Source organism: Maribacter polysiphoniae (assembly GCF_003148665.1).
Taxonomy (GTDB): Bacteria; Bacteroidota; Bacteroidia; order Flavobacteriales; family Flavobacteriaceae; genus Maribacter_A; species Maribacter_A polysiphoniae.
In genome coordinates this window covers 403,700-461,370 of sequence record NZ_QGGQ01000002.1, presented here as the reverse complement: position 1 = coordinate 461,370, position 57,671 = coordinate 403,700, and the positions used below count along the sequence as shown (strand labels likewise).

The following is a 57,671-nucleotide window of genomic DNA, read 5'->3' as shown; positions in this document are numbered from 1 at the left end:
GTTTCGAAAACGAACGGACTTTTGGACGTTTAAGACAAAGTAATACAAAATGTTATCCAAGGCATCCTGATAAAAAAAATCGGGGTGCCTTTGTTTTTTACAATAACTCATAAATATATTGCCAATTCTTAGGGTAAATCATATATTTGCAGGCTGTTGAGAAAAGCTCACTTAAAATATTCATTACCAATGCAAAATAAAGGACTTATAAAGCTTTTTGCCTTCTTATTCGGGCTCGTTAGTATCTATCAATTATCATACACGTTTATTACGGCTAAAATTGAAAACGATGCTGAAGAATATGCAATCAATAAAATATCGAATTCCGAGGAGGATTATCTTTCGAAAAGGGAAGAGGTTGAACTCAGTTATCTCGATTCCATTGGAGGCAATTCAATATTAGGATATACCACGTATAATGAAGCTAAAAAGAAAGAGCTGAATAAAGGTCTTGACCTTAAAGGTGGAATAAACGTGACACTGCAGATATCTGTAAAGGATATCTTGAAAGGTCTCGCTGATAATACAAACAGTCCTATCTTCAATAAAGCCTTGGCCGATGCCGATGCCGCATCCAAGAGTAGTGATGATACGTATGTCGATCTATTTTTTGAGGCATTCGATAATATTAAGGGAGATACCAAATTGGCCTCACCTGATATTTTCGCGAATAAAGGTTTAAGTGATGAGGTGAACTTTCAAATGACCGATGATGAGGTTAAGCCCATCATACGAAGAAAGATCGATGAGTCCATTGTTTCCGCTTTTGAGGTATTACGGGAACGTATCGATGGATTTGGGGTTACACAACCTAATATCCAAAGGGAAGGAAATTCCGGTCGTATTTTGGTCGAATTGCCAGGGGCAAGGGATATTGCAAGGGCCCAAGAGCTTTTATCAAGTACCGCCCAATTGGAATTTTGGGAAACCTATGAGCAGAACAATCCTAGTTTTGGAAACTTTATTGTTGCTGCCAATGAAAAACTAAAGTCACTTGTTAAAACGGAAAAAGTCGAAGAGCCGGTAAAAGAAGAGTCTGAATTGGATTCCTTATTATCCGATGTTACCGATTCCTTGGATCTTGCAAGTCAAGTAAATCCTTTATATGATATCCTATTGCCTGCAAATCCAGGTACCCACGCCATGTTTAGGGCAGCGGTTAAGGATACCGCCAAAGTAGGGGAATACCTTAGGATGCCAGAAATTAGAAGGTTATTGCCTGCGGATATACAGTATACAAAGTTCTTGTGGGAACGACCTTCCACCAGTGATGTGGAAATACTTGATCTATATGCCTTAAAATCAAATAGATCGAATACCCCAAGAATAAGTGGGGACGTCGTTAGTGATGCACGTGATACTTATGACGAATACAACAAGCCTGCGGTATCAATGAGTATGAACTCAAGGGGTGCCAAGGAATGGCAGAAATTAACCAGCGATGCGAATGTCAATAATACAGGTATTGCGGTTGTTCTGGACAATAAAGTATATACGGCTCCCGGTTGTTCCGTTGTAGGTGGTATTTCCGGTGGTGGTACTGAGATCACAGGTTCATTCACCGTTGAGGAAACCAAGGATATTGCCAACGTATTACGCGCCGGTAAACTTCCAGCGAAAGCGGAAATTATACAATCGAATGTTGTAGGGCCTTCTTTGGGCCAAGAGGCTATTGATAGCGGTTTTTCTTCGTTCTTGATTGCCATGGCCATTGTGTTGATCTGGATGGTGTTCTATTACGGTAAGGCCGGACTCTTTGCTGATGTTGCCTTGTTGTTGAACATTCTTTTGATTTTTGGGGTGCTAACCAGCTTAAGTGCGGTACTAACATTACCTGGTATAGCCGGTATTGTTTTGACCATAGGTATGGCGGTTGATGCCAACGTACTTATCTTTGAACGGATCAAGGAAGAGGTCGCTAGGGGAAAAGGAAAGTCCCAAGCGGTTGCCGATGGTTTTGGCAATGCCCTTTCATCGATTCTGGATGCCAACATCACTACTGGTTTAACGGCATTGATCTTGTTCCTTTTTGGTTCAGGACCTATTAAAGGATTTGCGACTACCTTATTGATAGGTATCATTACTTCCTTGTTCACTGCAATATTCATTACAAGGTTATTGGTAGATTGGTATTTGAGCGGTAAGGAAAGAAAGTTGGATTTCTCAACTTCCTTAACGAAGAATCTATTCACAAACTTGAATATCGATTTCTTGGCCAAGCGAAAAATCGCTTATGTGATTTCAACGGTTATGGTTGGGATAGGATTGTTCTCTTTGTTCTTTGGACCTGGTTTGCAACAAGGGGTCGATTTTATAGGAGGACGCTCATACCAAGTTCGTTTTGAACATGAGGTGAGTGCTTCAGAGATTGCTTCTGAGTTGAATACGGTTTTTGGTAGTGGTACCAATGTGAAAACCTATGGTGAGGCTAATCAGATTAAAATAACCACTCCATATAAAGTGGAAGCGGAAGGGGTAGAGGTTGATAATGAGATTCAGGATAAACTATATACATCCCTACAAAAATACCTTCCCGACGGAACTACAAAATCCGATTTCATTGTTGGTAGTGCGGATAAAACTGTAGGTATCATGCAGTCCATTAAAGTAGGGCCTACCATTGCGGATGATATTAAGAAGAATGCCTTTTTGGCCATCTTAGGTTCTTTGGCGGTAGTGTTCCTATACATCCTTTTACGTTTTAGAAAATGGCAATTTTCATTGGGTGCGGTTGTGGCTGTATTCCATGATGTGCTGATCGTATTGGGTATTTTCTCCTTAACGGGTAAGATAATGCCATTTAATATGGAGATTGACCAAGCCTTTATTGCGGCTATATTGACCGTAATCGGATATTCGCTGAATGATACCGTGGTGGTATTTGACCGTATACGTGAAATCATCGGTGAGCGCGGATGGCGCGGTGGGGACAATGTTAACTCTGCTGTGAACAGTACCCTAGGTCGTACGTTGAACACCTCATTAACTACAATGGTCGTATTATTGGCGATATTTGTTTTTGGTGGTGAATCGCTGCGAGGGTTTATGTTCGCTATGATCGTTGGTGTTGTTGTAGGTACTTATTCATCTGTATTCATTGCGACTCCTGTCATGTTCGATACATTGAAAAGGAAGATTGCCTCAGGAGAGGAAATAGAAGAATAATCAAAAATCGTTACAATAAAAAAAAGACCGCTTTTAAGCGGTCTTTTTTTGTTTGATTAAGAATCCAACAACCATTTTTTGGCTTCTTTCTCCGTGGTGAATATTTCACACTGGAAACCGAAATTGCGAATGAAGGTGGCCATGACCTCATATTCCAAGTGAAGCTTTTCATCGTGGATGACCCCTGAGAGTTTGTAATGGGGTTTAAAGCCGATGTCATTCATTTTATCGGTAAGTACAAAAGTATTGTCCAGTTTGAGCCTTCTGTCCAATTTGGATATGGCCAGTATTTTGGTCAGACCATGTTTTTCGCAGACAAGGGGTATTTCAGACCATATTTCGAGGGTTTCACCCAATTCATCAACAGTATCACGACTCCCGTCAAATTCGGCTTCCAGATAATCATCATGTACGGTCAGTTTAAGAGAGATAGGCATAATCGTTTGGTTTTTATTTTAGTAGCCGTTGTAAGGCTTCTGCTTCCAGCGTAAATATTTTTATCGTGAAATTCAATAAGGTCCTGCAATTTTCTCTTAATATTAGATTTCTTCCCCCAAGAAAACTTATCTATGGCCTCAGCTATTTCAAATATGTCGGTTGTAATCGACCTTCTATTTTAGAATGAACCAGTATTCGGTTCAATTTTGATAATTCGCAAAGAACGGTCATTTTTTTTCAAATACCTACACCTTCCTGTGCTTCATTTCCTACGGATCTTTGGCCGGTCAATTCAATTTTTGAATATGATTTTCAATCTGATGGGTAAGCTTTACTGCCATTTTAATTCGGTAAGGTTGCTGTACTGGAAAATCAAATGAATATAGCCCTTTGGGCTGAAATGCCAAATGATATCCATCAGTAGTGAAAATACAACTTTAAGATTTGGTAATTAGCCCTTTGGAACCGTTTTGGGTTTTTTGTAGTACAAATTTGAATTGGGGTTGCAGGTTGGGTTCTGTCCTGTGGGAGACAAAAATGATTGTAGACTGACTCTCTTTTGCGATTTTGTTGACCAACGAAACCAATAATGCTGCGGATTCATCATCAAGTCCGGCCGTAGGCTCATCCAGGATCAGTAGTAAAGGGTGTTTTACCATGGCCCTTGTCGTCATCACCAAACGTTTTTGACCCATGGTCAAATCGTGGAAAAGGGTGTCTTTCAAATGCCACATGTCAATAAGTTGTAACCATTCTTTGGCCAATCGTAATTGGGCTTCCGTTGGTTGCACATATAGTCCGATCGAATCGAGGATGCCTGAAATCAACATGTGCTCCAAAGTGTGGTAGCCGGTAAACTTGTCCGTCATAGATGGGGTAAAATAACCAATGTTCTTTTTTATGTCCCAAATGCTTTCCCCACTTCCTTTTTTGTGGCCAAAAAGGTAGAGTTCCTGTCCATAACCTTTAGGGTTCTCTCCGGTAATCATGGAAAGAATGGTGGTCTTACCGCTTCCATTAGGCCCGCTAAGCTCCCAAAATTCACCCTTTCCTATGTGCCAGGTTATGTTCTTTAATATGGGTCTTTCGCTATAACTGACATTTACATTGTTGAGTTGGATCAACAGGTCGTCTACGAAGTGCATGGGTTTTAAAGGTTGGGGTATGCTACCCATGAATACCTGGTTATTCCCTGCGTTGGTCAAGGATTCCAAAGTTGTTGGTTCAATTAGGGTATTCCCCTCAAGTTTGGCATAGTTGGTAATAAAGGGTAAAAGATCCTGCCTCCGGCTTATGATTTGAATAATGGTTGTATGCTTCGCAATGTCATTAAGCTGTTTTTGTAGCGCTTCTTGAAACTGCTTGTCGAGATTGTCAAAAGGATTGTCAAGAACCAAATAATCAGGTTTTGATTCCAATAGATGGCTTAGGAGTACCCTCTTTTGTTCCCCGCTCGACATGGAGTGCAAACTTTGATGGCTTCCATGCGATATACCACTATCGCCATGTCTGCTTTCCTCATCGATAAATTTAAGTAAGGTCAATTTGGAGAATAAGGATCCTCTTAGATTTGAAAGTGGTTCAAAAGGGTTAGGGGGGGCGCTACTGAAAAGTGCCTCCGTGAAATTGTCAATGTTGGAGGTGTTGTCGATGAAAATAGCCCAATGTTTCTCTTTCTTCATGCCGTGAAACAATTTTTCGTCAAATATACGCGGTAATGGAAGTATATTAAAGTGTTTGATTCATTAGCTTTTACTATTGTTTTCAATAAATCGATTGCATAATGTTATTCCAACATTATTATGTGTTTTATGTGGTAAGGCACCTTTGTTTTTTGAAAATAATAAGGTATTTTCCATGTTCGGTTTAGCCGATAAAAATGACATAGAAATGGAAAAAGGTATGACACTTGATACTGTTGAGAAAGAAATGGGAAAAGCCTATAAAGGGCTTCGGTTTTTGCTTGAGGCCCTATATGAGGTTTTGATTGAAAATGGTGAGGCCGATATAGCAAAGTTTATCCCCTGGATCAATACGGGTCAACTGCATGAACTCCCGATCACTCCCAAAACCATCCAATTGTATTCGCTCGTGTTTCAATTGGTGAATATGGTAGAAATAAATAATGCAGTCCAGAACCGGAGGTCTTTGGAAGAAGCCGACCTTGCAGGGGTAAATGGTCTTTGGGCTTCTAACCTTAAATTTTTGAAGGAAAGGGGAATGGGTGAGAAGGAAATCATACCCTTGCTAAAGGAAATATCCATAGAGCCAGTCCTTACGGCACATCCCACAGAGGCAAAAAGGGCCACGGTTTTGGAACACCATCGTGAACTGTACTTGTTGTTGGTGAAATTGGAGAACACCATGTATTCAAAACATGAAAAGGCCCATATCAGGAATACCATAAAACTTAGCTTGTACCGTCTTTGGAAAACTGGTGAGATCTATTTGGAAAAACCCGATGTGGAATCCGAATTGCGAAACATTGTGCATTATTTGGTGAATGTTTTTCCAGAGGTCATCCCAATCGTAGATCAGCGGTTGGAACAGGCTGTGGATGTATTGGACTTGAATAAGAGTGCTATCCAAGGAAATCATGCCTATCCCAAAATCACGTTTGGAAACTGGGTTGGGGGAGACCGTGACGGTCACCCTTTGGTGACTGCCGATGTTACACAAAATACATTGTTGCATCTTAGGCTTAATGCCTTTGTGGTCATCGGTCGAAAATTGAATGAATTGGTTCGTCGCCTTAGTTTTAGCATTCCCTTGGAGAAATGTTCCAAAGCCTATCAAGAACGCACCAACGAAATGGTTGCCGAATTGGGTGAACGTGGGGATAAGGTATTGCACCGTAATGTAGGGGAGGCCTTTCGGCAAATGATCTCTTTGATGATTGCGAAATTACCGGTGGATACAGAACGCGGGCATGCTACAAAATTGTCGAAAACCCAAGGGGCGTATATACATTCCTCCCAGTTGCGATCGGATCTTCGATTGTTGCAAAAAGAATTATTGGGATATGGGGCAAAGTCCACAGCCTATGAGGAAGTGACTTCGGCCCTACGTATTGTGGAGGTTTTCGGTTTTCATCTTGCAGCGTTGGATATACGACAGAACAGTGATTTTCATGATAAGGCCATTGGGCAGCTTTTAAAGGCGGCACACTGGGATGAAAGTTCCTATATCGACTGGGATGAAGAAAAAAGAATTGCCTTTTTATTGAAGGAATTGGAACATGCCAGGCCATTTGTGCATGTGAAAACGCCATTGGACAAGGAAGCGAAGGCGGTAATGGATTGTTATCGAACAATTGAGGAACATACTGCCACCTATGGTTTTAATTGTATTGGATCGTTCATTGTGAGTATGACCCGTTCGTTCTCAGACCTTATGACCGTTTATCTTTTGGCCAAAGAGGCCGGACTTACATTTATGGTTGAGGAAGGTTTGGTTTCAAAAATCCATGTGGTGCCGCTGTTGGAGACCATTGAGGATTTGGAAAATGGTCCTGCTATCCTGGAAGCTTACTTCTCCAATCCAATTGTGCAACGATCATTAAAATACCATCAGGAGCAGCAAGGTCTAAAACGACCTATGCAACAGATCATGATTGGTTATAGTGATAGTAATAAGGACGGAGGTATCATGTCCAGTAACTGGCATTTGTACAAGGCCCAATACAAATTGGCGCAGTTGGGTGAGGAATATAATATCGACATACGTTTCTTCCACGGTAAGGGTGGCTCTATTAGTAGGGGGTCTGGTCCCACACATTATTTTATTAAGGCACTGCCGTATAATTCCCCCAATGGAAATGTCCGGTTGACCGAACAAGGGGAGACCATTGCCCAGAAATATGCGCACAAAGTGAATGCGGCTTTTAATCTGGAATTATTGGTGGCCAATACCCTAAGCAAAACATTAATGGATAAAAACAATGATCGCAGCTACCATGATAAGGCTGGGATTATTGAATGGTTGGCTGAAGAGAGCAAAAACCAGTATACCAGCCTAATAAAATCCGATGGTTTTATAGCCTACTTCAGGGCGGCAACACCTATAGATGCCATTGAAACCAGTAAGATTGGATCTAGGCCCTCTAAAAGGACCGGGGCGAATACCTTGGCGGATTTACGGGCGATACCTTGGGTCTTTTCTTGGAGTCAGGCCAGCTATCATATGACCAGTTGGTACGGATTGGGTTCTGCCTTGAAAAAATTGAAGACCGAACGACCAAATCAGTATCAAGAGCTTAAACAGGCGATAGAGACAGATGCCTTTTTGAAATATGTATTTACGAATGTGGATAGCAGTCTTGTTGCCACCGACGAGAAGACTATGCGACTGTATTCGGAACTGGTGCCGGATGCGGAATTAAAGCATAGGTTCCTTTCAAAATTTTTGGATGAATTGAAGTTGATGCACCATCATATGGATGACCTAACGGGTAAACCCATAGAGGAAAGACGGAAGGATCTTTACTATTCCAATCACTTAAGGGCGCCCTTGATGGATAGTTTGCATGCGAAGCAAGTGGCGTTGTTGGATAGGTGGAGAACGGAGAAAATCAATAATCCCGAGGCTGCCCAAACAACCCAAATAGAACTTATGTTGACGATCAATGCCATAGCAGGTGCCAATCGTAATACGGGTTGATAAGTGGGCGGAATTAAAAAAATCGAGTATGCCCTATTTGTTGATGACGCGATAAATATGGACCGGGTTGTTTTTATAGGTAGTGGTCTTATCCCATGCCATTCCGTTGTTTAGGGCTACCCGTTGTGAGGGTTTATTATCTACATGGATTAGGGAAATCAGGGAATTGGACAATTTGTGTTCAAAGGCAAAGGATTTACATTTTTTTGCCGCTTCCGAGGCATACCCTTTCTTTCTGTGTTCAGGGAGTAAAGAGTATCCTATTTCGAGCTCGTCAATACCGTCCACGGTTTGTTTCAGTAATCCGCATTGCCCTATAAAAACCCCAGTTTCTTTATGTATAAGGGCATTCATGCCGCCTAAATTGTACCGGTAACGAAAAAAAGCCTTATCAAACCATTTTTGACAGGCTTCTTCGGGGTGTAACGTTTCTTCCGACCAATATTCGGAACTTGTTGGATCGGAGAAAAAAGGGAGCCAATCCTGGAAATCGGATGGTTCTAGCTTTCTATAAATCAATCTTTCAGAGGTCTCTCCGAGTAAAAGACAATCCACTTCCCTAGTCTTTTTTGAATTCCATCCTGTCGCCAACTTCAAGGAGCCATTTTTCCGCAAGGCCTGCATTTACTTCCAAAGCGTATTTTGCCGGTACCTGTGAGGGTAACAACGTTTCATCGAAAGGGAGGGCATTTTCCTGAAAGCTGACGATGTTTTGGTTCTCATCCATAAAGATGATATCCAAACCAAATTCGGTGTTCTTCATATGAAAATAATGCTGCCTTACATCGGGGAAGATGAACAGCATTCCTTGGTTTTCACCCATTCCCTTGCGATACATAAGTCCGGTTTCGGTTTCGTAATCCGACTCCGCTATCTCAATATCCAAGGAGGTCAGGATAGAATCGGTCTGTGATTTATATATGGTCAGGGTGCCTTCTTTGGTAAAGGTCACAGCTTCCGTTTTGATGACTTTCTTGGTATCATCCTTACAGGAAACAAACCCTATAAGCATGATCAAAAAAAGAAGTGATAGCTGGCTTTGTTTTTTCATGATGTCTAGATGAAATGACCAAGTTATATTCAAATTAGGATTTTTGGGTGCTTGGTCTTAGCATAAAATAAAGACCTATGATAATGAAAGGAATACTCAACCATTGTCCTGTTGATAAAAGCCCTAGGGTTTCCTCAAAGCCCCCTTGGCTTTTCTTGACGAATTCAACAAAGAATCGAATGGTCCATAGCACTACTAGGAATAGGCCAAATAGATATCCCAGTTTGTCCTTTTTGTCGGTTTTCCAATACAGGTAATACAAGAGTATAAAAAGGAAGATATAGCACACCCCTTCATATAATTGGGCCGGATGGCGATACGGAATCTGATTGAGGTATTCCGAAAATTGGGCTTTGTGCTCTATGGCATTATAGGCGGCGTTCACTGTTTTTTCCTTGGTAATGGCCAAGGCCTTTGAAGGATGCATGTCATCTGAATCGCGAATGAACTTGGTGGCGAAAATAAAGGATCCATCGGTTATCTTACCGTTGATCTCCGAATTGAAAAAGTTGCCCAAACGAACACAGAAGGCACCGATGGAGACGGGAATAACGATTCGGTCCAAAATCCAAAGGAGTTTAAATTCCGGGAATTTCCTGGTGTATAGGTACATCCCAATGATTACCCCTATAGCCGCACCATGGCTGGCCAGTCCGGTAAATCCGGTAAATTCATATCCGTTGATAAAGCCGAAAAGGGTACTGCCCGCACTTTCGCGTATGGGTAAGAGAATCTCGGCAATATGGTTTTGGTAATAGGGCCAGTCATAAAAGAAAACATGGCCTAGGCGGGCACCAAGCATGGTGGCAAGTACGGTGTAAATGAAGAGGGAGTCCAGTTGCTCAATGGATTTTTTCTCACTCGTAAAAATACGTTTCATGATGAACCAACCAAGGGCGAAAGCAGTGATCCATAATAAGTTGTAATATTTTATCTGAAGGAAACCAATTTTGAACAGTGTTTCATTCGGATTCCAAATAAGGCCTAAAAAGTGCATATGTAAAATTTGAATCGCTAAGATAAGTATTTAGTACAAAGTACTTCCTATGCCGATGTTGGTATTTGTTCATTTGATTGGATTTCCAATTCGGCATTAATTACTTACCAAGGTGTTTTCAAGGAACGGGGTCATAACCTTTTCCTCCCCACGGATGACAACTGAAGATGCGCTTCAATGCCAACCATCCACCTTTAAAGAGTCCGTGCTTCTTCAAAGCTTCCACGGTGTATTGTGAACAGGTTGGACTGTATCTACAAGTTGCAGGTGTATAGGGTGAAATGGCATATTGATAAAACCGCACCAATAGCACAAAGGGTGCGATCAGTATTTTTTTTATCGTGATTTTCGTTGCCATACCCATTAAGGTTTTGTCCGATTCAGGAAACGCTGAACGTAGTGCCTTCCTTGCCGTCCTTCAATTGAATGCCCATGGCCGATAATTGGTCACGGATCTTATCGGAGGTAGCAAAATCCCTATTGCTACGCGCTTCATTGCGCAATTGGATCAGCAGTTCAACAACACCTTGAAGTTTATTGGAATCTTGGTTGCTTTCTGTCTTGTGTTCCAAACCTAAAACATCGAATACGAAATCGTTGATGGTTTGCTGTAGCAGGACTTTATCTGCATCGGTAATTTTTTCTTTCCCTTCCTTGATAAGATTAATATGCTTAACACCTTCAAACAGATGGGCAATAAGAATAGGCGTGTTGAAATCATCGTTCATGGCGTCATAACATTTTTGCCGCCACTCGGGAATATCGAAATTGGAAACTTCCGCGGTTGGCAGATCCTTGAGGTTGTCAATCGCATCCATTAATCGATGATATCCTTTTTCAGAAGCCAAAAGGGCATCATTGCTCAGGTCCAAAATACTGGTGTAATGGGCCTGCATCATAAAAAACCGTACTACGGAAGGCGTAAATGGTTTGCTGAGTATATCGTTCTCGCCAGAAAAAATTTCGCCAGGAAGTATGTTGTTTCCTGTTGATTTTGCCATTTTCTTACCATTCATGGTCAGCATGTTGGCATGCATCCAATAATTAACCGGGGAGTGGCCATTGCTGGCTTCGGCCTGGGCAATCTCACATTCATGGTGTGGGAACTTCAGATCCATTCCGCCACCATGTATATCAAAGGTCTCACCGAGATACTTAGTGCTCATGGCGGTACATTCCAAATGCCATCCAGGGAAACCATCTCCCCAAGGTGATGGCCAACGCATGATGTGTTGGGGTTCGGCTTTTTTCCAAAGGGCAAAATCCTGCGGATTCTTTTTTTCACTCTGTGCTGCCAATTCCCTAGTGTTGGCAATCATATCCTCCAATTTCCTGCCACTCAATTTACCGTATTCATATTTCTCGTTGAATTTCTTCACATCGAAATATACCGATCCATTGACTTCATAGGCATATCCCTTTTCAAGGATTTCCTTGATGATTCCCAATTGTTCAATAATATGTCCCGTAGCTGTTGGCTCTATACTAGGGGGTAAGAAGTTGAATTGATCCAGAATGTAATGAAAGTCCACGGTATACCGTTGTACGACTTCCATGGGTTCGATTTTTTCCAATCGAGCCTTTTTTGCAATCTTATCCTCGCCCTCATCTGCATCATCGACCAAATGTCCCGCATCGGTAATATTACGTACATAACGGACCTTGTAGCCCAAATGGCGCAAATACCTAAAAATCATATCGAAGGACATAAAAGTCCGACAGTTTCCCAAATGAACGTTGCTATAGACCGTAGGTCCGCAAACATACATGCCAACATGGCCTTCATTGATGGGTTTGAAAATTTCCTTTTTACCGGTAAGGGAATTAGAGATCCTGAGGGTTTGTTCCTGGTACAATTGCATTATAAAGGAAGAAGGTTAAAACTTGGTTTCTAGATTCAAATATTCCAAAAATTCACTTCGGAGGGCCTCGTTTTTAAATTTGCCCCCGTATTCTGCGGTAACGGTGCTACTTTCGATATCCCTTATTCCCCTTGAATTTACACAGAGGTGCTTGGCGTCGATGACGCAGGCTACATCCTCAGTGTTCAATACCCTTTGAAGTTCACGAACGACCTGTATGGTCAAACGTTCCTGAACTTGGGGTCTTTTGGCGTAATAATCGACAATGCGATTCATTTTTGAAAGTCCAACAACGGTACCGTTGGAAATGTATGCCACGTGGGCCCTACCAACTATGGGTAGCAAATGGTGCTCACAGGTTGAATAGACTGTGATATTCTTTTCAACCAACATTTCACCGTATTTGTATTTATTGTCGAACGTAGAGGAATTCGGCATTTTCTTAGGGTCCAGGCCGCTAAAAATTTCCTTTACAAACATTTTGGCGACTCTATTTGGAGTACCCATAAGACTATCGTCATCAAGATCAAGGCCCAAAGTGAGCATAATCTCCCGTACGTTCGTCTTAATTCGTTCTATCTTCTCATTATCGCTCAATACGAACGCATCATCACGTAATGGGGTGTCTTCGGCAGATGAGACATGGTCATTCCCGATTTCTTCATATTGCTCTTCCAATGTGCTATCCATTTTCATTTAAAAAAACTTTAGAGAACGGCAAAGATATACATTATATGGCACTTTATAGTGTAATGGCCCTATTACACAACATAAATTAGTGTTAAGGAATTTGGCCGTTTATTTTTATGGACTATAAGTTCAAACAACGAATGAAACATAAGGGTAGTTGGTTTTATTTAGCCTTCTTGTTTGGGGTTTCCTGCGTATTTTCGCAAGTTGCCCCTGACTGTGTCAATGCCGTGCCTATATGTAACAATACCCCAGTGAATGGTGGTACCCTGGATTTTGGGGTCGATGATTTTTATGGGGCGCAAATGACAGGCTGTTTGGAGGCAACGACCACAGGGGCCATAGAATCCAATTCGGCCTGGTATCGATTCAGGACCGGGGCCTCAGGACAATTGGGTTTTAATATCGGTTTTGATACATCGGAGGATTGGGATTTTGCGTTATATAAAACGAGCGATTGCAATGCCTTGGGTGATCCCGTACGTTGTAACTTTTTTGACAATAAGGATGAGGACGCCTTTATTGGGGTGGGAGAGGACCCTACAGGGGATTTGTCCAATGTGCAGTATGAAGAATGGCTCCAGGTTGAACCGGGAGAGGATTACTATTTGTTGATCAATAATTTCAGTAACAGTAATTCAGGATTTTCAATTCAATTTTCAGGGAATATTTTTGTGACCAATCCATATGACGCATTGGATTGTTCCATTATCAGTAATTTATTGGGACCTCCCATAGCAGCTTGTGAAAATGATATTGTTACACTCGATGCTACCTTGGGTACCGCCATTACGTATGACTGGTATCAAGATAACGGACTTGGTTTTCAACCTATTGTAGGGCAGCATAATGCAGTACTTCAAGTTTCTACTAGTGGTACCTACAGGGCGAATGTGGGGATGCCCGATGGCAGTACGGTCATAAGTGATGTACAAGTGTTTTATTCGACCCTACCTGTCGCATTTCCTTTAACTGATGATGCATCATGCTCGGGGGCTACGAGCTATAATCTTTCCCAAAAGGATATCGAGGTATTGGGAACCCAGAATCCTTCAGAATTTATCGTGAGTTACCATGATACCATGGCAGATGCAGCCAATGGTATTGATGTATTGCCTAAAACCCTTGCAATAGGTAGTGGTTCACGAACGATCTATGCACGGGTCACCTCTATAGACAATCCCAAATGTTATGATGATTCACAGTATTTTCAATTGACCAATCTCGAATCTCCCGTAATGGATTTTGAAACGGAGGTTTATCTTTGCGACCAACAATTAAGCGTGGTCATAGGGGAATCCTTGCCGCCAGATCCCAATTACACCTATCTATGGGATTCCGGGGAAACGACATTGAGTCTTGAAGTGTCCCAAGAAGGAACCTATACGGTTACGGCAACAAATTCGATAGGGGGATTAACCTGTAGTGATGTTAGGACCGTAGAGGTTGTCAAGTCGATTACTCCGGTTATTACCGATGTGTTGATCGATGATTTGCAAACGAATAATACGGTGACCGTATTGACCAATGTCACTTCGGATGTGGAATTTCAGTTGGATGACGGGGATTTTCAGGCCTCGAATGTGTTTTTGGATGTACTTCCCGGTTTACATAGGGTGACGGTTACGGATCGGAATGGCTGCGGAACCCTAACGGAACAGATCACGGTCGTAGGTTTTCCAAAATTCTTTACACCCAATGGTGATGGCCGAAACGACTATTGGCAAATTGTGGGTATTTCCGAACTAGAGAATCCCGTTGTAAATATCTATGACCGTTTTGGTAAGTTGGTAAAACAGCTTGATGAAACCCATACGGGGTGGGACGGACGTTATAATGGGCGTCCATTGCCCTCATCGGATTATTGGTTTGAATTGAGTTATATCGATTCCAGCGGACAACGGATGAACGCGAAGTATGTTAACAACCACTTCTCCATAAAAAGATAGCTTGCCGTAAATCGGGAATTAGCGGGTATTTTATCGATTAACTGCATAAAATTCCGTCAAGATATAATAAAATAGGGGTGTTAGAGTTATACTAAATGTTACAAGTATAATGTTAGCCCCATTTTCTATGCGAACACTTATTTTTGTTCTTGGTTGTTTATTGCTGTTTTCCACAGTGTTAAATGCCCAAAACTCTCCAGATTGTAGGAGTGCCATTCCCGTTTGTGCCGATGGTCAACCTATCATGCCCTTTGTGGATGGTAGTGGGGATGTCGATGATTTTGATCCCGATGTAATTCGTCAAAGTGGTTGCTTGGAAAAAGGTAGTGTTAGTTCTGCCAATATCGAGAACAATACTTCTTGGTTCGTTTTTAGGGCCGGTACAGGCGGACAGGTAGGTTTTGATATAGAGGCATTGCCGATAGGTGGTGTTGGAACCCCGACTGCTGAGTGGGATTTCGCTGTTTATGGCCCTTATGATCAGACCAGTGGGCAAAATTTCTGTTCTATTATAAGTAGTGGTGACGATCCCATACGATGTAACTACGAGGTTAACGATACCAATTTTACAGGGATAGGTGTCAATCCTGAGAATGGGGTTGAAGGCGGACCCTTTGTAAAGGGAAGCCAGAACACCTATGATGAATGGTTGGATGTACGCCCAGGTGAGATCTACTATATACTTATTAATAACTTCAATACCAATTTTGACGGTGACCCTGAACAATTTTCATTGACCTTTACCGGTAGTTCGGTTGATGCCGATCAGGATAACGCCTTGGATTGTACGCTACGTGATGAATTTTTAGGATTGGATATCGTAGCTTGTGAAGGGGATCCCGATATTGTGTTAACCGCGCTGAATTCCCCAGCAGGTCCAGATATTGCAAATGTGACCTGGACTGTTGATTATGAGGATGACGGTGTTGTGGATGCTACTTTGGCCGATGGTCCTTCAGAAACCGAGTTGACTGTTTCCAGTCCAAATTCAGGACGATATTTTGTTGAGATACAGACCTCTTTGGCGACCGTGATAACCGATGATATTCTAATAACATTCTATGGTGCGCCCGTATTGGACGAGGTTATTGTTCTTGACGACCTGGCCGATAGTAATAATATTGAGATTGTTGTGAATGGTAATGGGGACTATGAGTATGCTATCAATGGGGGTGATTTTCAAGAAGACCCTATATTCAATGATGTGCCTCCAGGTATCAATTCCGTTATCATCAATGACACCAATGGTTGTGGTACAACAGAGTCTATTGATTTCTTAGTGGTGGGTTATCCGAAATTCTTTACACCGAATACGGATGGTTATAATGATTACTGGAATATATTGGGTATAGAGACCCTTATTGATCCTGTGGTACATATCTTCGACCGGTACGGTAAATTGATAAAACAGTTGGACGCCATGACCATAGGATGGGATGGAACCTATAATGGTCGCCCCATGCCCTCGTCGGATTATTGGTTTAAGATGGAATATTCACGGGATGAGGAAGGCGTGATCGTGGCACGATCATTACGGACCCATTTTACATTGAAGCGATAAAAAGCGATTGCCTTAAATAAAAAAAGCCCCGGACACTAATGTCCGGGGCTTTTTTATAGGATGTCCTTAGGTTAAAAATTCATGGTGTAACTTAGGGTTACATTGGTATTTTTCTTGTTGATCAAAGCAGGTGTACTAAACCCGGCATCGAACAATTGCATATTGTAGTCCTGTTCTATTCTGTTTACGGCGAGATCTAATCGACTTCCTCCGAAATTATAACCAATACCTCCTGAATAGCCGTTTAAATCCCCTATGTTGTTACCATCGGCATACGGACTTTGTTCAAAACGATATCCAGCCCTAAGGCTCACTTGGTCAATGCGATATTCACCACCCAGTCTCATGGAAGAAACCCCATCAAGGCTATTGGCGATATTAGAGTTGACCTGTGAAAAACTGGAGTCACCCTCTGGTCTCAATTCGGCCTGCGACATATCCTGATAGCTATAGTCAAAACTTAGAAGTCCGTCCTTACCGAAAACCAAGGCTACACTTCCTGTCAGTTTGGCGGGTGTCTTAATCGTATAGGCCTCAAAAAGATTCACGATATCATGGTTGATGAAGTTAATGTCCTCAGCAGCCAACGTGGAATTGATCCGTTGCGAAAAATCATCGGTCAATCGATACCATGTTGGGGATTGGTAGCTACCACCGACCCTGATATTTTGGTTTAACTTTGCAATAGCCCCTAGATTAAATGAGAACCCGGAACCTTCTGTGTGTAAAAAGTTTGAAAATTCCGATCTTTGGATGGGTGAATCCGAATCGTAATTGGTTTCGCGCAGTTCATCGATTTGATCGTAAAAAACCGTATGGAAATTCAAGGAAGCCCCTAGGTAAAGGTTGTCTTTATATTGGGTACCAAAATTAACGTTGAATTTTCCGTTATACCCGGATGTAAATCGAGAGTAATCCTGGCTTACCGTATTGTAAAGGGCGTTGCTAATATAAGTGGTTGTGGCGTCATCCATATCTACAGGGTCTATGATACCTCCGTAATATCCTAAGAAGGCTTGCTGGTCCTGAAAGCCTTGGGTGGCACCGATATCCAAATAGCCATCCTCAATGTATTCATTGCTACGCAATAAGATGGATCCAAAGGGAACACCGCCTGCATAGGATAAAAAGTAATTATCAAGGCCTTGGTCACTATTGCCGGAAACCCTGAACTCATCATCGTAGCTCTCTACCAAGTCGTAATTGACGGCAATGGCCATTTTCTTCCAATCAGAGTCACTTCTGCTTCTAAAAACGAATACCCCACCAACTTGGTTTATATTCAGGTCATTGTCAGTGGCACCAAGGCTGCTGCCAAAATAGGTCGAAGTATTGTCCGTACTATAGTTAGAGCCAGATATTGTAAACTGGCTATTACTGAATACGGCAGAACCCGCGGGATTTATATTCAGGGCAGAGAGGTCGCCCCCCAAGGCCCCGAAAGCGCCGCCCATTCCTTGGAACCGGGCCGTTCCTTGTAGATTTTCATGACTGTAACGCAATACGTCATTCATATTTTGGGCACTTGCCATCGCGCAAGCCAATAGCACTATGAAAGTTAAATATCTTTTCATTGTAAATGATTTTTATCTCGGTATTGATTTTTATTTGACTTATTGACCCCTTCCTCCACTTCTTGATGAGCTTGAAGATGATCGTCCCGAAGAAGACGATGATGATCTGGATGATCCAGAACTTCTGTAGCTACTGCTACTTCGGCTACCGGAACTACCAGAGGATTTATAGCTGCTTGATCTTGGAGCAGTACTTCGGTACGATTGTGAACTTCTTGAGCTGCTTCCAGAACTCCGGTATGAACGGGAGGTACCGGTACGGCTTCCAGAACTTTTATATGTTGATGTTCTGGGTGTGGTAGCTCTTGATGAACTTCGGGTACCTGTAGATCCACTTCGGTAAGTGTTGCTTCTTGGTGCAGTACTTCTGTTGTAGTACGAGCTCGACCTGGATGATGAATTGTATCTAGGGGTGGCACGTGTACTTCTACTGGTGCGGTATGCCTTATTTTGGTCAACACCTACTGTTCTTCGTGATGTTGAACCACTTCTGTAAGTGTTCGAACTTCTTGCGGTGCTATTGCTTCGCACCCCACTGGTCCTTGCTGTGGTGCTGTTACTTCGATATCTAGGGGAAGTGCTTCGTGTTGTTGCGTTGGATCTTCCTCTAAGCGCCCTGGACGAACCATTGCTGGCTAGGTTATTGGTGTTGTAATATCCTCGTCTGCTTCTGTTATAGGCGTAACTTCGTGGGTATCCGTATCGGGAATAAGGTCTGTTGTAATATCTATTGCCATAGTAACCATAACGACCGTAAGGGGAATACCAGCTACCCCATCCATATCCGTAACCGTATCCATAATATCCTCCCCAGCCCCAGTTGTTCCAGGTCCATGGGTTGTAATATCCACCCCATCCATAAGAGCCATAGTATCCGCCGTAACCCCAGTTGTTCCATAACCAAGGATCGTTCCAACCCCAACCGTAATAACCTCCATAACCATAGTTGTTATAACCGCCACCATAGATGTTGATGCTTATATCAGTGGTATTGTCACCCCAGGCACCGTAACCTTCGTAGTCATTTTCGGGTTGGTAATAATCGGTCAAATCACCTTTTTGGGGAATACTGTCATATTCGGATTCACTGGAATATGAATCGATATCGGTGAATACTTCACTTTCGAGTATTTCATCGTATTCATTGGCTTTTTGTCCAAAATAATCCTGATAAGGATCATGTTCTTTTTTCTTCTCTACTTGTTGTGGGGCCCTTTCGACAACACGAACGTTGTCGTCAGCGTAAATCCCATCATTGTCGTAGTATGAGGCTTGCTCGTACGAACCGCAGGAAACTGCCAAAATGCCTACAAGAACAAGAAGGGACGCGGTGCGAAATCTTGAGAGGGGTAGAGAATGTATCATGGTTTCAATTTTTATTGTTGAACATATTAAAAATAGTTAGTTTTACCGAACTATTTACATAATAATAACACAAGTTTTGTGCCAAACTACGCATAATGGGTAAAAAATTGACAAAGAGAAGTGAGGATTATTCCAAATGGTATAATGAACTGGTTGTAAAGGCTGATCTAGCCGAAAACTCAGGGGTTAGAGGGTGTATGGTCATCAAACCGTACGGCTACGCCATTTGGGAAAAAATGCAGGCGGCTTTGGATAAGAAGTTCAAGGAAACCGGGCATGAAAATGCATATTTTCCATTGCTTATCCCGAAATCGTACTTAAGTAAGGAAGCAAGTCATGTTGAAGGTTTTGCCAAGGAATGTGCGGTAGTAACCCATTACCGTTTGAAGAATGCCGAGGACGGAAGTGGTATCATCGTGGATGAGGATGCGAAACTGGAAGAGGAATTGATTATTAGGCCAACTTCCGAAACCATTATATGGGATACCTATAGAAAATGGATACAATCCTATCGTGATTTGCCTTTGTTGATCAATCAGTGGGCCAATGTAGTGCGTTGGGAAATGCGTACCCGACTCTTTTTGCGCACGGCTGAATTTTTATGGCAAGAAGGGCATACCGCCCATGCCACGGAAAAAGAAGCTATCGAAGAGGCAGAGCAAATGATGAACGTTTATGCCGATTTTGCCGAAAACCATATGGCCGTACCGGTGATAAAAGGGGTGAAAACGGAAAGTGAGCGTTTTGCAGGGGCTGTAGAGACCTATTGTATAGAGGCCTTAATGCAGGATGGAAAAGCCTTACAGGCCGGAACCTCCCATTTCCTGGGACAAAATTTTGCCAAAGCCTTTGATGTGAAATTCGCATCGAAGGAAGGTAAGCAAGAATACGTCTGGGCGACTTCTTGGGGAGTGTCTACCCGATTGATGGGGGCCTTGGTCATGACCCATAGTGATGACAATGGGTTGGTGTTGCCTCCAAAATTGGCGCCTATACAAGTTGTTATCGTGCCTATTTATAAAGGACTTGATCAATTGGATGCCATTTCTGAAAAAGTCGATCCTTTGGTAAAGGAATTACGGGCCAAGGGTATTTCGGTTAAATATGACGATCGGGATACCTATAAACCAGGGTTTAAATTCAATGAATATGAATTGAAGGGGGTTCCCGTACGTTTGGCCATTGGTCAACGCGATATGGAGAATGGCACCTATGAAGTGGCCCGACGTGATACGCTCGAAAAGGAAACCGTACCCATGGATGGGGTAATTGCCAAAATCGAGTTCCTGATGGAGGATATGCAGAAAAATATATTCAACAAAGCCTTGGACTACCGGAAGGAGCATATTACCGAGGTGGATAGTTATGAGGAGTTTAAAAAGGTATTGGAGGAAAAAGGCGGATTTATTTCTGCCCATTGGGATGGTACCGTGGCCACGGAAGATAGAATTAAGGAAGAAACAAAGGCTACCATCCGTTGTATTCCCATTGAAGGGGATACCACACCTGGGCATTGTATGGTCACCGGTGAGGCTTCGGCCCGTAGGGTGTTGTTTGCCAAGGCTTATTGATAATCGATAAAATCTTTTTACAATGATCGCAGTATCGTTTTTTTTGATGGGAAAAGGCTTTATTTTCTATAATAAAAATGGTTATATTCGCGATTAAGTAAAAAAATAATAAGCAGGTGTTGCGATAGTTAAAAATAATTGTATTTTTGCATCCGCATTTTGTGCAGAGTAATGGTCCGTTCGTCTAGGGGTTAGGACGCCAGGTTTTCATCCTGGTAACAGGGGTTCGATTCCCCTACGGACTACAAGGTAATATTGAATGATTGGGATTGGAACAACAAGTAGGTTTTTGTCCCGAAAATAAGGTCCGTTCGTCTAGGGGTTAGGACGCCAGGTTTTCATCCTGGTAACAGGGGTTCGATTCCCCTACGGACTACCAAGTAAAAAGGCAAATGTCTTAAAAACATAATTTAAAGAAAAGATGGCAAATCACAAGTCAGCATTAAAGAGGATTAGAAGAAACGAAGCTGTACGTTTACGCAACAGGTACCAGCACAAAACAACCCGTAACGCTATTAAGAGGTTGCGCGGTGAAGAAAATAAGGACGATGCTGCGAAATTGTTGCCTGAGGTTGTTAGTATGATCGATAGGTTGGCAAAACGAAACATTATACATGCCAATAAAGCGGCCAACTTAAAGAGTAAATTGGCAAAGCACGTTGCAGCATTGTAAGATTTTCTACGGTTTATAAAAATGCCCAGATGGTTTCCGTCTGGGCATTTTTTTGTTTTAAGATTCTTCCGCCAAGGCCCGCATGGGTTTCATAACAACGAAGCCGATGATGAAAAAGACATACGTTGCGATGATCAGAAGGTAATGGAATTGCCTTAGGTGCAATTTGTCGTAGACGGGGAAATTGTAATAGGAAAGGAGTGAGATTACGGGGAAGAAAATATTGAATAATAAAAGTCCGTAACTTATCCAAGTAAGTAGATTGTGCCTGTTCCCTTTTTGAATCCCACCTTCTAGAAAATAGAGGATAATGGCGATGATCAATACGATGGATCCGATAGTGGAGGCGTAAAACTGGGGGAAGATCATTACGTTATGGATAAACGGATTGATCAACGACGCCAGAATATAAACCAAAGCGCCATACTTGATGATATCCTTGTGTTTTTTGAGCTTTACTACTTTCCAAAATATAAAATAGAAATAGAAAAAGAATACCAGGTCGTATATATTGAAAATAATATAGTTTGCGTACTGGTACTTTTCAATATACACAATCTGGAAATCATCAAAGTCCCTAATAAAGAATCCCAATATTTCCGACACCATGGTGTAAATGATGATGAGGGGAAAGTACTTCAGGATACTACTATAATAACGGTTATAGCGTAGTAGGGAAATTAATAGGGTGATCCCGTAAAGCGGGATGAAATAATTATCTTTTAGAAAGTCGTACATCAATACGGGCTTAATCCTCTTCAGGGAATGGTGGGGGTGCTCCGGTACCCTTATTCATGGTCAAGCTTGTTCCGGCATAAAACGATGTGTTTAAGGTGGTATTTGCCGTGGATGTTGAGAGGCTTGGCATGAAAGAGGCATGTGATTTCGATTCTGCATTACCAAGGTGACCCATTCCTATGATGTCTTTGATGGGTTTGAAGCTGTCGGAAAGCAATATGGCTTCCTGTTGGTCTTTGTCTTCCCCGATATAAAAAAGATAATCCCTTTTTCCTTTTGTTAAGGTTGGGGATAGCAACACGGAATTCTGTCTCGGATGCAAAATAGAATCCTTATTCTGGCCATCAAAAAATGCTTTGTCAGGATAGTTTGAGAAATAGATACGCAGACCTGAGATTTCGACATTGGCCTTTTTGGCCTCTTGTTCAATATAGGCCAAGTATTGTTTTAGGGTTTTGTAGTCATAGGAGACATAACGGGCCACATCAAACTTTTTTTCCGCGTTGGCCTCATCCGAATTAGACTTGGCTTTCTTTTTCTGCTGTATTTTGGTGCCGTACTTCCTGCGGTTTATGGAATCTTCGTAACGTTGGATCAAAGGTACGCGCCTTTTGGTATAGAAATCATACATTTCCTTGGCTTGTTCCACATGTACAATTTGTTCTGGGGCCAAGACTTCGGGGGCTACTTCCTTTTCCTTTTCTTCCTCACAACTCATGGAGCTGAACAGGATAATAAAAAGCATAAGGGAATGGGACAAAAACTTTTTTGCATTGATCATGACATAGGATTTAGGTTATAAAATGTTCAAGCAAAGTAAGTGGGGGAGAGCATTCTTTGCGACATAAAGATATTAAAATTACCGCAGTAACATAAAAACGGATTCGAATTTATAAGGGGTAGTCCTAAATGATAGGGGTAAATCAACGAAAAAATCACTCAATTTTGGGATAGGTTCCTTTTGGTATTGCCTAAAACCTATTGTAAACAACAACGAGGCACCCCTATTCCCTAAGGGGACGGGTATAAAAAAAATCCCTTTGGTTTGTGGCCAAAGGGATGTAAAAAAATATGTTTTGTAATGACTACTGATTCATGGTCATTAAGAACTCCTCATTATTCTTGGTTTGCTTGATACGTTGTTCAATGAATTCCATGGCTTCGATAGGATTCATATCAGCAAGGTATTTACGCAAGATCCACATACGTTGAATGGTGCTTTCATCAAGCAGTAAGTCATCCCTACGTGTACTGGAGGAAGTAAGATCGATTGCAGGGAATATTCTTCGGTTACTGATTTTACGGTCTAACTGAAGTTCCATGTTACCAGTTCCCTTGAATTCCTCAAAGATGACTTCATCCATCTTAGAGCCGGTATCTGTCAACGCCGTGGCGATGATCGATAGTGATCCACCGTCTTCAATATTACGGGCAGCTCCGAAGAATCGTTTTGGTTTATGTAGGGCGTTGGCATCAACACCACCACTCAATACTTTACCTGAGGCCGGTTGTACGGTATTGTAAGCCCGGGCCAATCGGGTAATTGAATCCAATAGGATAACCACATCATGTCCGCATTCAACCAAACGTTTGGCTTTTTCCAAAACAATATTGGCTACACGTACGTGTTCGGTGGCTTCCTTGTCAAAGGTCGAGGCAATGACCTCACCTTGTACATTACGTTGCATATCGGTGACCTCTTCTGGTCGCTCATCGATAAGCAAGACGATTAAATATACCTCTGGGTGGTTTGCCGCAATGGCATTTGCCACGTCTTTCAACAACATGGTCTTACCGGTTTTGGGCTGGGATACGATCATTCCCCTTTGTCCTTTTCCTATGGGAGAGAACAAATCTATAATACGGGTAGAGATACTGCTCTGACGATCGGCAAGATTGAATTTTTCCTCAGGGAACAAAGGTGTCAAGTGTTCAAAAGAAACACGGTCGCGTACCACCTGGGGATCGATGCCATTGATTTTGCTCACTTTGATCAGGGGAAAATACTTTTCACCTTCTTTGGGTGGACGTACATTCCCTAGTACGGTATCCCCGGTTTTAAGTCCGAACAATCGAATCTGTGATTGTGATACATAAATATCATCCGGTGAGGATAGGTAATTATAATCCGAAGAACGTAAGAAACCATAGCCATCCTGCATGATGTCAAGAACACCTTCGCTGGCGATGATACTATCGAATTCGAATTCCGGTTCCTTATAACGGTTCTTTAGGTCTTTGTCGAAATTACTATTGCGTTTATCCTGCCCACTTTTTTGATGGGTAGGTTTTTTTGCATTTTGGTTTTTATGGGGTTGTGGACCTTTCTTTGCATTCTGTCCGTTGTTGGCCCTAGGATTTGGTCTGCTGTTTTCGCCTTGCGGTTTCTTTGCAGGGGCTTCGGGTGTGTTTGGGGCACTGGGAGTGGGAGCGTTAGGAGCTTCCGTTTTTGTATCCTCGGTGGTCGTATTACCCTCGGTTTTCTTATCGTTGGCGACCCGTGTTCGTTTTGGACGCTCTATTGGTTTTTTTGCTGCTGGTTTCTTTTCAGCGACTCTCTTTTCAGTTGGTTTTTTTTCCACAGGTTTTTTTTCAATGGAAACCGAGGCTATTTCTTCGGTGGCTTTGGGATTTGCCGCTTGTACGTCCAAAATTTGGTATACAAGGTCCAACTTTTTCATGGACTTGAATTTAGGTACTTTCAAGCCTTTTGCTATTTCCTGAAGTTCAGGAAGCTTTTTTGATTTTAAATCTGAAATCTCAAACATTAAATGTGATATAAATTATACGTCTTTAGACAAAATTAAGAAGTGTATTATTACTTGGGTTTACTAAGGGAAGAATCCCGTATTGGTAAGTGATATAACTAATAACGCAACAATATTACAAATTATTTTCAATTATTCGGGGATATTTTTTAAAAGACATGTATTTTTGCCATTGAAAATCGTTATTAAAGCAATGATTCAAAGAATTCAGACCATTTATCTTGTTATTGTCGCCTTATTGGGTGGCGTAGCGCCATTTGTGGCCTACCTTTGGTTGGATGCCAAGGGAATGGAGTTTTTTGCCCAAAACGATATTTTGGTTTCCACCGTCTTTTATGGGTCGGGAGCCTTGGCATTGATTGCCGTATTCTTGTATAAAAAACGACAAAATCAATTTGTGTTGAACAGGTTGAACATGATATTGAATCTTTTTTTACTAGGATTTTTCGTTTACCGATCGCTAAACTTATCCGGAGAGACCTTGGTCTCTGAGAAGGGTATTGGGATGTTGATTCCTGTATTTTCTATCGTTTTTTTGGTCCTGGCCAACAGGGCTATTAAGAAGGATGAGGATCTTGTAAAATCTGTTGATCGTTTGCGTTAAGCCTAACATCTTAGTAGTATTAGTGCGTGAACCCTGATGGAAGCATCAGGGTTTTTTTTGTTTTTTAAAAAGTTTCTTATTGTAGATAGGTGCCTATTCGGTAGCTTTCGTAGCATCGTTCCAATCGTCGGTTCTAAATGAAGATGCGGGTAGGAGATTGGTGTCGTAGAGCGTACCCGTGATCCAGTTGCGCCAAGCATACCTTACGGCGGCAGGGTTCAGTACTTTATCGCTCTTTACCAATACATTTTTACGGTCTACGATGGTTGCGTTTGCAGGGTAAAAGACTTTGTCCTTTCCTGCGATCTCAAATCCTTGCAAACCTTCATAGGCAAAAAGGCCTGTATCGGCGTTGTCAAATTTTAAAAGGAGACCACCTTCCTGTGACTCAAAAGAAGCAAAGGTGGGGCCGGCATAGTCCAGGGTATTGAATCCGTACGTCTTATTCAAGGCAATGTAAAGCAAGCGGTCGGCAACTTCTTTCTTTTTTGGAGGATGAATGCAATAGTCGTCACCGATATCCATGGAGACGGCCATACCGGAATTAGGGATTACATCTAAACATTGTAATTGAGTCTCACGAATAAAAGCGGAATTGCCGGCAGTGGAGAAAACCTCATTGCCATCGTATATGAATGGGGCAATTTGCACATAATAAAAAGGGAAATCACCAAGGTCCCATCGTGTTCTCCAGTCTTTTACCATGGCAGGAAAGAGTTTTTTGTAATTTTCCGGTTCTTCGCGGTTCGATTCGCCTTGATACCACAACGCTCCTTTAATGGTGTATGGAATCAACGGATGGATCATCGAATTGTATAGGGCCGTAGGAATATGGTTGGTGCGTTTTGTGATGTCAACGCCATCAAGGTCCACCTTTTGATAGTTCTCCATGGCTTCCTTACTTAGCCATGCCTGTACACTACTTCCTCCCCAAGAGGTATGGATCATACCCACGGGAACGTCTAAAATCTCTTGCAACCGCTGGCCATAAAAATAGGCAATGGCGCTAAAATCCTTAACGGTTTCAGGACTTGCGGCTTGCCATCCGGTATATTTTTCGATATCTTTCAAGGGAGTTTTTGAACCGATTCGGTCTACGGTAAACAATCGTAAATTCGGATTTTTAGAAGAGGAAATTGCTTCCAATGACCCAAAAACGGGTTGCCCGGTATAGCCGTTCAGCGGTTGTTGCATGTTTGATTGCCCTGAACAAAGCCAGACTTCCCCAAAAAGAATATTTTCCAGTAAAATATTCGAACCATCCCCAGTTATGTTTATCGTTTGCGGTTTTTTGTCATTAGTGGTCTGTATCCCCGTTTTCCAATTTCCCGATTTATCGGTTGTTATCTGTAAGGGGGTATTCAGCCATGAGGCCTTGATGGTGATTTTTTTACCGGCATCAGCCCATCCCCACAGTATTACGGTCGTATTGCGCTGTAAAACCATATCGGAAGATACAATGGCGGGCAATTTTACTTCCGCCTGGCCCGGGGTGGTAAGTAAAAGGAATAAAAGCATTAGGGAGTACAAAGGTATTTTTTTCATTCTTTAAGGTTTTAATGGGAGCATTATGCTTCCTTTTTATTTAAGTGTTTTTGGTGTATCTCTTGATTTGTACCATAAAAATAAAGTAATCTTACCGTTTGCCCAATTCAATAATCTCCAGGTCCTTGATGTCCTTTCCGTCGATCACAAAACGCAACATGGTACGCACCTGATGAAAGCCGTGTTTTCCACATGCCCCGGGATTCATATGTAGTAGGTCCAATTTTTTGTCCCACATGACCTTTAAGATGTGGGAATGCCCACTGATGAACAATTTAGGAGGATTCGCCTTTATGTCTTTGTAAACGTTACTGTTGTATTTGGGGGGGTAGCCACCGATATGGGTTATCCAAACATCAACGTCCTCACACTTGAATCGCTGGTGCAAGGGGAATTCCTTCTGGATTACATGGTCGTCTATATTTCCGTGGACACCCCTCAAGGGCTTTAGGGCTTCTATGCGGTCGGTGACCTTTAAACTGCCGATATCCCCGGCATGCCAAACCTCATCGGCTTGCTTCACATATTTTAAAATGGCATCATCAATATGGTTATGGGTGTCCGACAGCAAAAGTATTTTGGTCATAAAACTTAAATTAAGCTTAAAAATATGGGTTTAGCCTCTGTTTTTAGAAGGAACGAAGTATCTTTGAACACCACAAAAATAGGCGTTTCACTTGAGATATTTCATCGTTTTTTCATACTTCGGGAAGTCGTACCACGGTTGGCAAATACAACCCAACGCCATTACGGTACAGGAGGTTTTGGAAGATGGATTGTCCAAATTGTTGCGCCAAGGCCTATCCGTGGTCGGTGCAGGTAGAACGGATGCGGGGGTGCATGCCAAACAAATGTATGCCCATTTCGATTTTGACGGGGAGTTTGATGTGGATGAATTGGTTTACCGGTTGAATGCCTTGCTGCCCGACGATATTGCCATTGCCGAAATACGTGCGGTCAAGGAAGATGCCCACGCCAGGTTTGATGCCATTGAACGTACTTATGAATATTGGATAACACAGGAAAAGAATCCGTTTTATTTGGACAGTGCCCACTATTTAAGGCATCGTCTTGATGTTCCGGCGATGAATGAAGCGGCAAGGTTGCTGATGGAACATCGTGATTTTGAGTGTTTTTCAAAATCGAATACCGATGTACGGACCTTTAATTGCGATGTTAAAAAGGCGGAATGGACCGTGGATGCCGATAAATTGGTGTTTACGATTGTGGCAGATCGCTTTCTTCGCAATATGGTCAGGGCCGTTGTGGGTACCCTTATCGAAGTCGGAATCGGGAAATCGGATTTGGAATATGTGAGAAACGTATTGAAAAGCAAGGACAGGTCGTTAGCTGGGCCTTCTGTCCCTGCAAAAGGATTATATTTGACCAAAATTAGCTACCCAGAGTCATTACAAAAATATGAGTAAAGAAACAGGAAAAGCATTTGATACCGGTTTGTTCAAGCGTCTAATGACGTATACGAAACCCTATAAGCTAACTTTTTATGGTGTAGCTGTCTCTGCTATCCTACTTTCGGCCTTTGCAGTGATGACCCCGTTTTTGTTACGGATGCTTATCGACGATGCCATCATGAAATCCAATCCGGAGAAATTGCTTTTTCTCGTGATAGCGATGTTGGTTGTGCTCTTGGCGCAGGTCACCTTCCAATTGTTTTTTAATTATTACGCGAATTGGTTGGGGGAATCGGTGATAAAGGATGTCCGTATTCGGCTGTTTCAACATATGCTGAATTTTAGGATGACGTATTTTGACAATTCTTCCCTAGGGGTTTTGGTAACCCGGGCGGTGGCCGATATGCAACGTATTGGGGAGATCTTCAGTCAAGGTTTTTTTGTCATTGTTGCTGATTTGTTGAAAATGTTCGCCGCTGCCGCATTGATGATCTATATGAACTGGAAACTCGCCTTGATCGTGTTTTCCCTTCTGCCAGTGATCCTCTATGCAACACGATTGTTTCAAAAGGCCATGAAGGTTGCTTTTATAGAGGTAAGGGCCCAAGTGGCCAATCTAAATTCCTTTGTACAGGAAAGGATCGCGGGAATGAAAATCGTACAATTGTTTACCCGGGAAAAGATTGAAAGTGATAAATTCAGGGAAATCAATGAAAAGCATAAAAAGGCATGGTTGAAAACGGTATGGTACAACTCCATATTCTTTCCCATCGCCGAGATCGTTAGTTCTTTGGCCATTGGTTTGGTGGTTTGGTATGGGGGACTCATGAATGTCGCCAATATCTCCAGCAGTGAGGCGGGTACTATTTTCGCCTATATCCTATGTATCGAGATACTTTTTAGGCCCTTGCGACAAATTGCCGATAAGTTCAATACGTTACAGATGGGTATGGTTGCGGCCAATAGGGTTTTTTCCATTTTGGACACCGAAAGTAAGATGGATGATTCCGGAACCTATGGGGACAATACCAAGGTCAGGGGTGATATAACGTTTAACGATGTACATTTTGGTTATTTAAAAAACGAGGAAGTCCTTCATGGTATTTCGTTCGAGGCGAAGGCGGGTGAAACCATTGCCATTGTTGGGGCGACAGGTGCCGGTAAATCAACGATCATAAATTTACTGAATCGTTTTTATGAGATCAATTCAGGACAGATATTGATTGATGGTGTGGATAGTAAGGACTTTAAATTGGCTGCCTTACGATCGCATATCGCCGTGGTATTGCAGGATGTTTTTCTTTTTGCCGATACCATTGTCAATAATATTTCACTCAAGAACAAAGATGTAGGTCTTAAGGATGTAGAGGCGGCAGCCAAGGAAATCGGGGTCCATGAATTTATTGAAAGCCTTCCCGGCGGGTATGGGTTCAACGTAAAGGAACGTGGCTCCATGTTATCCAGTGGCCAACGTCAGTTAATAGCCTTTCTCAGGGCCTATGTCAGTAATCCCAGTATCCTTATTTTGGACGAGGCCACTTCTTCGGTAGATACCTATTCCGAACAGTTGATACAGCGTGCTACCGATAAAATAACGGAGGGAAGAACGTCTGTGATCATTGCCCACCGCTTGGCCACCATAAAAAAGGCCGATAGGATTTTGGTCATGGAAGCGGGTAAGATCGTTGAGGCCGGTACACACAGTGAGTTGCTTAAAAAGGGTGGGTACTATAATAAGCTTTATGAATCCCAGTTTATGGAAGAGGAAGCGGCCTAAACCAAATCTTCCTTTATCATATTGCCCAATTCCAGAAGATCGTTGAACAATACAAATTCCCCATTTTTGATGTAGGAAATATTTCCTGTTTCCTCACTGACCACAAGCGCCAAAGCATCGGTTCGCTCCGTAATGCCGACCGCGGCCCTATGTCGAAGCCCAAAGCGCAAAGGGATACTACGTTCGTTCGAAACCGGTAAAATCACCCGTGTGGCTACGATATAATTATCCTCGATAACTACAGCGCCATCATGTAAGGGGCTGTTTTTAAAGAAAATACTACTTAATAAGGGTTGGTTGACCTCGGCAAACATCTTATCCCCTGAGGATTTTACAAAATCGAGGGAGTTATTTCGTTTGATAACGATAATGGCACCGGTCTTTGACCGTGCCATGGCCTCACAGGCCTTCAGGATAGGGTCGATATTGGTACTTGCCGTTATGTCATCGGGTTTTAAGAAACGGAACCGGCGAATGAAATTTCGTTTATTCGCAAAATTTGTAGAGCCGATCATCAATAGGAATTTTCGTATTTCCTGTTGAAATACGATAATTAGGGCAATCAGCCCTACCTGCATAAAACCGCCAACCATACTACTTATCATTTTCATGTCCAACAACTCGGTAAGTTTCCAGAACCCCCAAATGATGACGATGCCAATGAATATATTGATGGCAACCGACCCGCGAACAAGTTTGTATATATAATAAAGTAGTAAGGCGACTAAGATAATGTCGATAATGTCGGTAATCTTAAAGTCGAGAAAATTCAAAAAATCCAATCCTAGCCGTTTTTGTAAAATTAACAAAATTTGATGAACAAAATACGCTTCGCTTATTTAGTTAGCAGTTCATTCAATCGTATACATTCCATAGCGGCTTCCACATCGTGGACCCTAAGGATCTGCGCCCCATTCCGTAGTGCCACCATATGCAGTGCCGTAGTGCCGTTCAATGCTTCTTGGGGCGTTTTGTCCAATGCCTTGTATATCATCGATTTCCTGCTTATGCCCACTAAAATAGGGAGGTTCAGGGTTTGCAATAAATCCATTTTTTGCAGAAGGCCGTAATTCTGTTCCAAGGTCTTGCTAAAGCCAAACCCGGGATCGATAATGATATCGTTGATATGGTGTTCCCTTGCCTTGGCAATCCGTTCAGAGAAATAAAATAACATTTCGGTGATCAAATTTTTATAATCGGTTTGCTTTTGCATGTTTTGTGGGGTACCCTTCATATGCATCATAATATAAGGTACCTGATGTTTGGCGACCACGTTGAACATATGGGGGTCCTGTAGGCCTGCGGCAATGTCATTGACGATAGCGGCCCCCTCATCCAAACAGGCATCGGCCACTTGACTGCGAAAGGTATCAACGGACAGCATGATATCGGGGAAGGCTTTAACGATCTTGGAAACAATAGGGGTGATCCTCGAAAGTTCTTCTTCCGTGTTTACCGCCGCCGCTCCCGGTCTGGAACTATAGGCACCTACATCGATAAAGGTGGCGCCCTCCAGAAGCATTTTCTCTACTTGGGTCAGGATTTGCCCTTCTTCACGGTATTTTCCCCCGTCATAAAAAGAATCCGGGGTAAGATTGAGTATGCCCATGACTTTGGGGGTGGACAAATCAATAAGGTTTCCATTGCAATTCAAGGTCATACGACAAAAGTAAGATTCAAAGTTGCCCCTATAAAGTTTGATAAACCAAACATAAAACACGAACTTTGAGGTTTAAAATATTTTAGGCGAAATTTACGCAAATTAGTGATATTACATGCAGCAGACTTCCGAACAATACGACGCCGTAATTAAAATATGTAGGGATTTATTCCAGAAGAAGATGAAAGACTACGGCAGCGCATGGCGTATTCTGAGATTACCTTCCCTGACCGATCAAATTTTCATTAAGGCACAACGGATTCGAGGACTTCAGGAAAATGAGGTTCAAAAGGTGGATGAGGATGAACGTTCCGAATTTATCGGAATCATCAATTATTCGATCATGGCCCTGATACAGCTTGAAAAAGGCGTGGTAGACCAACCCGATCTATCGGAGCAGGAAGCCGTTGCCTTGTTCGACAAGCATGCCAAGGTCACCAAATCATTGATGGAGGATAAAAACCATGACTACGGGGAGGCTTGGCGTGATATGCGCGTTAGTTCCTTGACCGATTTGATCTTGCAGAAGTTGTTACGTGTAAAACAAATAGAGGACAATAAGGGCGCTACCTTGGTCAGTGAGGGTATCGACGCCAATTATCAGGACATGGTAAATTATGCCGTTTTCGCAATGATTCATTTAAAAGAGGATTCCGAATGAAATACTTAGTGGGTTTTAGTAGAATATTCGTTGGCTTTTTATTCATATTCAGTGGTTTTGTAAAACTTAACGACCCGGTTGGTTTTACCTTTAAGCTGGAGGAATATTTTAGTGAGGCGGTTCTTAATCTTACCTTTTTAACGCCATACGCACTAGGGTTTGCACTTTTTGTGGTTGTTTTTGAAATTCTTCTAGGGGTCATGTTATTGTTGGGCTTTAGGCTCAAGTTCACCTTATGGAGTTTATTCCTGATGATCGTATTCTTCGGATTTTTAACCTTCTATTCGGCCTATTTCAATAAAGTAACCGACTGTGGTTGTTTTGGTGATGCCGTTAATTTGACACCCTGGGGCTCCTTTACGAAGGATATGGTATTGTTGGTGTTCATTATCATCCTACTCGTCGGCAAAAAGCATTTAAAGCCTATTTTAGGTTCGGGTACAAGAAGGGTTATAACCGCAATGGCCTTAGTGGCCTGTGCCTTATTCGCCAACCATGTATTGCGCCACCTTCCGGTAATCGATTTTAGACCCTATAAGATCGGGGATAATATCAAGGAAGGAATGGTCATGCCGGAAGATGCACAAGAAGCCGTATTCGAGTACGCTTGGAAGTTCAATGTGGATGGAACGGAAAAAGTGATTGTCACCCATGGGGATTACCCTTCGGTCGATGGGGAATTCATCGATGTGGAGACCACTGAAATCGTAAAAGGATATGAACCACCGATCCATGACTTTACCATTGAGCAAAATGGGGAGGACTTTGCCCCTGCATTATTGGAGGAACCAAAGTTGATGATGATCGTTTCCTATGACCTTTCAAAAAGTGATGGGGATGCCTTTCCAAAATTGGCAGAGACGATCGTAAAGGCCAAGGAAAAAGGGTATAAAGTAATTGGGATGTCGGCCTCAAGTCCGGAAAAATCGGCCGAATGGGTCAAGAAATACAACCTGGGCACATCCTTTTATTTTACCGATGAAACAGCTTTAAAGACCATAGTACGCTCCAATCCCGGGGTATTGACGTTGGAAAAAGGAACCATAACACAGAAGGTTCACTATAATGATTTGGAAGATTTAAGATTTTGATTTTATGAAGTACCTTAGGAAAACACTTATTTTAATAACCTTTTTAACCGTTCTACTGACACGTGCCCAGGAGCATACCTTTTCCCAGGCCGCTTTGAATGATTCATTGGTGAGTTTAATCGGTGATAAGGTAACCTTCGATTCCTTGATCAAGGCGCATAAGGGCAAGACCATACTTTTGGATATTTGGGCCTCTTGGTGTAAGGATTGTGTCGTGGGTATGCCCACGATAAAGAAATTGAAAGAGGAGTTTCCCGAAATAGCATTTGTATACATCTCCTTGGATAGGGATGCGGCAAGTTGGAAAAAAGGGATCAAACGATTTGGCATATCGAACGGGTCGCATTTTTGGGCCAGCAAGGGTTGGAAGTCAGATCTTTTCAAGGATATCGATTTGGATTGGATCCCTAGGTATATGGTTCTGGATGCACAAGGGAATATTAAATTATATAAGGCCATTAAGGCCAGTGATAAAGAGATTGTAAAACAATTAAGAAAGAGTAAATCATGAGGAAAAAAATAGTAGCAGGTAACTGGAAAATGAATAAGAACATGCAAGAAACCGAGGCATTATTGTCTGAGGTTTCCGCTAAATTGCCAGATACAAGTGCAACGGTTATGGTATCCCCAACCTTTGTAAATTTGGCTAGTGCCGTAAACCAGTTGGAAGATTCTACCATAGAGGTCATCGCCCAAAACATGCATTTTGCAGAAAGTGGAGCCTACACCGGTGAGATTTCAGCCGATATGTTATTGAACATAGGTATCAATACCGTTATTTTAGGTCACTCCGAACGTAGGGCCTATTTTGGTGAAACCGATGAGATTCTTGAGAAAAAAGTAAAGGCAGCCCTAGCCAAGAACATGACCGTTATGTTCTGCTTTGGTGAGGAATTGGCCGATCGTAAATCCGATAACCATTTCAGTGTGGTCGAAAGCCAATTGAAAAATGCACTTTTCGGATTAGATGCCAGCGCTTGGAGCAGTATCATTTTGGCTTACGAACCTGTATGGGCCATTGGAACGGGAGAAACAGCTTCCCCAGAACAAGCCCAGGAGATGCATGCTTTTGTACGTAAGACCATCGCCACTGCCTTTGACCAGACTATTGCCGACAACGTATCCATTCTTTATGGAGGTAGTGTTAAGCCTTCCAATGCAGAGGAGATTTTCTCTAAACCCGATGTAGACGGAGGCCTTATTGGTGGTGCCGCATTGGTTGCGGATGATTTCATTGCTATCGTTAAAGCGATCTAAGTTTTAAGTTATATATTGAAAATGCCCCTTAAATTTGCTTTAAGGGGCATTCTTTTCCTAGAAACCCTTACGCATGTCAAATACCATATATATAGAATACAATTTTAGGATTACCCCCTTGCAACCCACCTCGGACATTTTGATCGCCGAACTGGGCGCTATTGGCTTTGAGAGTTTTGTCGAGAACGAAACCGGTATTCAGGCGTATACACAAAAAGAGGATTGGCAGGCTGATATGTTGAACGAGGTTGGTATTTTATCAAACCCTGATTTTCACATCACCTATGAAGTGAAGGAAATAGAACAGGAAAACTGGAATGCCACATGGGAACAGAACTTTAAACCCATAACGGTAGGGGAGGTCTGTGAGGTACGGGCGCCTTTTCATGAAAAGTCCAACGTTACCTACGATATCGTCATAGAACCCAAGATGAGTTTTGGTACGGGCCATCATGAGACCACGCATATGATGCTGCAATTTATCCTAGACCATGATTTCAAGGGCAAAACGGTCCTTGATATGGGTAGTGGTACCGGGGTTTTGGCCATACTGGCCGAAATGAGGGGGGCAGTGTCGGTTGATGCCATAGATATCGATAATTGGTGTTACCTCAATGCCATGGAGAATGTGGAGCGCAACCATGGTAAGCATATCAAGGTTTACGAAGGGGATGCTTCCTTGTTGAAGGATCAAAAGTACGATGTGATCATCGCCAATATCAACAGGAATATATTGCTTTCCGATATTCCCGAATATGCCAAATGCCTGACTGAGGGCGGGCAGTTGTTCTTAAGTGGTTTTTATAAGGAGGACATTCCTCTTATCACAGAAAAATGCAATGAATTCGGCCTTCGGTTTGAAAAAAATCAGGAAAAAAATAATTGGGTTGCCGTAAAATATGTATTTTAGGGAAGGTTATTCCGATTTTAAAATATTGAATTATGGGTACTAAGGAAAAAATTTCGGAAGAATTACTGCTAGAGGAAGAAACAGTAAAGCAAAACGAAATTGTACTTTTTAATGATGAAGTGAATACGTTCGATCATGTTATCGATACCCTTATCGATGTTTGTGAGCATACGCCCGAACAGGCCGAACAATGTTCCTTGATTGTTCACTACAATGGTAAATGTACTGTGAAAACAGGCGAATACAAAGATTTGGAACCACGATGCAGCCGTTTGTTGCAAGCAGGTTTAAGTGCTGAAATCGTGTGATTTAAACCACGTCTTGTTTTTTTATAGCCTTATTTTTTAGAGGGATAATGCCGTATTCCCAAAGTATAAACACTTAGATTTTAGCGCACTAATAGATTAATTTGCATTAGTGGGCGCTTTACGGATTGATTATTTTTAACATATAATCAATCTGAAAATCCATGTCTACTTTTGAAAAAATTTCCATTAAAGAAAAAATAGGGTATGCCCTAGGGGATGGTGCAGCGAATATTGCTTGGCGGGGAGTAGCCACTTTCTTGTTCATTTTTTATACCGATGTATTCGGATTGAGTCCAGTTACCGTTGGGGTATTGATGCTTGTAGCCCGTTTTAGCGACGGTATCAGCGATGTGCTAATGGGCATCATCGGGGATCGTACAACATCGAAATACGGTAAATTCCGTCCTTGGATCTTATGGACCGCCATACCCTTGGCCGCCATCCTATCCCTCTTGTTCACCAGTCCAGACTTGGGCGAGACCGGAAAGATCGTATACGCCTATGTTACCTATATCTTTTTTACGTTGATCTATACGGCCAACAATGTGCCTTATGGGGCGTTGATGGCAGTCATGACGGGGGACGACAAAGAACGTACCAGTTTGGGGTCTTATCGTATGGTCGGTGCTTTTGGTGGGGGTATGTTGGTACAGGGTGCCTTGTTGTTCCTCGTGGCCTATTACGGTAATGTAGACCCAACCATTGCCATTGATCAATTGGATGACGATACTTATAAAGTGGTTGTTTCCACACATACCGATGTGGAGAACGTGAATATAAAGACCGAAGACGGGATTGCCTTGTTCACTTGGGATGATAGCCAAATGGTCACAGGGGAAAATACGCCTACCCACGGCAAGAGTTTTTCCATGCAGGCCAATCAGGACTATGCGTTTATCGTTAATGGGGAGCCAAACCTATCCAAGGACAAGATTACCATTATCGACCAAAAACAAGGGTATAGCAATGCTATGTACCTGATGTCTGTTTTTCTTGCGATCTTAATGTTCCTGACCTTCTATACCACCAAGGAAAGAATACAACCCCCGAAAGAACAAAAGAACAATCTTAAACAGGATTTCAAGGACCTTATTGCCAACAAACCGTGGTTGGTGTTATTGGTTATCGGACTATTGTTCAACGTCTACAATTCCATCAAACAGGGGATTGTCATTATTTACTTTACGCATTATCTGAACGATCAGCTTTTGGGAGCCTCCTTCTTGATCGGTCTTATGGTCGCCTCGGTATTGGGCGCCATGGCTACGGCACCTTTAGGCAATAGGCTGGGCAAACGCAACCTGTTTATTTATGCGCTATTGTTTTCAGGCGGGGTCAATGCCCTATTGTTCTTTTGCGGTCCTGATGATATTACGGCAATATTCACCATTGGTATTATCTCTGAATTCGCAGCTGCCATTTTCCCAACCTTGTTTTTTGCCATGTTGGGCGATGCTGCCGATTATTCCGAGTTTAAGAATGGCCGTAGGGCTACCGGACTTATCTATTCGGCAGGTTCCTTTGCAACCAAATTCGGCGGAGGTATTGCCGGGGCGATCATCGGAATGATCTTGGGTGCATTTCATTACAGCGGACAGGATGCCGATTCCATACAAGGGGCCATCCCCGGGATTATCATGCTGATGAGTTGGGTACCCGCATTGATCACCGTTCTGGCAGCGGGATTGATGTTCTTATATCCCTTGACCCAAAAGAAATTGGATGAGATCACCTTGGAACTTAAAGAGCGAAGGCTTCAGGAATAAAAATCAAAAGTACAATGACTTGATCCAAGAAAATCCTTTGACGCAACACCATTTAGGTGCAGCCGAGGGTATTCCTTCTAAAGAAATAGACACTCAAACATCACAATAACAAACACTAACATTTACACATGAAATACGGCCATTTTGACGATACGAACAGGGAGTATGTAATTACAAACCCCCAGACCCCTTACCCATGGATCAATTACCTGGGTAATGAGGATTTCTTTTCCCTAACCTCGAATACGGGAGGTGGGTATACCTTTTATAAGGATGCCAAATTTAGACGGTTAACCCGTTACAGATATAATAATGTGCCTATTGACGATGGGGGAAAGTACTTTTATATCAAGGATGGGGATACCACCTGGTCGCCAGGCTGGAAACCCATGAAAACCCCTTTGGATAGTTATGAGTGCCGTCACGGTATGAGCTACACCAAATTCAATAGTTCCAAGAATGGGGTAGCGGCACAGATCCTTCAATTTATTCCCTTGGGCTTTTGGGGCGAGCTTCAAAAAGTATCTTTAAAGAACACTTCTTCGGAAACCAAAAAACTGAAATTGTTCTCTTTTATCGAATGGTGTCTGTGGAATGCCGAGGATGATATGACCAACTTCCAACGTAACTTTTCCACTGGGGAAGTAGAGATCCAGGATTCAACCATTTACCACAAGACCGAATTCAAGGAACGACGTAACCACTATGCCTTTTATAACGTGAATGCCCCAATAGATGGGTATGATACCGATCGCGAATCGTTTTTGGGGTTGTATAACGGATTTGATAATCCCGATGTCGTTAACGACGGAACTCCAAAGAACACCGTGGCCCATGGTTGGTCGCCTATCGCATCGCACTATATTGAGGTGGAATTGCAACCGGGCGAATCCCGCGATTTTATCTTTATGTTGGGCTATGTTGAGGTGGCTCCGGAAGAGAAATGGGAAAGTAAGGGGGTCATCAATAAGAAACCTGCCAAGGATATGATGGCAAAATTCGATACGGTTGAAAAAATCGATGCCGCCTATGGGGAACTACGCGCCTATTGGGACCGACTTCTGGGCAAGATCAATATAGATTCCGGGGATGATCGCTTGGATCGTATGGTGAATATCTGGAACCAATACCAATGTATGGTCACCTTCAATATGTCGCGCTCCGCTTCCTTCTTTGAATCGGGAATCGGTCGTGGTATGGGCTTTAGGGACTCCAACCAGGATTTGATCGGCTTTGTACACCAAATCCCAGAAAGGGCCAGGGAACGTATCTTTGATATCGCATCAACCCAGTTCGAGGACGGTTCGTGCTACCACCAATACCAACCCTTGACCAAAAAAGGGAATTCGGCCATTGGGGGTGATTTTAACGACGATCCCTTATGGTTGATCTTATCCACTACCGAATATATTAAGGAAACAGGGGATTTTTCCCTGTTGGATGAAATGGTGCCCTTTGATAATGATGCATCGCGCGCCAAACCGCATTTCGACCACTTAAAAGCCTCTTTCTACCATGTGGTGAACAACTTGGGGCCTCACGGCTTACCGCTTATTGGGCGTGCCGATTGGAACGATTGTTTAAACCTGAATTGTTTTTCCGAAGATCCCAACGAATCTTTCCAGACCACAGGGAATAAAAAGGGAAGCACGGCGGAATCGCTGATGATTGCCGGACTTTTCGTGGTTTACGGAAAGGAATATGTAAAACTGTGCAAACGCATAGGGAAGGATGCCGAGGCCCAAGAAGCCGAAACCCATGTGGAAGCCATGATCGAAGCCGTTAAGAAAGACGGTTGGGACGGTGATTGGTACCTACGGGCCTATGATTATTACGGTAAGAAAATAGGATCCAACGAGAACGAGGAAGGCAAGATCTTTATCGAATCCCAAGGATGGTGTACCATGGCCGGTATCGGACAGGAAGAAGGGATGGTAGAAAAGTCGTTGAATGCCGTAAAAGAGCATTTGGACTGTGACTACGGTATTGTTTTGAACAGTCCCGCCTTCACCAAATACTATATTGAATATGGGGAGATTTCGACCTACCCTGCCGGTTATAAGGAAAACGGGGGTATCTTTTGCCATAACAACCCATGGATCATGATTGGGGAAACCGTTTTGGGCCGGGGAGACCAAGCCTATGAATACTACACCAAAATAGCCCCTAGTTTCTTAGAGGATATTTCGGAACTGCACCGTGTGGAGCCGTATGTATATTGCCAAATGATCGCCGGTAAGGAAGCATCCAAACCCGGGGAGGCCAAAAACTCCTGGTTATCGGGAACCGCTTCGTGGAACTTTTTTGCGATCACCCAATACATCCTCGGTGTAAAAACCGATTATGACGGATTGGTCATTGATCCCTGTATCCCTTCAAAATGGGACGGATTCAAAATGACGCGGGAATATCGTGGGGCTACGTATAATATCGAAGTACAGAATCCCGACCATATCAGTAAGGGCGTAAAACGCATCTTGGTGAACGGGTCGGAAATCGATTCGAAAATCGTGCCCATATTGGAAGCCGGAAAAGAACATTCGGTACAAGTGATCATGGGGTGACCTAATGCGGTAACTTATCCTTGAGCACTCCATAAACAAAGGTACCAAGGAGGGCCGCAGCGATTACAATGAGCATGCTAAAGACGCCTGCTCCCACCAAAATGTACATGGGTCCTGGACATGCACCAGCCAGGGCCCATCCCAATCCGAAAATACTACCTCCGAGAAGATAACGGGTAAACCCTCTTTCTTTGGGGTTGATGTTTATTTTATGTCCCTCAATGTTTTTGAGTCCACTGCGTTTCATCAATGCTACACCGATGATCCCCAAGATTACGGCCGATCCTATGATGCCGTACATGTGAAAGGATTGGAATTTGAACATTTCATAAATACGATACCAGGAGACTGCTTCGGACTTTACCAATATGATTCCGAAAACCATACCGACGAATAGATATTTCAATAATTTCATGATGTCGTAAATATTAGGGGTAAGATAAAGTGTGTCATGATCAGACCACCGATAAAAAAGCCGATAACGGCCACTAAGGAAGGTTTTTGCAGATTACTCAATCCTGAAATGGCATGGCCTGAGGTACAACCTCCGGCATAGCGTGTACCGAAGCCGACCAAAAAGCCGGCAATAATTAGGACGGACATGCCCTTAACGGTCAAGACCGCATCCCAGTCATATATTTCCGGGGGCAATATGGCCGCACCTGCATTATGGAACCCCATGGTCTCCAAATCGTTGATCGTATCGGGCGAAAGTGCAATGTTAGACCCGTCGGATAGGAAATTCACGGCAATAAATCCCCCTAAGATGGCTCCCAGGACGACCACTAGGTTCCAGCGTTGGGCTTTCCAGTCGAATTTAAAGAAATCGGCATATTTACCGGCCCCGCCGATACTACATAAGGTTCTAAGATTCGATGACATACCGAACGATTTGCCGAAGTAGAACAGCAGTAGCATAACGAAAGTGATCAATGGCCCGGTGACATACCACGGCCAAGGTTTAAGAATTATTTCCATTCCAAAGTTTTTTGCAAATATAGGCGAATGGATTTATTCGGTTTTTTTGGTAGGAACTTACGATTTAGAGTGATATTTATGTTACTCTTAACGGCCTATTTTAATTTTCGTCGCAGATCAAGGTATTCCCACGTTGGTTTTGGTAAGCCATACAAATCACATAAGACCTTGTCATTTCGACAGAGGGAGGAACGAGCGACGAGAAATCCCATACTCCTATTCTAGTGTGATTTCGCTTCGTACCTCATTCGGAATGACAGGCTGACTTTAAAAAGTTTTACGGCCCTGATTTTTTTTGGCAAAGCAAAAAAGAAAAGAAGCTGAAATTAAAGCAATGAGTAAATTAATCCATCTGTCGTTAGTATGAAAAAGCACCTTCCCAGACAAGAACCATAATTCGAATCTATTTTCAATGTTCTTTCATTTTATTCAAGTGGTTGTTATTGTTTTTTATCGGTTTTCGTGAATCTTCAATTTCTTTACTTGTCCAATGAAACTGTCGTAGGAGGTTCATAAATGCTTTTTTTTTCATTTTCTTTACTTGTCTAAAGAAAACGAAACAAAAGAAACGACACTCCTTCGTTAGGTGCTCACAAAATAGAAGGAATTTTGTGACCGCCGTTAGGGCCTAAATTATTTCCAAGGTTTCAATAATTCTTTACGGCCCTATCGCCTGCACTACAGAAGGAGATCGACCCCTAAATATACCATTTCAAGTTTCGGACAGTTCGTTGTAAATCAATGTCTCCATTTGGTTGGGAAGTTTATCGATAAGTTTCCCGGCCTATTTTAATTTTGGTAGCAAATCAAGGAATTTCCGCATAGGCAAATGGAAGGCGTTCATAATAATAGGCTCTTGTCATTTCGACAGAGGGAGGAACGAGCGACGAGAAATCCCATACTCCTATTCTAGTGCGATTTCGCTTAGTACCTCATTCGGAATGACACACCGATTTTAAAAAGAATGTCAACCTTGTAAATCAATGTCTTCATTTGGTTGGGAAGTTTATCTAAAAGTTTTCCTGGCCTATTTTAATTTAGGTAGTGCATATAATAGTCGGTAATGCACCCTTACCCTATTCCAGTTGCCTGTTTTAAATAGTATATTCGTCCTATTAAAAATATAGTAATGAAATTCCTCTTTCCCATTTTCCTATTTGGCAGTATGTTGTGTGCCCAAACCAACCATTACGAAATCTCTTTTGACAATGCCGTACACCACGAAGCCGTAGTACAGGGTACATTCCCCGAGCTGAAAAACGATACGGTGGCCTTTCGGATGAGTCGTTCTTCCCCGGGGCGCTATGCCCTGCATGAGTTTGCCAAGAATGTGTACGATTTTAAGGCGACCGATAGTAAGGGCAAGGGGTTACAAGTGTTACGCCCGGATCCATACCAATGGCAGGTGGTAGGTCACGATGGCACCATCACCATTCATTATACCCTGTTTGCCAATCGAGGTGGGGGAACCTATTCACAGGTGGATGAAACCCATGCCCATTTGAACATCCCCGCGACCTTTATGTACGTCCCAAGCTTGAAAGACCGGAAAATCGAGGTGGATTTTAAGGTGCGGAAGGATCTGAACTGGAAGGTAGCCACACAATTGCCCTTGGTTTCCGGCACCACCTATTCGGCGCCAAACCTCTATTATTTTATGGATAGCCCTACCGAACTAAGTGACTTTTCGGTTCGGGAATTTGAGGTGGAGGACCACGGAAAAAAACAAAAGGTACGCTTTGTACTCCACCACAACGGAACGGAGGAGGAGTTGGATGCCTATTTCGAGAATGTAAAGAAAGTAGTGCTTGCCGAGCGGGAGGTCTATGGCGAACTGCCTGAATTCGATTATGGTACCTACACCTTTTTGGCCTGTTATATCCCCAATGCCTCGGGCGATGGCATGGAGCATCGAAACTCCACCATCCTAACGAGTACACGCCCCTTGGCTAACGGTGGGGCGGAACGGAATATCGGTACGGTATCCCATGAATTTTTCCATGCGTGGAATGTAGAGCGCATCCGTCCGAAAGGGTTGGAGCCTTTTGATTTTGAGAAAGCCAATATGAGTGGAGCCCTTTGGTTTGCCGAAGGTTTTACCAGTTATTATACCCAACTCAATCTGTGTCGGGCGGGCATAATCTCACCGGAAAAATATGTCGAAGGCATTTCGGGAACTTTTAACTATGTTTGGAACTCCCCGGCACGGCGATTCTTCAATCCGGTCGGGATGAGTTATCAAGCCCCCTTCGTGGATGCGGCTACCTCCGTGGATCCCGTAAACCGGGAGAATACGTTTATCTCCTACTATTCCTACGGAAGTGTGTTGGGTCTTGCGTTGGATCTATCGCTACGGGAAGAAAAATTGAACCTCGACGATTTTATGAAACAGGTTTGGAACACCTATGGTATATCGGAGATTCCCTATACCTTGGAAAACCTTCAGCAAGCGTTGGCCGACTATGCAGGTCGCGATTTTGCCGATACATTTTTTGATAGCTATATCTATAAGAGTGGCATGCCCGACTACAAGGCGCTTTTAAATGCTGTGGGCGTTACCTTGGCACAGGATGCGGAGGAACCTTATTTTGGGGCCGCTGTGGCATTGAACGGGGATGGTCATGGGGAAATACGCTCCAACCCCAAAATCGGTACGCCTGCCTATGTGGCCGGATTGGACAAGGGCGTTGAGATTACCGCTATCAATGGACAGGGCTTTCCTGACGGACAGCAATTCAGTGCCTATATCAAAGGACTTCAAGTAGGGGATACCCTAAAGATCGTTTTTAACCGTTACGGAGTGCAAAAGGAAACCAACGTTGTATTGGCGTCCAACCCTAACTACCGTCTTTTCCTGTCGGAAAAGGAAGGGGCCAAGGTTTCTAAAAAGCAGTTACAGCGAAGAAACGAATGGCTGAAAACCGAAGAAAACTAATCATCTGTATACTTCCCATTTTCTTTGCTTGTCCAATGAAACTGACGCTGGAGGTTCATAAATACAGATTATCAATACATGTAGGTTATAGGAACGAAGACCCGGCCTATTTTTATTTTCGTAGCAGGTCAAGGTATCCCCACGTTGGTTTTGGTAAGGTGCCCATATCACATAAGACCTTGTCATTTCGACAGAGGGAGGAACGAGCGACGAGAAATCCCATACTCCTATTCTAGTGTGATTTCGCTTCGTACCTCATTCGGAATGACACACCAACGTTAAAAAGAATGTCAACCTTGTAAATCAATGTTTCCATATGGTTCGATAAGTTATTCGGCCTATTTTTATTTTCGTAGCATTTCAAGGTATCTCCACATGGGTTTTAGGAAGGCGTCCATATCACATAAGACCTTGTCATTTCGACAGAGTGAGGAACGAGCGACGAGAAATCCCATACCTATTTTCTAGTGTGATTTCGCTTCGTACCTCATTCGGAATGACAGGCTGACTTTAAAAAGTTTTACGGCCTATTTTTTATTTTCGTAGTAAATCAGGGGGTTTCCACATGGGAAATAGGAAGGCGTCCATAGAGCATTTCACGTTAGTGAAAGCGGCCTGGACGCTGTGGCAGTGATTTTTATTTGCTTTTCTCAATGTGGATCTTAACAAAGTGGCCATGCTGCGGCTGGCTCCTCTAAACCAAGGTATATTATACCTTAGTTTTTCGGCCCTGTTTCTTTTTTGGGCGATGCAAAAAAGAAAAGAAGCTGAAATTAAAGCAATGATTAAACTGAAACAGGTATGTCCTTAATGCTTTATTTTTTCATTTTCTTTGTTTGCCCAAAGAAAACGAAACAAAAGAAAAGGCACTCCTTCATTAGGTGCCCACAAAATAGAAGGAATTTTGTGACCGCCGCTAGGGCCTAAATTATTTCCAAGGCTTCAATAATTCTTTACGGCCCTATCGCCTGCACTACAGAAGGAGGCCGACCCCGAAATATACCATCTCAAGTTTCAGACAGTTCGTTGTAGATCAAGGTATTTCCGTGTTGGGTTTAGGTAGGCGTTCATATCACATAAGCCCTTGTCATTTCGACGGATGGAGGAACGAGCGACGAGAAATCCCATACTTATATTCTAGTGTGATTCCTCTTCGTACCTCATTCGGAATGACAGGCTGACTTTAAAAAGAATGTCAGCCGTTGCGAATCAATGCCCTATTCGGTTTTAAAAGCTAATCGAAGGGTTTCCCGGCCTATTTTAATTTTCGTAGCAGATCAAGGTATTCCCACGTTGGTTTTAGGAAGGTGTCCATATCACAAAAGACCTTGTCATTTCGACAGAGTGAGGAACGAGCGACGAGAAATCCCATACTCCTATTCTAGTGTGATTCCTCTTCGTGCCTCATTCGGAATGACAGGCTGACTTTAAAAAGTTATTCGTACTATTTTCATAGTAAATCAAGGGATTTCCACAGGAGAAATAGGAAGGCCTCCATATCACAAGAGACCTTGTCATTTCGACGGAGGGAGGAACGAGCGACGAGAAATCCCATACTTATATTCTAGTGCGATTTCGCTTCGTACCTCATTCGGAATGACAGGCTGACTTTAAAAAGTTATTCGGCCTATCCTTTCTTTTTCTAATTTCAAGGCTTTGAACTGCATTCGCAAGGTTGATTCTAGACCTTACTTTCATAAGTAGTGATCACAAAAATAATCAAGGGGGAATCCCCGATATTTTTGATGCCATGAAACCCACTGCCTCTCATACTGGTAATGTTCCCTCGTTCTACGTTGTATGTTTTTTCAGGGCTTTCCCAATTATCCTTTTCCAGGTATTGCCCTTTCCCGGAGATGATCACATACAGCTCTTGCTCTTTTCGGGAACCATGGGTATGGAAACCAACGGAATCCTTGGAAGTCGGTAGGATCATATAGGCCCCGATCCGGTTATGGACCAGCTCTTCTTTTTCCTCGAACATTTGTAGGAGGTATACGGTGCCATCGCCCCCGTACATCTTGGGTCTTTTATCGTAGCGTATGGCCCCTCTGGGCTTTTTGCCAAAGTGGATAGTGTTGAGGTGTATATTTTCTTCGATGAGGGTTTTGAGATACGTTTTTTCACTTTCGGATACGTCTTCTCTTTTTGATGGGGTCATAATTATAAATATGCTATGGGGTTTAAATAAAACATTTTTTTCCAACCTTGTTTTTCCGAATCCATTCTCCAGACATAGGGAACCATGGTTACAATGGAATAGTGTAAATGAGGTGATTTCCCGGCAGCATTACCACTGGTCCCGACGGTTCCTAGGGTTGATTTTTTATTCACGAAAGCCAATGAGGACGTTTTTAGGGTATTCAAATGTGCGTAATAATGGAGTCTCCATTTGGGGCCGAGGACCAAAACGATTTTTCCGCCCATGGGTATTTCCCCAGCATACAAAACCAGACCGATAGTTGAAGCATTGATGTCGGTTCCAGTTGCGGCAAAGATATCCACCCCTTTGTGGGTAACGGATTTCCCCCAAGGGTAAAACCAAAATGATTTTGGATTGTAGTCCGATGTTGTTGCCCCTTGAACAGGCATTTTTAATTGCTGTGGAATCAAAAAACCGATGATCAGGAGGGTCAGTATAACGAGTAGAACCTTTTTTCTTTTTCTCAATAGCGTCTCTGTTTTTGATCAGTGTGAACTATTTAAATAGATGGTGTTTGGCATTGTAGAACATGTGCTTCCCATGCCGTTAGATCATACGATAAAGGTACTCATTTTCGGTTGTAGCACCATATGGCTGGTGAATGGGAATGGTGTGCGTACTATTATTTAGTGATTAAAAAGGGAAGGATAAGTTGTGGTTAAATGGTGTTTATTTAGAAAAACAGTCTGCTTTAATCAGAACCATGATGGTATAAGGGTGGTTCTTGCGCTAGCGATGGTCACCATATTAACTGATTTTGTTTTTCATCAGTTCTGTAAGACTTGTTGTAAACGGAAATGCCGATGCCCTGCCTGTTGAATAGTTTTCTAGTTTTCTGAAATTCCAGCTTACATTCTTAAATTCTGTGTCGGTCACAGGCTCTATTTGAATAACGAGATAATTGTTCTGTGATGGGTTTGGATAATCTTTTTTTATTAAGTCGTCCTTTGAATATACTTTAGGCCCTTTGCTCACAATCTTCCATAAGTCACCGGAGCTAGTATCACCCGAAGTGTGGAGTAATAAATATCTTGAACTTACTGTTTCTTTGTCGAGTATAAGTGATCCGGCACCTGAACCCATTCTGAAATTGTAAAGACCGGTTCGTTGAATCCAATTGTATTGTTCATGTGAGTTGTAATAACCTAATAAAACAAAGGTGTTGTCTGGGATTAAGTCTCTGTTGGTGTTGTATGGTTCCGGTAATGGTTCCTTAATTATATTATCAGATTCAGGCGGATTTTTATAGATGTCAAACGTTCTGTAAGCAATTTTCTCACGTTGTGAAGCTCGATTTATGAAGTGTTCGATTATTTCCAGAATAAACGCTTTCAGCTCTCCGATTCCGCTGTTTGTTTTGGATGGTTTTACAGGAAATGCTCCAAGACCCGGAATAATTTCGTGAAACCCTTTCTGGTTGATGGATCTGTCTCCAGGATATAAAACATAAGCACCGCCTGTTCTTCTGATAGCATCCTTGTAAGCATGCATTTTTAAAAGGTCTGCATTTTTATATATGCCTTTCTTGTTTTCCACCTTTTCTTCGTCCAGATCATTTTTTATGTTTTGTTCAAGAAAATCAGTAAGATTTGCAATTTTATATTTGGCATCAAAGTGAACATGAACAATCAGTTCCTGTTTTTCCGCTTCGGCTTCTGAAATTCCGTAGGGCCAGAGAGAAAGAGTATAGTCCGGTCTTAATGTTGTTGTCCAGCTGCCTGAATTGGGATATGTTTTCTTTCCGCTGAATGTACGGTTGTAGTTGAATCTTATATTTATTTTTCTGTTTCTTGAATAATAAACACCACGAAGAGCCGTGAACTTTCCCTGTTTAATTTGAAGGTTTAAACCATCAGGAGTTTCTTTAATTAAATCTGAAATGTCTTTGGGGTCAATTTCAAAAATGGACTGAAATAAGTCCAACAGTTTGAAGAAAAGCCAGTATTCATACATTGTGGCAATGTCTTTTTTACCACCGCTGTAAATATCATTACCACCTGTCCATATTAATTTTGCAGCAAGGTCAAACATGAGCCAAACACGCAATACTTCCCGATAACCTTCTTTTCGCTGCAATACCGGGCTATTCAGCTTTAAAGTTGTAGGTCTTGAAATATCCTTGAAAAAAGAATGATGTAGTTGATTTTCCAACTCACGAATCATTAGTTCTGATTCGTTTTCCATTTTTTTATGGCCGAATTCTCTTGCCTTATTATTTATATCTGTACTGAATTTCAGAAAATTTTCAAGTGCATGTTTTATGAATCGGTTTTCAGGCGTATCAACTGAATCGGTTTTTCTGATAGTAGAAATTCGTTCAGGCAGTGTTTCAAGGCCGTAGCTTCTCAGATAATGCTTTTCGGGTATTTTGGTTCGATTACCGCGCTTTAGAATTTCTTTGATATTGGAATTTGAAAACCGTCTGGCATTACGTATGTCTTTTTCTTCTTCAGCCTCTGCCCATTTCGTTGTTGGTGCTTTAACAATACGGTGAATCGCTTCGGCAAACTCTTCAGTGCCAATTAAGGATTTTATGAAAGAAAATTTCTGATAAAGTGTTTGGCTGTCTTTGGTGTAATCTATTCCAAAATACTGCGAAACTGGTGAGCTGGCTTGCAATAACAAATCAGTACATTTTTCAGTAATCAGTTCGAGCATATCACGGTAATCCTCACGATAGGCTGATTTTATGGATTGTACCTCTAATTCGACCTTACAGCACTCTCGTAAAGTTTCTTTTTCCAGTAATGGAATAGAGAGTGTGCCTACAAAAATATTAGGCATAATTGTTCCCAGATTTGTAGTCCGTTTGTGTCCCTGAATGATGTTTTGGCCAACATCACCCAAAATAAAACCTGGGTCACTGATCTGAAAATCATACGAACAGCCTTCAACCAATTGAAACCGAGCTTCATTATGTACACTTGCATTTTCTGCTGCATCAAACAACGAATCTGACCTGCGGGCATCTATCCAGAGTCGCAGACCTTTCTGAATGGAATCAAGATTGATTTCTATGTTTGAAACTGTTTTCATCTTCTAGGCTTCTGCAAAACTTGCAAATCCATTATCAATTGCTCCCCGATACATGCGTGAAATTTTTTCAAGTGAAAGCGGATAAAGTACACTTCTGGAATTGAAGTCAAAATCAGGTTTTTCAAAGATATCCTTTATGATTTTGATGTCATCCGAAATGCAAAATGAGCCGAGTGTTTCCAAAACAGGACACAGCTTTCTGCGTGAACCATGAAGCTTGGGTAACAACTTTTGTATAATAGCAATATCAATCTTTTGATGGGTTGTTAGAGTATTATCTATAATTGACAGTTGATGTATCAAGTTCAAAATCTCCGATGCACTTCGATAGCCAAATTCCGCACCGGTTTTTTTCAGTTCGCCAAAGAAATGAATAAGTTCTGTATTAATGGTATCTATGTCTGTGGTTGAAAATTCTTTACTGCCAGCCATATCCATAAAACTTTTTGCCATGCCTGCACCTTTGCTAGTTATGGCATCCATGTTGATTTCTTTGATATTACTCAGGAAGTTTTTCATTTCGTCCTGTGTAACCCGAAACTCAATCGTATTTGCTCTGTCTAACACTTTGGGGCTGAACATGTTGGTGGTTTCGTCTATATTGACAGTGCCAATGATGAAAAAATTGGAAGGAATTTTCAGTTTTGCGGGAACACCATTCTCTACTGTACCTTCAGCATACAAGGGAATTTCTTCTTTCGATTCCATTGCACTCAGAAAATCGGCAAAATATCGTTCCACATGGCTAAGGTTCATTTCATCCAGAATCAGAAAGTGAGGTAGTTCTTGCTGATTGTTGGCTTGAATGATTAAATCCAGCACTCCGCTGTCCGGTTTTACATATTCTTCTGGTTTCAATGCATTTGGGTAACCCAATAGTGCCTCACGATTGGTCCAGTCAGCACCCACAGGAATAATCCGGTACTGGCTTTCATCCTGACAGATCCACTGCACAAATGCTTGTGCCAGTTTTGTTTTTCCTGAACCGGAAAGGCCCGAAAGAATCACAAAGGGTTTGGTGATTAATGAGGCGACAAATCTGGATAGTAATGATCTGGAGAAGAAAAGTCCTGAATTGTTAATTTGTTCAACAAAATTTTCTAAACGGAATGGTTTTATATTTAAGAAGGATTGATGTTCTATGGTTTCTTCCTCTTTGGGTAGATTTAATTCACATATTTTAATGAATAAAGATTTTAAGTCAGATAGGGTTTTTGATATTTCTAAATCAATAGAATCAGGAATCGAGTTAGTATCAAATTGTTTAATTAGGTGAATATTGTTACTCCAGTTTTCATTAATTTGATCTGCTGAATTTAAAGATATTAAATCAGTTTTATTTGCCAAATAATCTGCTCCTTGACTTAGCTTATAGGCAGGAATTGACTGATTTAATTTAATTATCAATTCTTGAATTTCAGAGTTTTTTTTAACACCTTCTACAAGAGGAGAATTATTCTCGATTTGAGCACCATAATCAAGACCAAACTTTAATCCATTTGAATGAACTAGGATATATAGCTGTGGGGAACTTGAAGCATAAAGTGATTTGATGTTTGGGTATTTGTAATAGATGCAGGCCCAAACAAACTCATGTAAATTGTTATTTCCGTAATGTTGGTAATTTTTTAATTCATAACCTTCATTTAGGCCTTCAAATAAGGGAGATAAGTAATTTTTAAGATATTTATTAGGGGTATTATGATATTTTATTTTAAACTCCTCAATACTCGGCTTAACTGTCTCTGAATAATTGCGATACGAAATGGTACCATTGTCATGCCCAATTTTAATTTTTTTATTTATTTTAATTATGTCTTGTAGTGCTTTTATGGCCATGCTAATTATTTAGGTTATTTAAATTCATACACCTAAGGAAGTATTAAGAATTTAGATGCCTTTACTAAATATGATGATTTAGTTTTCTGTGAATAATTGACAATTAAAAATCATCTTACTGGTCAATTCACTCATAGCTTGAACAAATGCTGTCGTCATACTTTCATCCCATCTATTTATATCACTTTCAAAATGGGATAATAGAATATCATTATTGAATGGTAAGGCTAAATAGTATGTTTTGCCAGAAACTTTAGAATTTGCTATTATTAGAATACCTGCCATTTCTTTTAATTCATTGCGTTTTAATATTTGAAAGTTAAAACTATAGTTTCCTTTTATTATAGTTCCTAAATTATCAAAAGAATAACCACTTTTCATGTCAAGACCAGATGAAATTTGAATTTTATAACCTCTGGTCATATAGTTGTATTCTTCAACTGTGGTCTTAGAATGTGCTTTAGAAGCATTTAAATTTTGTGAAAAGGAGAATGAAGTAATTAGGAAGAAAATAATAAATGTAATTTTTTTCATTTTAAAAATATTATTTAACTGGTTGATATAGTATTAATTGATGCCTCATAAAAATAATAGCACTATAAATTTCCTACAATTAAATATTTTAAACAAACCCAAATAGATAAATCCAAAAAATAACCGATAACTGGTAGTCCTGTTTTTTTATGATGTTCTTAAGGAACTCAATATTCATCTGACTTAATTTTCATTTAAATATCGAAACAATATTTTGCATAGCCTTACAGATATCCGTAATGGCAAAACCTTTTTTTAGCAGTTGCCGGTGAATCATCTATTAGTTCAAAAAGTAGCTGATAAAACAAAAAACCGCCCTAATAGGCGGTTTTTAATGGTGTAATCGTATCAAGTAAGGGCTTGGGGAACATAGGTTGCCCTTCCTATAAATAGATGGTTTTAATGGGTCTCTGAACCCGTCTCTATATCGCGAACGCATCTGACGTAATTATACACATAGCGAACATCGCCCTGGGGTCCAAAAAACTCGGGATAGGCATTGCTATCCCCACTTTTGGGATCACTTCGTTGGCATCCTGCCCCGTGAACATCCATCAATGTTCCGTCCATCATCCCTTGTCCCTCACCAAAGGCAATATAAACGGCACTTGAATACGGGTTTGCCCCATCTAAATGTGTTGTACCCGACCAAAAGAATGGATATTGGCCTGGGTTGCCTTCGGGGTCATTGATCTCCGTCGTGTCAAAAATAGGATCTATGGCGGGGGAATTCGTTGTTTGTGGCGATCTTGTATAATCGACGATACTCTGAAGTTCCTTGGCATTGGGCAAACGCCAATCGGAATGTGTACCCAATTCAAGATTTTCGGCATAGGCCAAAGCTTCCTCCCAATCCCGGGCTACACCATCATCGGCCTTTTGCCACATTAATCCGGTAGCATGATCACTTACGGTGCCATCGCCATTATTGACAAAAGAATTATTGCCATAGTCGGTATTTCCCCTTACCATTCTAAAATACATGGTATTGGCACTTCCGGTCGCCTTTTTGTATTTTGGATAGCCCTTAATACGCCCATCCACAAAATTGACACCGAAAATGGTTTCATCGGAATCCATGGTAAGGCCTACATACTCGGTCGATGACCAAGTCTGTGCATCGATCTCACGTTCCCCGATACCAACATCCCCTAGGGGCTGATTAAAATAATCGGTATCGATGAACATTTCAACCGCTTGTTCCCCCATGACCTGACCGGTAAATTGGATCAGGGAATACAGTTCCTTGATCGTTGGTACGCGCCAATCGGTATATCCGCCCAAAGTGGATGCCTCTGCTTTGGCAATGGCTTCCTCGAGGGTGAGTTTTTCCCCCATGTCCTGTTCCCAAAGTAATCCGGTAACGTTATCGGTAATGGTCCCGTCCCCATTATCGGTGTATGATGGGGTGTTTCCGGTGTAATAGGCGTCTTGGCCATAAAAGGCATCGCCATCCGATAGGGCGGAGGTTATCGCCAGATCGGTGTAGAAGGTTTCCACGCCGGTATCGACGATCGCATAGGGATAACTTAAATTCGTTTCTTCTACTTCTTTTTCCTGTGAAAGGGCTTCGTTTTTATCACATGCCAATACGCTTAAAAATCCAGCAACAAACAATACTCTTTTTATCTTCATTTTTAGGGATTGATTCAGATGTATTTTTCTAATCTGACACTCCTTATTCCAAAAGGTTTAAATGGATTATTGCTTTTCGTTTAAGGGACTCCGTTGGATAGGGCTCCGTGTGGAACGTATCGTATTGATTCAAGAATGTCATTGCCTTGACCTCCCTATGGTGCGGAGAATCCTTAACTGGCTGGAAGCATTTGTGTTATGGGGATATCAATTCCTGTAATGGCTATTCCGCTTTCCTGGAGATCTGTGCATTCCGTTGCTGTCATTTACCCAATGTAGTATTCTAATACCAAAACAGACCCGCCCGCAAATACCCGATTACCGATTGGTGTGGGTGTCACGATGGTACGGTAGGGGTCGGACACGAAACGGGGCAACCCATGTAATGATGGACTACATATTGAAGACACCCCCATTAATGTCCAGGGTGGCACCGGTAATAAAGCCATCGTACTCGGAAGCGAGATATACAACCGCTCTGGCCACGTCATCCGCGTTACCTGCTCTTTGGATGGGAATGCCGGCTATTGTTGCAGCTGCTGATTCCTTGGTCGTATGGGTATTGTGGAACGAAGTTCCTAGGATAAGTCCTGGGGCAACGGCATTGACCCTTGTACCTTGGGGACCTAATTCTGAAGCGAGTGCCCGTGTGAACGTTAGGATGGCGCCCTTGCTAGTGGAATAGGCCAGCGACCCTGGGTGTCCGCCTTTACGACCAGCGAGTGATGCCAGATTAACAATGCTACTGTTGTCATTTTTGGCTAGATAAGGCGCTGCCGCCCGTGTTACGAACATCATGGAGGTGAGGTTGATGTCCATGACCTTCTGCCAGAACCCGGCCTCCATTTCATTCAACATTTTACGTGCCACCAGGGAACCTGCGTTGTTGATCAGGATGTCCAATCCACCAAACGCCGCTACGGTTTTTACGACCAATGCATTCGCATCGGCCTCTTTGGTTAAGTCACCACCAATGGCGACTGCTTTTTGTCCTTTGCCAGTTGCGTATTCGGTCAATTGGTTCGCGGTATCGGCACTGGAAAAATAGTGGATGGCCACATTGGCACCGCTATCGATAAAGTGTCTGGTGATTGATTCGCCAATTCCTTGGGCGCCAGCGGTAATGAGAACGTTCTTTCCGGTTAATTTCGTATTGTTTTTCATGTTGTTTTTCATGTTGTTTCTATCGTATAGGCATGGGGCATCGTAATGCTATCACTACGTGTCGTTATCCTCGACAAATTTTTGTCTTTATATTTCTGAACGGGTCATCATGTTGACCAACGTCTTTGTATGTGGGGTGTTGGGTGTTTTAAGCATCAAATTTAGCAAATACTAAGCGAAAAGAAAATCCGTGTCCCCCGAAATTGGGGTTTGTGACTAGGCTAAGGAAAATAGTCGTTTTCATAATAGATGGATTTTGTGATAGCCCTGATGGGGTAGTCTCGGGTGCGTTGTCCTATCTTAGGCTTCCCATTCAGGTTTGTAAGGATCTATATGAAGCCCTACATGGCTTAAGGCCCAAAATGTTTGGTCGGCCTGATCCAGGCGGTATATAAAAAGGATATAGGTATCGGAGGGGTTTCTCACGAACCACAAACCCAAACCAACCTTGTTCAGAGCGTAATTATAATCTTTAAGGACATGGGTATAGCTTACGGTAACATTTTCCGGATAATCGGATACCTTGGGCAATTCTGCCTTGATGCCATTGAAAACCAATCTTTTTTGAATGTGTTGATATAGCTCCTTTATGCCCGCCTTCCAATCCAAATTAAAAAAATGGAAGTATTCCGGTTTTACCTGTTGGTCCATGAGTTTAGTCAAATAATGGAAACCTTGGTCATTTGGTTTTATGTCTTTGGATTTAACTTCCTCAATATTGGAAAACAATTCATCCAATCGCTCGTTAGGGCACCCATGTATTAAAAAATCGGAAAGTTTGCCATAATCGTTTTTTAGGGTATCCAATATTAATTTCGTTGTACGATGTGGCATGAATTTATCTTCTTTTTTGGCCAATTGGATTCCTTTTTGTGGCTGTCCGTTCTCTTTCGGTAAACTCTTGCCGGAAGCGAACAACCCTTTCATCTTATAAAAAAAGAAAGCGACAAGGGCCAATACGACCATACTGAAGATAACAATGCCCATACGGAATATTTATGTGTTTTTGGTTAAGAACCATCTAGATTTAAAAAAAGTTTGTTGTGCGGTGTTCGCTTTATAGGTGGGCATGGACAATAACAACAGGACTTTCAAGAATCCCTGCTATCCGGGTCAAAAAATCCTCGGTGAATGTCGGGGGCCAATTATAAAAACTGATCCCGACATTGCTAAAGGCCCATCTAAATTGTGATTGGGAACTGAACCTATATGCTGAAATAGGGGCGATGTTGCCACAATTTTCGCACTTGAATTGTCCGCTACCCCCTTTTGCCCACCGATCCATGGTTTCGGCCCAATTGGTGCCGATTAGATTTTGATGGCATTTTGGGCAAAGCACTTCGTCCAAACCATTGCCGTACCCGTGAAATACGGTTCGCTCTGAAAAAATGTCGATATGGTTGGTGTTTGTTCCTTCCACTTGGTTGAACTCATCCCCACAGCTTAGGATCTCCCTGTAATTCGGGCCAGGGGCATATCGTTTAAATGGAGCGTTCGGATGGTTCTTCAGTTCGGTGCCGATTACATTGTGGGTACTTAAATACCGGTATAGTTTTGCGGCAACTTCGGCCGGATTTTCATATTCCAGTACTTGGGGAACAAACGAAACGATGGATTCACTCATTGAATATTGATTACAAATGACCACTAAATATAGTCACTATATTCAGTTTTAACCAAACTAATGATCATGCCGAAGTACAGATAGCAGTAAGTGACATACGTTTTTTAAGCTGTGGCATTCGGTATTTTAGTAATCATCCATTTACGATTTTTAGGGTCGGAAAATGATAATGTCTAGCCAATGGATCATTTGATTATTACCGTAAGGTGTATCAACCAAAAATGTGGGGGAGTAATTTCTTGTTTCTTTCCATTTCCTCATTTGTAAAATGGTTTCCGGTCGAGTGCAGGCGCTCTAACTGCGTTAGGTTCTTTATGGATTCAGGCAGGTGTTCCAGGGGATTGAAATCCAGGTCTAGTATTTTCAAATGGGTCAGATTCCCTATCGATTCCGGGAGGGTTAGGAGTCCGTTGGCCTTAAGACCAAGATACTCCAGATGGGTCATGGCACCCAAATCCTCGGGGAGTATGCCCAAATGATTTCCACCGATTTCCAGTACCCTTAATTTTGGTAGGGAAATAATGAATGTAGGGATGGTCCTTAGATTATTGTGGTGTACCCTTAAATACTCCAGATTCACCAATTGGCCTATCTCTTTCGGAAGCTCGTTCAACCCTTGGTCCCTCAACTGTAATCCCTTTACACTTTCAGGGTTTTTTAAGGCCTCTTCCAAGGAAAAGTAGACGGTTATGGTGCCAATTTCGGTGTCCCATTCATCATGGGTTTTCTTTTGGGAATGCACGGTATGGAAAAACAGGAGGAGGCTAATAAAAATAGTCGTTTTCATAATTAATGGATTTTGTGGTAGCCCTACCTTGGATAAGGAAAGAGCACGGTAATCCCACTTTTTTTGGTGTTTTCCGTTGATGGCCCGACTTATGACTTTGGTTTCCTGGCTTTGATTTCCATGGGTAAAATGCAGTTATAGACAAATTTATTTATGGGGGTATCAACGCCATATCTTTCCCCGAATTTCACGACCGTCCCATTTTGATATTCAATTTCAGAGGGGCGGCCTTGCCAAACATCACGGGTTAATGATGAAGTGGTCTCATACGGGAAGGAATCAATGAAAGCCATTGTTTTGTCCACAATATCCGACTTAAG

General features: G+C 42.2%; 49 protein-coding genes and 2 tRNA genes (2 of these 51 running past the window's edge). 21 read left to right on the top strand and 30 right to left on the bottom strand.

Features of this window, described 5'->3' with window-relative positions; all coding sequences use genetic code 11:
* Both mdh and secDF read left to right on the top strand, forming a co-directional pair.
* On the top strand, positions 1–33 hold the 3' portion of the coding sequence (gene mdh, locus LX92_RS06345; RefSeq protein ID WP_109649438.1) for a malate dehydrogenase. The gene continues 894 nt to the left of window position 1, outside the view; 33 of the gene's 927 nt are visible here — the last part of the coding sequence; its start codon lies beyond the left edge, outside the window; the stop codon is at positions 31–33.
* Positions 34–189: 156 nt separating this feature from the next.
* Complete coding sequence (gene secDF / locus LX92_RS06340; protein ID WP_109649437.1) at positions 190–3,165, top strand: protein translocase subunit SecDF; 2,976 nt, start codon at positions 190–192, stop codon at positions 3,163–3,165.
* Between the two features lie 56 nt (positions 3,166–3,221).
* Here secDF and LX92_RS06335 read toward each other — a convergent pair whose 3' ends face one another.
* Together LX92_RS06335 and LX92_RS06330 are read right to left on the bottom strand one after the other, a co-directional pair.
* Positions 3,222–3,602 carry a hypothetical protein gene (locus tag LX92_RS06335; protein WP_109649436.1) on the bottom strand — a complete coding sequence of 127 codons (381 nt, stop codon included), beginning with the start codon at positions 3,600–3,602 and terminating at the stop codon, positions 3,222–3,224.
* A 438-nt stretch (positions 3,603–4,040) separates the two neighbouring features.
* Complete coding sequence (locus LX92_RS06330) at positions 4,041–5,285, bottom strand: ATP-binding cassette domain-containing protein (protein WP_109649435.1); 1,245 nt, start codon at positions 5,283–5,285, stop codon at positions 4,041–4,043.
* A 208-nt stretch (positions 5,286–5,493) separates the two neighbouring features.
* On the opposite strand from LX92_RS06330, the gene LX92_RS06325 reads away from it, so the two are divergent.
* A complete protein-coding gene (locus tag LX92_RS06325) occupies positions 5,494–8,262 on the top strand; it encodes a phosphoenolpyruvate carboxylase (RefSeq protein ID WP_211315835.1) in 2,769 nt (922 codons plus the stop codon).
* Positions 8,263–8,295: 33 nt separating this feature from the next.
* Here LX92_RS06325 and LX92_RS06320 read toward each other — a convergent pair whose 3' ends face one another.
* The 6 genes from LX92_RS06320 to folE all read right to left on the bottom strand — a co-directional run bounded on the left by LX92_RS06320 (position 8,296) and on the right by folE (position 12,868).
* Complete coding sequence (locus LX92_RS06320) at positions 8,296–8,817, bottom strand: GNAT family N-acetyltransferase (RefSeq protein ID WP_244915923.1); 522 nt, start codon at positions 8,815–8,817, stop codon at positions 8,296–8,298.
* Positions 8,818–8,821: 4 nt separating this feature from the next.
* The gene (locus LX92_RS06315; protein ID WP_109649433.1) at positions 8,822–9,313 is read right to left on the bottom strand and encodes a DUF192 domain-containing protein; all 492 of its coding nucleotides are present in this window, start codon (positions 9,311–9,313) and stop codon (positions 8,822–8,824) included.
* 34 nt (positions 9,314–9,347) lie between these two features.
* A complete protein-coding gene (lgt, locus tag LX92_RS06310) occupies positions 9,348–10,310 on the bottom strand; it encodes a prolipoprotein diacylglyceryl transferase (protein WP_109649432.1) in 963 nt (320 codons plus the stop codon).
* Between the two features lie 118 nt (positions 10,311–10,428).
* Positions 10,429–10,668: a membrane protein insertion efficiency factor YidD gene (gene yidD, locus LX92_RS06305; protein WP_109649662.1), complete on the bottom strand. Its 240-nt coding sequence runs from the start codon at positions 10,666–10,668 to the stop codon at positions 10,429–10,431.
* Between the two features lie 22 nt (positions 10,669–10,690).
* Positions 10,691–12,172, bottom strand: a complete 1,482-nt coding sequence (gene cysS, locus LX92_RS06300) for a cysteine--tRNA ligase (protein ID WP_109649431.1) — start codon at positions 12,170–12,172, stop codon at positions 10,691–10,693.
* Positions 12,173–12,187: 15 nt separating this feature from the next.
* Complete coding sequence (gene folE, locus LX92_RS06295) at positions 12,188–12,868, bottom strand: GTP cyclohydrolase I FolE (protein WP_109649430.1); 681 nt, start codon at positions 12,866–12,868, stop codon at positions 12,188–12,190.
* 134 nt (positions 12,869–13,002) lie between these two features.
* Here folE and LX92_RS06290 point away from each other — a divergent pair, with 134 nt between their 5' ends.
* A complete protein-coding gene (locus LX92_RS06290; protein WP_109649661.1) occupies positions 13,003–14,811 on the top strand; it encodes a T9SS type B sorting domain-containing protein in 1,809 nt (602 codons plus the stop codon).
* Between the two features lie 127 nt (positions 14,812–14,938).
* The gene (locus LX92_RS06285; protein ID WP_109649429.1) at positions 14,939–16,372 is read left to right on the top strand and encodes a T9SS type B sorting domain-containing protein; all 1,434 of its coding nucleotides are present in this window, start codon (positions 14,939–14,941) and stop codon (positions 16,370–16,372) included.
* A 71-nt stretch (positions 16,373–16,443) separates the two neighbouring features.
* On the opposite strand, the gene LX92_RS06280 is transcribed toward LX92_RS06285, so the two are convergent.
* Both LX92_RS06280 and LX92_RS22275 read right to left on the bottom strand, forming a co-directional pair.
* Positions 16,444–17,946 (bottom strand): OmpP1/FadL family transporter, encoded by a 1,503-nt coding sequence (locus tag LX92_RS06280; RefSeq protein ID WP_109649428.1) that lies wholly within the window; start codon positions 17,944–17,946, stop codon positions 16,444–16,446.
* Between the two features lie 39 nt (positions 17,947–17,985).
* The gene (locus LX92_RS22275) at positions 17,986–19,311 is read right to left on the bottom strand and encodes a hypothetical protein (protein WP_146197808.1); all 1,326 of its coding nucleotides are present in this window, start codon (positions 19,309–19,311) and stop codon (positions 17,986–17,988) included.
* A 95-nt stretch (positions 19,312–19,406) separates the two neighbouring features.
* Between LX92_RS22275 and proS the strand changes: the two genes are divergently transcribed.
* From proS to rpsT, 4 genes are all read left to right on the top strand, one after another.
* Positions 19,407–20,882: a proline--tRNA ligase gene (proS, locus tag LX92_RS06265; RefSeq protein ID WP_109649425.1), complete on the top strand. Its 1,476-nt coding sequence runs from the start codon at positions 19,407–19,409 to the stop codon at positions 20,880–20,882.
* 173 nt (positions 20,883–21,055) lie between these two features.
* A tRNA-Glu gene (locus tag LX92_RS06260) sits at positions 21,056–21,127 on the top strand.
* A 59-nt stretch (positions 21,128–21,186) separates the two neighbouring features.
* A tRNA-Glu gene (locus tag LX92_RS06255) sits at positions 21,187–21,261 on the top strand.
* A gap of 42 nt (positions 21,262–21,303) precedes the next feature.
* Entirely contained in the window at positions 21,304–21,555 is a 252-nt protein-coding gene (gene rpsT, locus LX92_RS06250) for a 30S ribosomal protein S20 (protein WP_109649424.1), read from the top strand.
* A 57-nt stretch (positions 21,556–21,612) separates the two neighbouring features.
* Here rpsT and LX92_RS06245 read toward each other — a convergent pair whose 3' ends face one another.
* The 3 genes from LX92_RS06245 to rho form a co-directional block, all read right to left on the bottom strand.
* Complete coding sequence (locus tag LX92_RS06245) at positions 21,613–22,293, bottom strand: hypothetical protein (protein WP_109649423.1); 681 nt, start codon at positions 22,291–22,293, stop codon at positions 21,613–21,615.
* A gap of 10 nt (positions 22,294–22,303) precedes the next feature.
* A complete protein-coding gene (locus LX92_RS06240) occupies positions 22,304–23,074 on the bottom strand; it encodes a hypothetical protein (RefSeq protein WP_109649422.1) in 771 nt (256 codons plus the stop codon).
* Positions 23,075–23,378: 304 nt separating this feature from the next.
* Positions 23,379–25,061, bottom strand: a complete 1,683-nt coding sequence (gene rho / locus LX92_RS06235; protein WP_109649421.1) for a transcription termination factor Rho — start codon at positions 25,059–25,061, stop codon at positions 23,379–23,381.
* A gap of 193 nt (positions 25,062–25,254) precedes the next feature.
* Here rho and LX92_RS06230 point away from each other — a divergent pair, with 193 nt between their 5' ends.
* A complete protein-coding gene (locus LX92_RS06230; RefSeq protein WP_109649420.1) occupies positions 25,255–25,665 on the top strand; it encodes a DUF4293 domain-containing protein in 411 nt (136 codons plus the stop codon).
* 93 nt (positions 25,666–25,758) lie between these two features.
* Here LX92_RS06230 and LX92_RS06225 read toward each other — a convergent pair whose 3' ends face one another.
* Both LX92_RS06225 and LX92_RS06220 read right to left on the bottom strand, forming a co-directional pair.
* A complete protein-coding gene (locus LX92_RS06225) occupies positions 25,759–27,210 on the bottom strand; it encodes a sialate O-acetylesterase (RefSeq protein WP_109649419.1) in 1,452 nt (483 codons plus the stop codon).
* A gap of 91 nt (positions 27,211–27,301) precedes the next feature.
* A complete protein-coding gene (locus tag LX92_RS06220; RefSeq protein WP_109649418.1) occupies positions 27,302–27,796 on the bottom strand; it encodes a metallophosphoesterase family protein in 495 nt (164 codons plus the stop codon).
* Between the two features lie 91 nt (positions 27,797–27,887).
* On the opposite strand from LX92_RS06220, the gene truA reads away from it, so the two are divergent.
* Positions 27,888–28,637, top strand: coding sequence for a tRNA pseudouridine(38-40) synthase TruA (gene truA / locus LX92_RS06215; RefSeq protein ID WP_109649417.1), 750 nt, complete (start codon positions 27,888–27,890; stop codon positions 28,635–28,637).
* A complete protein-coding gene (locus tag LX92_RS06210) occupies positions 28,630–30,399 on the top strand; it encodes an ABC transporter ATP-binding protein (RefSeq protein WP_109649416.1) in 1,770 nt (589 codons plus the stop codon). The genes truA and LX92_RS06210 overlap by 8 nt, the downstream gene beginning before the upstream one ends.
* Here the strand turns inward: LX92_RS06210 and cdaA are convergent.
* Positions 30,396–31,181: a diadenylate cyclase CdaA gene (gene cdaA, locus LX92_RS06205; protein ID WP_109649660.1), complete on the bottom strand. Its 786-nt coding sequence runs from the start codon at positions 31,179–31,181 to the stop codon at positions 30,396–30,398. The two genes, LX92_RS06210 and cdaA, sit on opposite strands and share 4 nt — an antisense overlap.
* A 53-nt stretch (positions 31,182–31,234) precedes the next feature.
* Positions 31,235–32,059 carry a dihydropteroate synthase gene (folP, locus tag LX92_RS06200; protein WP_109649415.1) on the bottom strand — a complete coding sequence of 275 codons (825 nt, stop codon included), beginning with the start codon at positions 32,057–32,059 and terminating at the stop codon, positions 31,235–31,237.
* 115 nt (positions 32,060–32,174) lie between these two features.
* Between folP and LX92_RS06195 the strand changes: the two genes are divergently transcribed.
* The 8 genes from LX92_RS06195 to LX92_RS06160 all read left to right on the top strand — a co-directional run bounded on the left by LX92_RS06195 (position 32,175) and on the right by LX92_RS06160 (position 40,616).
* Positions 32,175–32,720, top strand: a complete 546-nt coding sequence (locus LX92_RS06195; RefSeq protein WP_109649414.1) for a DUF1599 domain-containing protein — start codon at positions 32,175–32,177, stop codon at positions 32,718–32,720.
* Positions 32,717–33,811, top strand: a complete 1,095-nt coding sequence (locus LX92_RS06190) for a BT_3928 family protein (RefSeq protein WP_109649413.1) — start codon at positions 32,717–32,719, stop codon at positions 33,809–33,811. Before LX92_RS06195 ends, LX92_RS06190 begins: the two co-directional genes overlap by 4 nt.
* A 4-nt stretch (positions 33,812–33,815) precedes the next feature.
* Positions 33,816–34,322, top strand: a complete 507-nt coding sequence (locus tag LX92_RS06185) for a TlpA family protein disulfide reductase (protein ID WP_109649412.1) — start codon at positions 33,816–33,818, stop codon at positions 34,320–34,322.
* The gene (gene tpiA / locus LX92_RS06180; protein WP_109649411.1) at positions 34,319–35,068 is read left to right on the top strand and encodes a triose-phosphate isomerase; all 750 of its coding nucleotides are present in this window, start codon (positions 34,319–34,321) and stop codon (positions 35,066–35,068) included. Before LX92_RS06185 ends, tpiA begins: the two co-directional genes overlap by 4 nt.
* A 73-nt stretch (positions 35,069–35,141) precedes the next feature.
* Positions 35,142–35,978: a 50S ribosomal protein L11 methyltransferase gene (gene prmA / locus LX92_RS06175; protein WP_109649410.1), complete on the top strand. Its 837-nt coding sequence runs from the start codon at positions 35,142–35,144 to the stop codon at positions 35,976–35,978.
* 32 nt (positions 35,979–36,010) lie between these two features.
* A complete protein-coding gene (locus LX92_RS06170) occupies positions 36,011–36,286 on the top strand; it encodes an ATP-dependent Clp protease adaptor ClpS (RefSeq protein WP_109649409.1) in 276 nt (91 codons plus the stop codon).
* A gap of 161 nt (positions 36,287–36,447) precedes the next feature.
* Positions 36,448–38,052: an MFS transporter gene (locus LX92_RS06165; RefSeq protein WP_109649408.1), complete on the top strand. Its 1,605-nt coding sequence runs from the start codon at positions 36,448–36,450 to the stop codon at positions 38,050–38,052.
* A 128-nt stretch (positions 38,053–38,180) separates the two neighbouring features.
* Entirely contained in the window at positions 38,181–40,616 is a 2,436-nt protein-coding gene (locus tag LX92_RS06160) for a GH36-type glycosyl hydrolase domain-containing protein (RefSeq protein ID WP_109649407.1), read from the top strand.
* A gap of 1 nt (position 40,617) precedes the next feature.
* Here the strand turns inward: LX92_RS06160 and LX92_RS06155 are convergent, their stop codons facing one another.
* Together LX92_RS06155 and LX92_RS06150 are read right to left on the bottom strand one after the other, a co-directional pair.
* Positions 40,618–41,031 carry a DUF6691 family protein gene (locus LX92_RS06155; RefSeq protein ID WP_109649406.1) on the bottom strand — a complete coding sequence of 138 codons (414 nt, stop codon included), beginning with the start codon at positions 41,029–41,031 and terminating at the stop codon, positions 40,618–40,620.
* Positions 41,028–41,594, bottom strand: a complete 567-nt coding sequence (locus LX92_RS06150) for a YeeE/YedE family protein (RefSeq protein WP_109649405.1) — start codon at positions 41,592–41,594, stop codon at positions 41,028–41,030. Before LX92_RS06150 ends, LX92_RS06155 begins: the two co-directional genes overlap by 4 nt.
* A gap of 1,129 nt (positions 41,595–42,723) precedes the next feature.
* Here LX92_RS06150 and LX92_RS06145 point away from each other — a divergent pair.
* On the top strand, positions 42,724–44,529 hold the full coding sequence (locus LX92_RS06145; RefSeq protein WP_109649404.1) for a M61 family metallopeptidase: 1,806 nt from the start codon (positions 42,724–42,726) through the stop codon (positions 44,527–44,529).
* Between the two features lie 1,681 nt (positions 44,530–46,210).
* On the opposite strand, the gene LX92_RS06135 is transcribed toward LX92_RS06145, so the two are convergent.
* From LX92_RS06135 to LX92_RS06085, 11 genes are all read right to left on the bottom strand, one after another.
* Positions 46,211–46,690: a cupin domain-containing protein gene (locus LX92_RS06135; protein WP_109649402.1), complete on the bottom strand. Its 480-nt coding sequence runs from the start codon at positions 46,688–46,690 to the stop codon at positions 46,211–46,213.
* A 2-nt stretch (positions 46,691–46,692) separates the two neighbouring features.
* Complete coding sequence (locus LX92_RS06130) at positions 46,693–47,199, bottom strand: M23 family metallopeptidase (protein WP_109649401.1); 507 nt, start codon at positions 47,197–47,199, stop codon at positions 46,693–46,695.
* A gap of 280 nt (positions 47,200–47,479) precedes the next feature.
* Positions 47,480–49,768: a DUF2357 domain-containing protein gene (locus LX92_RS06125; RefSeq protein ID WP_109649400.1), complete on the bottom strand. Its 2,289-nt coding sequence runs from the start codon at positions 49,766–49,768 to the stop codon at positions 47,480–47,482.
* Positions 49,769–49,771: 3 nt separating this feature from the next.
* Positions 49,772–51,607 carry an McrB family protein gene (locus LX92_RS06120; RefSeq protein WP_109649399.1) on the bottom strand — a complete coding sequence of 612 codons (1,836 nt, stop codon included), beginning with the start codon at positions 51,605–51,607 and terminating at the stop codon, positions 49,772–49,774.
* A 78-nt stretch (positions 51,608–51,685) separates the two neighbouring features.
* Positions 51,686–52,141 (bottom strand): hypothetical protein, encoded by a 456-nt coding sequence (locus tag LX92_RS06115; protein ID WP_109649398.1) that lies wholly within the window; start codon positions 52,139–52,141, stop codon positions 51,686–51,688.
* Between the two features lie 399 nt (positions 52,142–52,540).
* The gene (locus LX92_RS06110) at positions 52,541–53,776 is read right to left on the bottom strand and encodes an Lcl C-terminal domain-containing protein (RefSeq protein ID WP_109649397.1); all 1,236 of its coding nucleotides are present in this window, start codon (positions 53,774–53,776) and stop codon (positions 52,541–52,543) included.
* 393 nt (positions 53,777–54,169) lie between these two features.
* Entirely contained in the window at positions 54,170–54,940 is a 771-nt protein-coding gene (locus tag LX92_RS06105; protein ID WP_109649659.1) for an SDR family NAD(P)-dependent oxidoreductase, read from the bottom strand.
* 300 nt (positions 54,941–55,240) lie between these two features.
* Positions 55,241–55,927, bottom strand: a complete 687-nt coding sequence (locus LX92_RS06100) for a DUF6630 family protein (RefSeq protein ID WP_109649396.1) — start codon at positions 55,925–55,927, stop codon at positions 55,241–55,243.
* 70 nt (positions 55,928–55,997) lie between these two features.
* On the bottom strand, positions 55,998–56,564 hold the full coding sequence (locus tag LX92_RS06095) for a hypothetical protein (protein WP_109649395.1): 567 nt from the start codon (positions 56,562–56,564) through the stop codon (positions 55,998–56,000).
* 211 nt (positions 56,565–56,775) lie between these two features.
* Positions 56,776–57,351 (bottom strand): leucine-rich repeat domain-containing protein, encoded by a 576-nt coding sequence (locus tag LX92_RS06090; protein WP_109649394.1) that lies wholly within the window; start codon positions 57,349–57,351, stop codon positions 56,776–56,778.
* 89 nt (positions 57,352–57,440) lie between these two features.
* On the bottom strand, positions 57,441–57,671 hold the 3' portion of the coding sequence (locus tag LX92_RS06085; protein ID WP_109649393.1) for a ketopantoate reductase family protein. The gene runs 699 nt beyond the window's last position; 231 of the gene's 930 nt are visible here — the last part of the coding sequence; the start codon falls outside the window, past its right edge — the gene reads right to left on this strand; its stop codon occupies positions 57,441–57,443.

Excerpts from the sequence above, each read along its gene's own strand:
- secDF (WP_109649437.1), top strand. The coding sequence starts at position 190 with ATGCAAAATAAAGGACTTATAAAGCTTTTTGCCTTCTTATTCGGGCTC.
- LX92_RS06335 (WP_109649436.1), bottom strand. The coding sequence starts at position 3,602 with ATGCCTATCTCTCTTAAACTGACCGTACATGATGATTATCTGGAAGCC.
- LX92_RS06330 (WP_109649435.1), bottom strand. The coding sequence starts at position 5,285 with ATGAAGAAAGAGAAACATTGGGCTATTTTCATCGACAACACCTCCAAC.
- LX92_RS06325 (WP_211315835.1), top strand. The coding sequence starts at position 5,494 with ATGGAAAAAGGTATGACACTTGATACTGTTGAGAAAGAAATGGGAAAA.
- LX92_RS06315 (WP_109649433.1), bottom strand. The coding sequence starts at position 9,313 with ATGAAAAAACAAAGCCAGCTATCACTTCTTTTTTTGATCATGCTTATA.
- lgt (WP_109649432.1), bottom strand. The coding sequence starts at position 10,310 with ATGCACTTTTTAGGCCTTATTTGGAATCCGAATGAAACACTGTTCAAA.
- yidD (WP_109649662.1), bottom strand. The coding sequence starts at position 10,668 with ATGGCAACGAAAATCACGATAAAAAAAATACTGATCGCACCCTTTGTG.
- cysS (WP_109649431.1), bottom strand. The coding sequence starts at position 12,172 with ATGCAATTGTACCAGGAACAAACCCTCAGGATCTCTAATTCCCTTACC.
- folE (WP_109649430.1), bottom strand. The coding sequence starts at position 12,868 with ATGAAAATGGATAGCACATTGGAAGAGCAATATGAAGAAATCGGGAAT.
- LX92_RS06290 (WP_109649661.1), top strand. The coding sequence starts at position 13,003 with ATGAAACATAAGGGTAGTTGGTTTTATTTAGCCTTCTTGTTTGGGGTT.
- LX92_RS06285 (WP_109649429.1), top strand. The coding sequence starts at position 14,939 with ATGCGAACACTTATTTTTGTTCTTGGTTGTTTATTGCTGTTTTCCACA.
- LX92_RS06280 (WP_109649428.1), bottom strand. The coding sequence starts at position 17,946 with ATGAAAAGATATTTAACTTTCATAGTGCTATTGGCTTGCGCGATGGCA.
- LX92_RS22275 (WP_146197808.1), bottom strand. The coding sequence starts at position 19,311 with ATGATACATTCTCTACCCCTCTCAAGATTTCGCACCGCGTCCCTTCTT.
- proS (WP_109649425.1), top strand. The coding sequence starts at position 19,407 with ATGGGTAAAAAATTGACAAAGAGAAGTGAGGATTATTCCAAATGGTAT.
- rpsT (WP_109649424.1), top strand. The coding sequence starts at position 21,304 with ATGGCAAATCACAAGTCAGCATTAAAGAGGATTAGAAGAAACGAAGCT.
- LX92_RS06245 (WP_109649423.1), bottom strand. The coding sequence starts at position 22,293 with ATGTACGACTTTCTAAAAGATAATTATTTCATCCCGCTTTACGGGATC.
- LX92_RS06240 (WP_109649422.1), bottom strand. The coding sequence starts at position 23,074 with ATGATCAATGCAAAAAAGTTTTTGTCCCATTCCCTTATGCTTTTTATT.
- rho (WP_109649421.1), bottom strand. The coding sequence starts at position 25,061 with ATGTTTGAGATTTCAGATTTAAAATCAAAAAAGCTTCCTGAACTTCAG.
- LX92_RS06230 (WP_109649420.1), top strand. The coding sequence starts at position 25,255 with ATGATTCAAAGAATTCAGACCATTTATCTTGTTATTGTCGCCTTATTG.
- LX92_RS06225 (WP_109649419.1), bottom strand. The coding sequence starts at position 27,210 with ATGAAAAAAATACCTTTGTACTCCCTAATGCTTTTATTCCTTTTACTT.
- LX92_RS06220 (WP_109649418.1), bottom strand. The coding sequence starts at position 27,796 with ATGACCAAAATACTTTTGCTGTCGGACACCCATAACCATATTGATGAT.
- LX92_RS06210 (WP_109649416.1), top strand. The coding sequence starts at position 28,630 with ATGAGTAAAGAAACAGGAAAAGCATTTGATACCGGTTTGTTCAAGCGT.
- folP (WP_109649415.1), bottom strand. The coding sequence starts at position 32,059 with ATGACCTTGAATTGCAATGGAAACCTTATTGATTTGTCCACCCCCAAA.
- LX92_RS06195 (WP_109649414.1), top strand. The coding sequence starts at position 32,175 with ATGCAGCAGACTTCCGAACAATACGACGCCGTAATTAAAATATGTAGG.
- LX92_RS06190 (WP_109649413.1), top strand. The coding sequence starts at position 32,717 with ATGAAATACTTAGTGGGTTTTAGTAGAATATTCGTTGGCTTTTTATTC.
- LX92_RS06185 (WP_109649412.1), top strand. The coding sequence starts at position 33,816 with ATGAAGTACCTTAGGAAAACACTTATTTTAATAACCTTTTTAACCGTT.
- tpiA (WP_109649411.1), top strand. The coding sequence starts at position 34,319 with ATGAGGAAAAAAATAGTAGCAGGTAACTGGAAAATGAATAAGAACATG.
- prmA (WP_109649410.1), top strand. The coding sequence starts at position 35,142 with ATGTCAAATACCATATATATAGAATACAATTTTAGGATTACCCCCTTG.
- LX92_RS06170 (WP_109649409.1), top strand. The coding sequence starts at position 36,011 with ATGGGTACTAAGGAAAAAATTTCGGAAGAATTACTGCTAGAGGAAGAA.
- LX92_RS06165 (WP_109649408.1), top strand. The coding sequence starts at position 36,448 with ATGTCTACTTTTGAAAAAATTTCCATTAAAGAAAAAATAGGGTATGCC.
- LX92_RS06160 (WP_109649407.1), top strand. The coding sequence starts at position 38,181 with ATGAAATACGGCCATTTTGACGATACGAACAGGGAGTATGTAATTACA.
- LX92_RS06155 (WP_109649406.1), bottom strand. The coding sequence starts at position 41,031 with ATGAAATTATTGAAATATCTATTCGTCGGTATGGTTTTCGGAATCATA.
- LX92_RS06150 (WP_109649405.1), bottom strand. The coding sequence starts at position 41,594 with ATGGAAATAATTCTTAAACCTTGGCCGTGGTATGTCACCGGGCCATTG.
- LX92_RS06145 (WP_109649404.1), top strand. The coding sequence starts at position 42,724 with ATGAAATTCCTCTTTCCCATTTTCCTATTTGGCAGTATGTTGTGTGCC.
- LX92_RS06135 (WP_109649402.1), bottom strand. The coding sequence starts at position 46,690 with ATGACCCCATCAAAAAGAGAAGACGTATCCGAAAGTGAAAAAACGTAT.
- LX92_RS06125 (WP_109649400.1), bottom strand. The coding sequence starts at position 49,768 with ATGAAAACAGTTTCAAACATAGAAATCAATCTTGATTCCATTCAGAAA.
- LX92_RS06120 (WP_109649399.1), bottom strand. The coding sequence starts at position 51,607 with ATGGCCATAAAAGCACTACAAGACATAATTAAAATAAATAAAAAAATT.
- LX92_RS06115 (WP_109649398.1), bottom strand. The coding sequence starts at position 52,141 with ATGAAAAAAATTACATTTATTATTTTCTTCCTAATTACTTCATTCTCC.
- LX92_RS06110 (WP_109649397.1), bottom strand. The coding sequence starts at position 53,776 with ATGAAGATAAAAAGAGTATTGTTTGTTGCTGGATTTTTAAGCGTATTG.
- LX92_RS06105 (WP_109649659.1), bottom strand. The coding sequence starts at position 54,940 with ATGAAAAACAATACGAAATTAACCGGAAAGAACGTTCTCATTACCGCT.
- LX92_RS06100 (WP_109649396.1), bottom strand. The coding sequence starts at position 55,927 with ATGGGCATTGTTATCTTCAGTATGGTCGTATTGGCCCTTGTCGCTTTC.
- LX92_RS06095 (WP_109649395.1), bottom strand. The coding sequence starts at position 56,564 with ATGAGTGAATCCATCGTTTCGTTTGTTCCCCAAGTACTGGAATATGAA.
- LX92_RS06090 (WP_109649394.1), bottom strand. The coding sequence starts at position 57,351 with ATGAAAACGACTATTTTTATTAGCCTCCTCCTGTTTTTCCATACCGTG.